The sequence below is a fragment of the Haloarcula sp. Atlit-7R genome, from assembly GCF_003666065.1.
GTDB lineage: Archaea > Halobacteriota > Halobacteria > Halobacteriales > Haloarculaceae > Haloarcula > Haloarcula taiwanensis.
Map to the genome: position 1 here is coordinate 1 of NZ_QXIK01000015.1, position 55,567 is coordinate 55,567.

Annotated in this window: 55 protein-coding genes and 1 pseudogene; 26 read left to right on the forward strand and 30 right to left on the reverse strand. The window is 61.9% G+C overall.

The window, feature by feature from the left end; all coding sequences use genetic code 11:
* Window positions 1-129 (forward strand): annotated as a pseudogene (locus D3D01_RS19430) (NAD(P)/FAD-dependent oxidoreductase); the annotation flags it as partial.
* A gap of 161 nt (window positions 130-290) precedes the next feature.
* Here D3D01_RS19430 and D3D01_RS19435 read toward each other — a convergent pair.
* From D3D01_RS19435 to glp, 3 genes are all read right to left on the reverse strand, one after another.
* Window positions 291-1,514 carry an iron-containing alcohol dehydrogenase family protein gene (locus D3D01_RS19435; protein ID WP_121513417.1) on the reverse strand — a complete coding sequence of 408 codons (1,224 nt, stop codon included), beginning with the start codon at window positions 1,512-1,514 and terminating at the stop codon, window positions 291-293.
* Between the two features lie 148 nt (window positions 1,515-1,662).
* Window positions 1,663-3,543 carry a molybdopterin biosynthesis protein gene (locus tag D3D01_RS19440; RefSeq protein WP_121513418.1) on the reverse strand — a complete coding sequence of 627 codons (1,881 nt, stop codon included), beginning with the start codon at window positions 3,541-3,543 and terminating at the stop codon, window positions 1,663-1,665.
* The gene (glp, locus tag D3D01_RS19445) at window positions 3,540-4,760 is read right to left on the reverse strand and encodes a gephyrin-like molybdotransferase Glp (RefSeq protein ID WP_121513419.1); all 1,221 of its coding nucleotides are present in this window, start codon (window positions 4,758-4,760) and stop codon (window positions 3,540-3,542) included. Before glp ends, D3D01_RS19440 begins: the two co-directional genes overlap by 4 nt.
* A 288-nt stretch (window positions 4,761-5,048) precedes the next feature.
* On the opposite strand from glp, the gene D3D01_RS19455 reads away from it, so the two are divergent.
* The gene (locus tag D3D01_RS19455) at window positions 5,049-6,266 is read left to right on the forward strand and encodes a tripartite tricarboxylate transporter permease (RefSeq protein WP_199725493.1); all 1,218 of its coding nucleotides are present in this window, start codon (window positions 5,049-5,051) and stop codon (window positions 6,264-6,266) included.
* Here D3D01_RS19455 and corA read toward each other — a convergent pair.
* The 6 genes from corA to D3D01_RS19480 all read right to left on the reverse strand — a co-directional run bounded on the left by corA (window position 6,261) and on the right by D3D01_RS19480 (window position 10,805).
* Window positions 6,261-7,238 carry a magnesium/cobalt transporter CorA gene (gene corA, locus D3D01_RS19460; protein ID WP_121513421.1) on the reverse strand — a complete coding sequence of 326 codons (978 nt, stop codon included), beginning with the start codon at window positions 7,236-7,238 and terminating at the stop codon, window positions 6,261-6,263. The two genes, D3D01_RS19455 and corA, sit on opposite strands and share 6 nt — an antisense overlap.
* Window positions 7,235-7,405 (reverse strand): hypothetical protein, encoded by a 171-nt coding sequence (locus tag D3D01_RS24270; protein WP_198560174.1) that lies wholly within the window; start codon window positions 7,403-7,405, stop codon window positions 7,235-7,237. The genes corA and D3D01_RS24270 overlap by 4 nt, the downstream gene beginning before the upstream one ends.
* 84 nt (window positions 7,406-7,489) lie before the next feature.
* The gene (locus D3D01_RS19465) at window positions 7,490-8,125 is read right to left on the reverse strand and encodes a DUF6517 family protein (RefSeq protein WP_121513422.1); all 636 of its coding nucleotides are present in this window, start codon (window positions 8,123-8,125) and stop codon (window positions 7,490-7,492) included.
* A gap of 60 nt (window positions 8,126-8,185) precedes the next feature.
* Window positions 8,186-8,707 carry a hypothetical protein gene (locus D3D01_RS19470; protein ID WP_121513423.1) on the reverse strand — a complete coding sequence of 174 codons (522 nt, stop codon included), beginning with the start codon at window positions 8,705-8,707 and terminating at the stop codon, window positions 8,186-8,188.
* 86 nt (window positions 8,708-8,793) lie between these two features.
* Window positions 8,794-10,272, reverse strand: a complete 1,479-nt coding sequence (cysS, locus tag D3D01_RS19475) for a cysteine--tRNA ligase (protein WP_121513424.1) — start codon at window positions 10,270-10,272, stop codon at window positions 8,794-8,796.
* 47 nt (window positions 10,273-10,319) lie between these two features.
* Entirely contained in the window at window positions 10,320-10,805 is a 486-nt protein-coding gene (locus D3D01_RS19480) for a hypothetical protein (protein ID WP_101350350.1), read from the reverse strand.
* A gap of 199 nt (window positions 10,806-11,004) precedes the next feature.
* Between D3D01_RS19480 and D3D01_RS24275 the strand changes: the two genes are divergently transcribed.
* The 3 genes from D3D01_RS24275 to D3D01_RS19490 all read left to right on the forward strand — a co-directional run bounded on the left by D3D01_RS24275 (window position 11,005) and on the right by D3D01_RS19490 (window position 13,337).
* Window positions 11,005-11,163, forward strand: a complete 159-nt coding sequence (locus D3D01_RS24275; protein WP_198560173.1) for a hypothetical protein — start codon at window positions 11,005-11,007, stop codon at window positions 11,161-11,163.
* A gap of 114 nt (window positions 11,164-11,277) precedes the next feature.
* Entirely contained in the window at window positions 11,278-12,159 is an 882-nt protein-coding gene (locus D3D01_RS19485) for a CbiX/SirB N-terminal domain-containing protein (RefSeq protein ID WP_121513425.1), read from the forward strand.
* Between the two features lie 101 nt (window positions 12,160-12,260).
* Complete coding sequence (locus D3D01_RS19490; protein ID WP_121513426.1) at window positions 12,261-13,337, forward strand: DR2241 family protein; 1,077 nt, start codon at window positions 12,261-12,263, stop codon at window positions 13,335-13,337.
* A gap of 7 nt (window positions 13,338-13,344) precedes the next feature.
* Here the strand turns inward: D3D01_RS19490 and D3D01_RS19495 are convergent, their stop codons facing one another.
* From D3D01_RS19495 to D3D01_RS19505, 3 genes are all read right to left on the reverse strand, one after another.
* The gene (locus D3D01_RS19495; protein WP_101351452.1) at window positions 13,345-13,890 is read right to left on the reverse strand and encodes a hypothetical protein; all 546 of its coding nucleotides are present in this window, start codon (window positions 13,888-13,890) and stop codon (window positions 13,345-13,347) included.
* 51 nt (window positions 13,891-13,941) lie between these two features.
* Complete coding sequence (locus tag D3D01_RS19500; protein WP_004516264.1) at window positions 13,942-14,136, reverse strand: methytransferase partner Trm112; 195 nt, start codon at window positions 14,134-14,136, stop codon at window positions 13,942-13,944.
* Between the two features lie 111 nt (window positions 14,137-14,247).
* Window positions 14,248-15,624 carry an adenylosuccinate synthase gene (locus D3D01_RS19505; RefSeq protein ID WP_121513427.1) on the reverse strand — a complete coding sequence of 459 codons (1,377 nt, stop codon included), beginning with the start codon at window positions 15,622-15,624 and terminating at the stop codon, window positions 14,248-14,250.
* A 178-nt stretch (window positions 15,625-15,802) separates the two neighbouring features.
* Here D3D01_RS19505 and D3D01_RS19510 point away from each other — a divergent pair, with 178 nt between their 5' ends.
* A complete protein-coding gene (locus tag D3D01_RS19510; RefSeq protein ID WP_004516266.1) occupies window positions 15,803-16,108 on the forward strand; it encodes a hypothetical protein in 306 nt (101 codons plus the stop codon).
* A 9-nt stretch (window positions 16,109-16,117) separates the two neighbouring features.
* Here D3D01_RS19510 and D3D01_RS19515 read toward each other — a convergent pair whose 3' ends face one another.
* Window positions 16,118-18,649 carry a hypothetical protein gene (locus tag D3D01_RS19515; RefSeq protein ID WP_121513428.1) on the reverse strand — a complete coding sequence of 844 codons (2,532 nt, stop codon included), beginning with the start codon at window positions 18,647-18,649 and terminating at the stop codon, window positions 16,118-16,120.
* 89 nt (window positions 18,650-18,738) lie between these two features.
* Between D3D01_RS19515 and D3D01_RS19520 the strand changes: the two genes are divergently transcribed.
* The 4 genes from D3D01_RS19520 to D3D01_RS19535 all read left to right on the forward strand — a co-directional run bounded on the left by D3D01_RS19520 (window position 18,739) and on the right by D3D01_RS19535 (window position 21,883).
* Entirely contained in the window at window positions 18,739-19,134 is a 396-nt protein-coding gene (locus tag D3D01_RS19520) for a hypothetical protein (protein ID WP_101350345.1), read from the forward strand.
* Window positions 19,135-19,197: 63 nt separating this feature from the next.
* Window positions 19,198-19,449, forward strand: a complete 252-nt coding sequence (locus D3D01_RS19525) for a DUF6684 family protein (protein WP_053969440.1) — start codon at window positions 19,198-19,200, stop codon at window positions 19,447-19,449.
* A gap of 169 nt (window positions 19,450-19,618) precedes the next feature.
* A complete protein-coding gene (ctaD, locus tag D3D01_RS19530; protein ID WP_101350344.1) occupies window positions 19,619-21,403 on the forward strand; it encodes a cytochrome c oxidase subunit I in 1,785 nt (594 codons plus the stop codon).
* A 213-nt stretch (window positions 21,404-21,616) separates the two neighbouring features.
* Window positions 21,617-21,883, forward strand: a complete 267-nt coding sequence (locus D3D01_RS19535) for a cox cluster protein (RefSeq protein WP_121513429.1) — start codon at window positions 21,617-21,619, stop codon at window positions 21,881-21,883.
* 110 nt (window positions 21,884-21,993) lie between these two features.
* Here D3D01_RS19535 and D3D01_RS19540 read toward each other — a convergent pair whose 3' ends face one another.
* The 6 genes from D3D01_RS19540 to D3D01_RS19565 all read right to left on the reverse strand — a co-directional run bounded on the left by D3D01_RS19540 (window position 21,994) and on the right by D3D01_RS19565 (window position 29,708).
* Window positions 21,994-23,697, reverse strand: a complete 1,704-nt coding sequence (locus D3D01_RS19540; RefSeq protein ID WP_121513430.1) for a methylmalonyl-CoA mutase family protein — start codon at window positions 23,695-23,697, stop codon at window positions 21,994-21,996.
* Between the two features lie 75 nt (window positions 23,698-23,772).
* The gene (locus D3D01_RS19545) at window positions 23,773-24,564 is read right to left on the reverse strand and encodes a CBS domain-containing protein (RefSeq protein ID WP_101350342.1); all 792 of its coding nucleotides are present in this window, start codon (window positions 24,562-24,564) and stop codon (window positions 23,773-23,775) included.
* Between the two features lie 38 nt (window positions 24,565-24,602).
* Window positions 24,603-26,318, reverse strand: a complete 1,716-nt coding sequence (locus tag D3D01_RS19550) for a DHH family phosphoesterase (protein WP_121513431.1) — start codon at window positions 26,316-26,318, stop codon at window positions 24,603-24,605.
* A 35-nt stretch (window positions 26,319-26,353) separates the two neighbouring features.
* A complete protein-coding gene (gene lrpA1, locus D3D01_RS19555; RefSeq protein ID WP_004591923.1) occupies window positions 26,354-26,782 on the reverse strand; it encodes an HTH-type transcriptional regulator LrpA1 in 429 nt (142 codons plus the stop codon).
* A gap of 85 nt (window positions 26,783-26,867) precedes the next feature.
* Window positions 26,868-27,806: a thiamine pyrophosphate-dependent enzyme gene (locus tag D3D01_RS19560; protein ID WP_101350340.1), complete on the reverse strand. Its 939-nt coding sequence runs from the start codon at window positions 27,804-27,806 to the stop codon at window positions 26,868-26,870.
* 3 nt (window positions 27,807-27,809) lie between these two features.
* On the reverse strand, window positions 27,810-29,708 hold the full coding sequence (locus tag D3D01_RS19565; protein ID WP_101350339.1) for a 2-oxoacid:acceptor oxidoreductase subunit alpha: 1,899 nt from the start codon (window positions 29,706-29,708) through the stop codon (window positions 27,810-27,812).
* A gap of 266 nt (window positions 29,709-29,974) precedes the next feature.
* Here D3D01_RS19565 and D3D01_RS19570 point away from each other — a divergent pair, with 266 nt between their 5' ends.
* Window positions 29,975-30,694: a DICT sensory domain-containing protein gene (locus D3D01_RS19570; protein ID WP_121513432.1), complete on the forward strand. Its 720-nt coding sequence runs from the start codon at window positions 29,975-29,977 to the stop codon at window positions 30,692-30,694.
* 66 nt (window positions 30,695-30,760) lie between these two features.
* Window positions 30,761-30,940, forward strand: coding sequence for a hypothetical protein (locus D3D01_RS19575; RefSeq protein WP_121513433.1), 180 nt, complete (start codon window positions 30,761-30,763; stop codon window positions 30,938-30,940).
* An 18-nt stretch (window positions 30,941-30,958) separates the two neighbouring features.
* Here the strand turns inward: D3D01_RS19575 and D3D01_RS19580 are convergent, their stop codons facing one another.
* On the reverse strand, window positions 30,959-31,756 hold the full coding sequence (locus tag D3D01_RS19580) for an N-acyl homoserine lactonase family protein (protein ID WP_101350337.1): 798 nt from the start codon (window positions 31,754-31,756) through the stop codon (window positions 30,959-30,961).
* A gap of 608 nt (window positions 31,757-32,364) precedes the next feature.
* Between D3D01_RS19580 and D3D01_RS19585 the strand changes: the two genes are divergently transcribed.
* A complete protein-coding gene (locus D3D01_RS19585; protein WP_101350336.1) occupies window positions 32,365-33,693 on the forward strand; it encodes a Cdc6/Cdc18 family protein in 1,329 nt (442 codons plus the stop codon).
* 843 nt (window positions 33,694-34,536) lie between these two features.
* On the opposite strand, the gene D3D01_RS19590 is transcribed toward D3D01_RS19585, so the two are convergent.
* Complete coding sequence (locus D3D01_RS19590; protein WP_101350335.1) at window positions 34,537-35,691, reverse strand: acyl-CoA dehydrogenase family protein; 1,155 nt, start codon at window positions 35,689-35,691, stop codon at window positions 34,537-34,539.
* Between the two features lie 126 nt (window positions 35,692-35,817).
* Between D3D01_RS19590 and D3D01_RS19595 the strand changes: the two genes are divergently transcribed.
* Window positions 35,818-36,591: a DUF6517 family protein gene (locus D3D01_RS19595; protein WP_121513434.1), complete on the forward strand. Its 774-nt coding sequence runs from the start codon at window positions 35,818-35,820 to the stop codon at window positions 36,589-36,591.
* A gap of 15 nt (window positions 36,592-36,606) precedes the next feature.
* Here the strand turns inward: D3D01_RS19595 and D3D01_RS19600 are convergent, their stop codons facing one another.
* The 4 genes from D3D01_RS19600 to D3D01_RS19615 form a co-directional block, all read right to left on the reverse strand.
* Window positions 36,607-38,259 (reverse strand): long-chain fatty acid--CoA ligase, encoded by a 1,653-nt coding sequence (locus tag D3D01_RS19600; RefSeq protein WP_121513435.1) that lies wholly within the window; start codon window positions 38,257-38,259, stop codon window positions 36,607-36,609.
* Window positions 38,260-38,361: 102 nt separating this feature from the next.
* Window positions 38,362-38,964: a chemotaxis protein CheC gene (locus D3D01_RS19605; RefSeq protein WP_049944153.1), complete on the reverse strand. Its 603-nt coding sequence runs from the start codon at window positions 38,962-38,964 to the stop codon at window positions 38,362-38,364.
* Window positions 38,965-39,065: 101 nt separating this feature from the next.
* Window positions 39,066-39,734, reverse strand: a complete 669-nt coding sequence (locus D3D01_RS19610) for an O-methyltransferase (RefSeq protein ID WP_101350332.1) — start codon at window positions 39,732-39,734, stop codon at window positions 39,066-39,068.
* Between the two features lie 50 nt (window positions 39,735-39,784).
* Window positions 39,785-40,822 (reverse strand): hypothetical protein, encoded by a 1,038-nt coding sequence (locus D3D01_RS19615; protein ID WP_101350331.1) that lies wholly within the window; start codon window positions 40,820-40,822, stop codon window positions 39,785-39,787.
* Between the two features lie 193 nt (window positions 40,823-41,015).
* Between D3D01_RS19615 and D3D01_RS24280 the strand changes: the two genes are divergently transcribed.
* Window positions 41,016-41,174: a hypothetical protein gene (locus D3D01_RS24280; protein WP_014040640.1), complete on the forward strand. Its 159-nt coding sequence runs from the start codon at window positions 41,016-41,018 to the stop codon at window positions 41,172-41,174.
* 109 nt (window positions 41,175-41,283) lie between these two features.
* Here D3D01_RS24280 and dhaM read toward each other — a convergent pair whose 3' ends face one another.
* The 5 genes from dhaM to D3D01_RS19640 form a co-directional block, all read right to left on the reverse strand.
* Window positions 41,284-41,664 (reverse strand): dihydroxyacetone kinase phosphoryl donor subunit DhaM, encoded by a 381-nt coding sequence (dhaM, locus tag D3D01_RS19620; RefSeq protein WP_101350330.1) that lies wholly within the window; start codon window positions 41,662-41,664, stop codon window positions 41,284-41,286.
* A complete protein-coding gene (gene dhaL / locus D3D01_RS19625; RefSeq protein WP_121513436.1) occupies window positions 41,664-42,374 on the reverse strand; it encodes a dihydroxyacetone kinase subunit DhaL in 711 nt (236 codons plus the stop codon). The genes dhaM and dhaL overlap by 1 nt, the downstream gene beginning before the upstream one ends.
* Window positions 42,371-43,369: a dihydroxyacetone kinase subunit DhaK gene (gene dhaK / locus D3D01_RS19630; protein ID WP_121513437.1), complete on the reverse strand. Its 999-nt coding sequence runs from the start codon at window positions 43,367-43,369 to the stop codon at window positions 42,371-42,373. The genes dhaL and dhaK overlap by 4 nt, the downstream gene beginning before the upstream one ends.
* Window positions 43,370-43,503: 134 nt before the next feature.
* Complete coding sequence (locus D3D01_RS19635; protein WP_121513438.1) at window positions 43,504-44,094, reverse strand: thioredoxin family protein; 591 nt, start codon at window positions 44,092-44,094, stop codon at window positions 43,504-43,506.
* Between the two features lie 71 nt (window positions 44,095-44,165).
* On the reverse strand, window positions 44,166-44,498 hold the full coding sequence (locus tag D3D01_RS19640; protein ID WP_121513439.1) for a hypothetical protein: 333 nt from the start codon (window positions 44,496-44,498) through the stop codon (window positions 44,166-44,168).
* Window positions 44,499-44,615: 117 nt separating this feature from the next.
* On the opposite strand from D3D01_RS19640, the gene D3D01_RS19645 reads away from it, so the two are divergent.
* From D3D01_RS19645 to D3D01_RS19695, 11 genes are all read left to right on the forward strand, one after another.
* Window positions 44,616-45,110 (forward strand): Lrp/AsnC family transcriptional regulator, encoded by a 495-nt coding sequence (locus tag D3D01_RS19645; protein WP_053969292.1) that lies wholly within the window; start codon window positions 44,616-44,618, stop codon window positions 45,108-45,110.
* Window positions 45,107-46,252, forward strand: a complete 1,146-nt coding sequence (locus D3D01_RS19650; protein WP_121513440.1) for a pyridoxal phosphate-dependent aminotransferase — start codon at window positions 45,107-45,109, stop codon at window positions 46,250-46,252. The genes D3D01_RS19645 and D3D01_RS19650 overlap by 4 nt, the downstream gene beginning before the upstream one ends.
* Window positions 46,253-46,389: 137 nt before the next feature.
* Window positions 46,390-48,882: a type II/IV secretion system ATPase subunit gene (locus D3D01_RS19655; RefSeq protein WP_121513441.1), complete on the forward strand. Its 2,493-nt coding sequence runs from the start codon at window positions 46,390-46,392 to the stop codon at window positions 48,880-48,882.
* A complete protein-coding gene (locus D3D01_RS19660; RefSeq protein WP_121513442.1) occupies window positions 48,879-50,915 on the forward strand; it encodes a type II secretion system F family protein in 2,037 nt (678 codons plus the stop codon). Before D3D01_RS19655 ends, D3D01_RS19660 begins: the two co-directional genes overlap by 4 nt.
* Before the next feature lie 56 nt (window positions 50,916-50,971).
* On the forward strand, window positions 50,972-51,496 hold the full coding sequence (locus D3D01_RS19665; protein WP_101350322.1) for a hypothetical protein: 525 nt from the start codon (window positions 50,972-50,974) through the stop codon (window positions 51,494-51,496).
* 2 nt (window positions 51,497-51,498) lie between these two features.
* The gene (locus D3D01_RS19670) at window positions 51,499-52,071 is read left to right on the forward strand and encodes a hypothetical protein (protein ID WP_101350321.1); all 573 of its coding nucleotides are present in this window, start codon (window positions 51,499-51,501) and stop codon (window positions 52,069-52,071) included.
* Window positions 52,065-52,976, forward strand: coding sequence for a hypothetical protein (locus D3D01_RS19675; RefSeq protein ID WP_121513443.1), 912 nt, complete (start codon window positions 52,065-52,067; stop codon window positions 52,974-52,976). The genes D3D01_RS19670 and D3D01_RS19675 overlap by 7 nt, the downstream gene beginning before the upstream one ends.
* The gene (locus tag D3D01_RS19680; protein ID WP_121513444.1) at window positions 52,973-53,437 is read left to right on the forward strand and encodes a hypothetical protein; all 465 of its coding nucleotides are present in this window, start codon (window positions 52,973-52,975) and stop codon (window positions 53,435-53,437) included. Before D3D01_RS19675 ends, D3D01_RS19680 begins: the two co-directional genes overlap by 4 nt.
* Window positions 53,434-54,183: a hypothetical protein gene (locus D3D01_RS19685; protein WP_121513445.1), complete on the forward strand. Its 750-nt coding sequence runs from the start codon at window positions 53,434-53,436 to the stop codon at window positions 54,181-54,183. Before D3D01_RS19680 ends, D3D01_RS19685 begins: the two co-directional genes overlap by 4 nt.
* 517 nt (window positions 54,184-54,700) lie before the next feature.
* Window positions 54,701-54,937 carry a UPF0058 family protein gene (locus D3D01_RS19690; RefSeq protein WP_101350317.1) on the forward strand — a complete coding sequence of 79 codons (237 nt, stop codon included), beginning with the start codon at window positions 54,701-54,703 and terminating at the stop codon, window positions 54,935-54,937.
* Between the two features lie 140 nt (window positions 54,938-55,077).
* On the forward strand, window positions 55,078-55,374 hold the full coding sequence (locus tag D3D01_RS19695) for a translation initiation factor eIF-1A (RefSeq protein WP_049919665.1): 297 nt from the start codon (window positions 55,078-55,080) through the stop codon (window positions 55,372-55,374).
* Window positions 55,375-55,567 lie beyond the last annotated feature (193 nt).

Here is a 55,567-nt window from a genome sequence, read left to right on the forward strand (position 1 = left end):
GTGGTGAACGTCCCAGTTGAGACGTTTGGCGGGCTGCCGGCGAAACTGCTGAAAAAGGCGATTGCCGCCCGCTGGATCAACGACGTGACCGGCGTTGGTCGGGCCGCCAAGGCCTGGCCCGACATGTAGATAGGACCTTTTTATTTCGTCGGGGTCGCCCTGACCGCGCGACCTACTCCTCGCAAAGCGTGGATTAAAAAGGCGCGAAATCGCGGGGCGATTCGCGCGAAACCGCACCAGAGAGACGGTATGCGGGGTCTACCGGAGCTCTGAGCGGCATTCACTGCCGGCTACCAAGCCGACTCTAACAAACGGACAATGTCCTTTCGTGTGGGTGCCAGTTCTGACGGGGCGTTCGCTATGAAGGCGTCTTCGAGGACGGCATCAGCAACTTCGGGGAACGCCTCGCGGCCGGGCCCGTCGACATCCCGAAGTCGCGTCGGGAGTCCAAGCGAAGTCACCACGTCGTTTATTTGGTCGATGACCGCAGCAGTGGGGTCTGAAGCATCGCCGGCGCCGAGTGCGTCGGCCAAAAGCGACCGCCGACCGTCGACCTGCTCGAACAGATATGAGAGTGCGTGCGGAGCAATGACCGCGTGGGCCGCGCCCTGCTGGACCTCGTAGGCCCGGGTCAGCCCGTGACCGAGGGCATGAATCAGTGAGAGCGTCGTCCCGTCAGCCCGCGAAATGCCGTACTGGACGAGCATGAGACCCTGGGTGAGCGACTGGTACACCCATGGGTCGTCGTCACCAGTACCGAATGCGAGCAGTCCGTCCGTGAGAAGGCCGAGGCCGCGAGAGGCTGTGGCGTCGGTTACTGGCGTTGCGCTGGCCGCGTACAGCGTCTCGATACCTTTATCGAAGCCGTTCATCGCTGACGCCGCGAGGATCGGACGGGGCGTCGTCGCAATCAGGTCGGGGTCATAACAGACTGCTTCGGGCATCAGTTTCGGATCGCTGACAGCACCACTGGCAGGCTCGTTCACAGGGCAGGTGTCTGGCGCGGCTGTGACCCCGGCGACGAGAGACAGGTCAGCGCCGGCCAGCGTCGTCGGGGCGGCGATAATCGGCGGCAGCTCCGCCTCGGGGACAGCTATCGTTCCGGAGTCGACAAACGCTTGGCCGACAGCCGCCGGGTCGCGGTCAGTCGCTGCGAGGATACTGATGATTTTCGCAACGTCGAGACTGCTCCCACCGCCGACGGCCACGAGACAATCGGCATCGACTTCTCGGAGGCGTTCGAGTCCGTCGCAGGCGGTGCCGAGCCGCTTGGCTGGCGTCGTTTCGGCGAAGGTGCCGGCCAGTCGGTCGCCGAGACCCTCCCGAACGGGGTCCATCACAGCCGGCGTGTCACCAACGGTCGCGCCACAGACGACCAGCGCACTGTTGTAGCCTCGCGCGTCTAACTCCGCACCCAGCGACTGCACGGCGTCAGGGGCGTATCGGAGTGTCGCAGGCTCATACTCGAACCGGAACGGGGAATCGAGGTCAGCGGCAACCGATGTGTCGGGCATCGCTGTGACCCATTCAGCCCTGCTCGTGTTTATGACTTCAGGTCGCCAATGCCGTCTTCCAGTGGTACCCGCAAGCGCAGGTACGTCGCAGTCGCTTGCGGGTCGTAGCGTAATCCTGGCAGGTGTCACGGTGCTCAGGTCGACGCCGTCACTGCACTTCTATGCCAGCCAGTCCATCGGCCAGCGAGTCGAGGTCTTCGAGGGTCGCGGCGAGCGCGTCGACGCTGTCTTTCTCCCGCCGATTCGGATTAGCGAGCACCCGAACAGGTTGGGTCCCGAGCGATACGAACCCGAGGCCGAGTTTCGCCGCCGTGGCGCGGAGACCGAGGCCCACGTCTGCATCACCTGCCAGTACCTTCCGAGCGGGACTTTCGTGGGCTTTTGTCGTGAGTTCGTAGCCGTCGATAGCATCGATAACCTCGTCGCGGCCGACGTCCCGGTCCTCGCGGAGCGCGTCGAGCGCGTCGTCGAAGCTCCGACGCAGGCCGGACGCGGTGTCGCGGTTGACGAATCGGCAGTCGCCGTCGACAAGGTTGCCCAAGTCGGACACGTCGGTATCAGGCCCGACGACCAGCCCCCACTCGCGCTGCCAGCCGCCGATATCGGTTGCCTCGTGGTCGGCGTCGGTCGGACCCGCGACGACGGCGACGTCGGGCACGCCGTTGCCGAGGCGGCGGACCCCCTCGGTCGACCCCAGCGGGAGGTACCGTGGGCGGTCGATTGTATCGAGCAGGCGCGAGAGGAGCGGGTCGTCCTCGCCCATGCCCAGCAGCGTCGGCGGCCTGACGGCGGGGGAAAACAGCGTCACGTCGACCGTCTCCCCCTCGGCGAGGTAGTCGGTCCCCGGCGGCACGTCGACGAAGCCGTCGGCGTCGACGAGGCTCGTCGTCGCGCCGCTGCCCTTGTCGACCGGGTAGACCAGCAGCGACCCGGAGTCGTCTTCGACCAGCCCGGCTGGCATGAGGCGTCGTCGCCCTTCGCCGTAGCGTTCCTGGACTGCCATTGTGCCGGAGGCCGTAGCTGTCTGTGGCTGCTCCCGTCCAGCAGCGTTCCGTACTGCTGGCGCGACGAACGTCTGGAAGATAGTCAGCGCCGAAACTGGGTAGCCAGGCAGCCCGACGTACGCCGAGTCGCCGATAGTCCCCACGAGCATCGGCTTGCCGGGTTTGACGGCCACACCGTGGAGCCTGAGTTCGCCGCGTTCCTCGATGACGCGGTAGATGACGTCGACCGCGCTGGCGCTGGTCGACCCTGACGAGAGGACGAGGTCGCATTCGTCAGCCGCTTGGTGGAGCAATCGCTCCATTTCCTCGTAGTCGTCGCCAGCGTGGGGGTACATCACCGGCTCACCGCCGGCCTCCGCGACCGCGCCCGCCAGCGTGTAGCTGTTCACGTCGTAAATCTGGCCGGCGGCGCTGTCGAGGGGGTCCCCGGGCCGGACAAGTTCATCGCCCGTCGAGAGAATGCCGACCTGTGGCCGGCCACGCACCGGAACCTCGTCGACGCCAAGGGCAGACAGGAGTCCGATTTCACGGGGCGTGATTCGCGTTCCGGGACCGAGGGCGCGCGCGCCGGCCGCGATATCTGCGCCGGCGAGCATCACGTTATCACCGGGCGCGACGGATGTGCGTATCTCGACGCCGGCGTCGGTTTCAGTCGTTCGCTCGACCATCACGACGGCGTCGGCACCGGGCGGCATCACCGCGCCGGTCGAAATCTCGGCGACCGAACCCGGTTCGACCGTTACGTCGGGCTTCTCACCCGCGTGGACTTCCCCGGCGACCGACAGCGTCACCGGGTCGGCCTCGTCAGCGCCGAAGGTGTCTCTGGCGTGGACGGCGTAGCCGTCCATACTCGCGCGGTCGAACCCTGGCACGTCGATGTCGGCGTCGATCCGCTCGGTGAGGACGCAGTCGCGGGCGTCGGCGAGCGGGACCGTTTCCGGGTCGGGGTCGATGTCGAGGTTTGCGACGACCTCGTGGGCCTCCTCCGGTGATGCGAGGTCGCGGAACTCGCGGCGGTCGCTCATTGGGACCACTCCCAGTCCTCGACGGGCACAGTGTCACCGGCGTCGTAGCCCTCCACGGACTCCGGCACGACGACCCAGCCGTCGGCGAGCGCGACGCTGGAGAGGACGCCCGACCCGCTGGCCCGCGTCGGCGTCGCGGTCGGTCCGTCGTCGTCCTCCTCGCGCAGTTGTACCCGAGCGTAGGTCCGGGTCCCCGGCTCGCTGGCTATCTTCCGCGTGAGTTCGGCCTCGGTCGTCGGCGGGTCGGTCGCCGGGAGGTGGCCGGCACGGCGGAGCGCCGGCCGGAGGAACTGGACGGCGTTGACGATGCAGGCGACCGGATAACCCGGGAGCATCAGAATCGGCGTCTCTTCGACCACGCCCAGCGCGACCGGGTGACCCGGCTTCAGCGCGACGCCGTGGACCAGCACCTCGCCGAGGTCGTCGACGACTTCCGGGAGCAGGTCCCGCTCGCCGACGGAAGAGCCGCCGGTCGTCACCACGAGGTCGTGGTCCAAGTCGTCGCTGATGGCCGCCCGGAGCGCGTCCACGTCGTCGGTAACGATGTCGCGGTAGGTCGCGTCACCCCCCCAGCGCTCGACGTACTGCGTGACGGTCTGGCCGTTCGTCTCGACTACTTGGCCCGGTTCCGGGTTATCTTGGACTAACTCCTCACCGGTCGGAATCACGCTGACAGTCGGCCGCTCGTACACCTCGACAGCGTCGTTCCCGACCGATTTCAACAGCCCGAGGTCCGACGGGCGGAGCAGGTGGCCGTCTGCATACAGCGTCTGCCCTTGCTCTACGTCCTCGCCGACAGGAGCGACGTTCTCCCCGCCAGCAACCGCATCGAACACGGTGACGGTGTCACCGGCGACCTCGGTCTCCTCGATCATCACGACGGCGTCGGCACCCGCTGGGAGTTCGCTGCCCGTGTGTACGCGGGTCGCCGTGCCGGTGGTCACTGTCTCTCCGACCTGGAGCGATTCCGGCGACCGCTGGCTCGCGCCGAACGTGTCTTCCGCGCTGACGGCGAAGCCGTCCATCGCCGCGCGCCGGTAGTGGGGCACCGCTCGCTCGGCGGTGATTTCCCCCGCAACGACGCGTTCGTCGGCGTCGCGTAGCGAGACGCGCTCCGTCCGCCCGTGTGGGAACACTGCGTCCAGCAGCGCCTCCCTGGCTGTCGTTACCGGCGTCCGGTCCTTGAACCCGGCCGACTTTCGGGACTCGTTGCTCATGTGTGTACGAATGGCCGGCACACCAAAAAGCTCGCCAGGTTCAGGGGGCTTCGGTCGGAAGAGAACGTCTGGCTGAGTCGGACCTGCGCTGTCGCCTCTTCGGGAGCGCCCTCTCGAAAGGACTGGTCGCGACCGACAGTCGGCACTGCTGTCTCACCACCCCTCCTAGCGCCGGGACCCACGCCGAACACGGTCCGGTCGGCCCGCACTACGCTGTAGAGTGGTAGCAGGGCCGAACGTCGCGGAGGTTCAAGTACGGGAACGGGGCCACGCCCCGCTATGCAGTCCATGGCTCCCGCCGTCGACCCGACAGCGACGCTCGCGCTCCTCGCTGCGGTTGGGGCGGGAGTTGGACTGGGAACGCTTAGCGGGCTCGTCCCGGGGCTGCACGCCAACACCTTCGCACTTTTGCTCGCCGCGGCGGCGAGCAGTCTACCGGGGCCACGACTCTACGTCGGCGTGGCAATGCTGGCGGCCGGGGTGACACACACCTTTCTCGACGTGATTCCGGCGCTGGCGCTGGGCGTGCCGGACCCGGCACTGGCGGCCAGTGCGCTGCCGAGCCACCAGCTGGTCATCGAGGGTCGCGGTCGGGAGGCGCTGCGCCTGTCAGCGCTGGGGAGCGGGTTGGCCGTAGTGTTTGCCGTCCCGCTGGCGGTTCCACTCACCCTCCTGATGGAGCGAGCGTATCCGCTGCTCCAGCCGTGGCTGTCGGTACTTCTCGCGGGAGTCGCTGTCCTGCTTGTGGTCACGGAACAGGGCCGCCGTCGGCAAATCGGCGCGGCGTGTTCACTGGCAGCCAGCGGCCTGCTTGGAATCGCCCTCCTCGACGCGCCGGTGACCGGAGTGCTGCCAGTCTCCGACGTGCTGGTCCCGCTGTTTTCGGGGCTGTTCGGCGCACCGGTGCTTCTGGCCGCCATCGAGGGAGCGGGGGTCCCGCCACAGGCCGACGCGACGGTGACGACGCCGCGGCGAACGGTCGTCGTTCTCGCGGGCGTCGGAACGCTCTGCGGTGGCGCTGTCGGCTACATTCCGGGCGTCTCAAGCGCCATCGCGGCCACGCTGGCGCTTGGACTGGTCGCTGAGCGTGGGCCGCGTGCGTTCATCGTGACGACGAGTGGCGTCAACACGGCGACAGCGGTGTTTGCGCTGTTCGCGCTCATCTCGCTCGGGACGCCCCGAACCGGTGTCCTCGTCGCGCTCGACCGGGCCGAGGTCCCGCTCGTGCTCCCGGCGCTGCTCGCGGCGATCGCCGTCGCCGCCGTCGCTGGCGCGATACTCGTCCCGACACTGGGTGACCGCTATCTCCGGGCCGTCGGTCGGGTGGACCAGACGGCCCTCTCGCTTTCGGTGGTCGCGGCCCTCGTCGGCCTGTCGGCGCTGTTTGCCGGCCTCGTGGGCGTCGGCGCGTTCGGGGCGGCCACGCTGGTCGGCCACCTCCCGCCGCGGTTCGGGTCCCGCCGGGCGACGCTGATGGGGGTGTTGCTCGTCCCGCTTGCGCTATAGGTAGCCCCGCTGGCGGAAGTGGCCGAGCAGTATCGCGACGATGAGGCCCATGCCGACCATCACCGCGGGGTAGCCGAAGGTCCAGCCCAGTTCCGGCATGTTGTACGGGCTGTCGGCGAAGTTCATCCCGTAGACCCCGACGACGAACGTCAGCGGGATGAAGACCGTCGCGACGACGGTCAGCACCTTCATCACCTCGTTGGTCGACTGCGAGACGGTGTTGAGGTAGATGTCCCGCGCACCCGAGACGAGGTCGCGGTAGGTCTCGGTCAGGTCCACAATCTGGACGAGGTGGTCGTAGACGTCCCGGAAGTACTTCTCCGTCTGTGGCTGTATCTGCTTTGGGTCGCCACGGGCGAGGCTGCCGACGGCCTCGCGCGCGGGCCAGGCCTGCTTGCGGAACGACAGCAGGTCCCGCCGGACGTCGTTTATCTTCTCGATGGTCTCGCTGTCGGTGGAGACGGTGACCTCCTCCTCTATCTCCTCGATGTCCGTCTCGATGTCGTCGAGCAGGTCGAAGTAGGCGTCGACGACGACGTCGACGACGCGGTAGGCGGTGAAGTCCGGGCCGTGTTGGAGCAGGCGCTCGTCCCCCCGGCGGGCGGCGTCCATCACGCGCTGGACCGGCCGGGCCTCGTCTAAGCCCAGCGAGACGACCCAGTCGCGGCCGACGAACACGCCGACCGGGCTTGTCGTCACCTCCTTCTCGAAGGTGGTCTCGCCCGGGGTGAGCCGCATCGTCTTCAGCAGGACGAAGGTGTAGTCGCGGTACTCCTCGGTCTTGGCCCGGACGTCCCCCCGGAGGTCGTCAATGGCGAGCGAATGGAGGTCAAAGGCCGACTGGACGGCGCGTATCTCCTCGTCGGTTGCTTCGGCGGCGTGGACCCACGTCGTCCCCGCGGCCGCGCGGGCGGCCCCGAGGTCGTCGTAGGGCTCGGCCGCCTCGCCGGCGTAGACGAGCGCGGATATCACGCCCCGCCCTCCGTCTCGTCCGAGCGGCCGACGGCCAGCAGCGTCATCCCGGCGAGCAAGGCGGTCACCGAGAACGCGCGGCCGGGGTACGGCACCGCGACGCCCGCGACGTAGCCCGCCAGGCCGACGACGGTGAGCCCCAGGCCCAGCGCCAGGACGGTGTTCATGGCCCAGCCATCACCGCGCCCGATAAAAAGGGTATGCCCGAGGCCGCCGGCGTCCGAAGCCGCCCCATTGCATCCCGAAGCCCATCAGTCGCCGCCGTGCTGGAGGCCGGACAGCAGGTCGTCGACGGCGTCGGTCTCGTCGACGTTCTCGGGGTGGACGGCGACGCCGATGACGATGTCGCCCTCGTGCTGGAAGCTGACGAGGTGAAGGCGGACGTCGATGGACTGGCCCGCCACCTCGGTCGTGCCGGTGTACTCGCTGACCTGGCGGTCCGCGCCCAGCGCCCGGACCGTCCGGTTCCCGGCCGACTCGACGTCGTCGATGCTGCCGGTCTGGCCCTGGACCGCTTCGAGGACCCGCCGGTTCGCCCAGTCGGCGGCGGGGTTGAGCGTCTGGCCGGCGACGGTCGCGCTCGGAACGGAGACGACGACGAACCGCGACAGCTCCACGACCTCGACGCCGAGCAGGGAGCCGCTCCGGGTGTACTGTCTGCGCTCGGTCACGAGCCGCACCGTCCGGTCCTGCCCGGCGACGGTCACGTCGCGGGTGACGTTCGCCTGTGTCGCGTTGTTAAGTTCGTATCCGGTCGAGTCGAGCGTGCTGTCAGAAACGGTCGCGGGCGAGGCCTCGAAGGTGACCGTCTCGCCGGTGATGAGCCCGACACAGCCGGAGGTCACGAGAAGGAGCGCCACGGCGACGGGGAGCAAGCGGCGTACCATCTACTTCCAAGCACTGTCCGGTACGGGAAAACGTTTTGTGGCCGCTGGGCGTCGGCCGCGTCAGCCGAAGATGCCCCGGAGGACGTCGGCGACCACGTTAATCGCGTACCACTTGACGCCGCCCAAGAGGCCGATACCGGAGACGCTGATTTCGCCCGCGGTGACGGCATTCTTGAATTCCACAGTGGGGTTGTTCGACGCGATGACTCGGTCCATCGTCGCCTTGTCCGTGTTCATCTGGATAGTAGCGTCGTCACGGGTGCCAAGCGCCAGTTCCTGCATCTGAAGGGCGTTGTTCATGCTGAACGACACCGACGCTTCGGTTCCGTTCGCGGGGTCGTCCACCACGAGGTTCACCTTCTCACCTTGTAGCTCACCAGCTATGAAGCCAAAGTCCTCCGGGTCGACGTTCGCGTTGTACGTCTCGACCATCGGTCCCATGTCCTCGAACATCTGGACGGCCCAGTCGGGCTGGTCGCTCTGTGCGGCGACGGGGGATGCGACCGCGCCGACCGCGGCAACAACGAGCATGAGAGAGACGATCATCCGGGTGAAACCGACAGTAGTTGGTACGTATTCCATAACAAATATATAAACGCACTAATAGTATATAAAATCGTAGTGAGTCGTGTTAGAATATCCTAAATACGCAATCTTGATATGAAATATCAGATTCGATATGTCGGCCCGTGATCAGTATCTTGGACCTCGACGCCGAGGGCTTCGAGTTCGTCGCGGAGTTCGTCGGCCCGCTCGTAGTTGCCGGCGTCCCGCTCCTGCTCACGGACTGTCAGGACCAGGTCGACCACGTCGCCGGCCAGCGACACGTCGCCGCCGCCGTCCTCGCCGAAGGACAGCCCCAGAATGTCGCCGCCCAGTTCCTCGAACGTCTCGACGGCGCGCCGGAGCCCCCGGTAGTCGTACTCGTCGCGGCCGTCGACGTGCGTGTTGACCGCAGCGGTCAGGTTCAGCAGTGCGGTCATCGCCTCCCGCGTGTTGAAGTCGTCGTTCATCGCGGCCTCGAACGTCGAGCGGGCGTCGTCGACAGCATCCCGAAGCGTCTCGTCGGTCACTTTCGCGTGGGCGTCCACATCGTCGCAGGCTTCAGCCGCTCGCTCGTAGCCCCGGGAGAGGCGGTCCCAGCGCTCCTCGGCCTCCGAGACAGTCTCATCGCTGTAGGTCGCCCGCGAAGTATATGCCGTCGACAGCAGGAAGGTCCGGAGCACGTCGGGACCGAACTCCTCGACTGCGTCGGCGACGCTGAAGTAGTTGCCAAGCGAGGAGGACATTTTCTCCTCCTCGGTCTCCAGCAGGCGGACGTGGAGCCAGTGCTTCGCGAACTGCTCGCCGGTCGCGGCCTCGCTCTGGGCCACCTCGTTCTCGTGGTGGGGAAAGACAAGGTCCTGCCCGCCGACGTGGATGTCGATGGATTCGTCTAAGTGTGTCATCGACATCGCCGAGCACTCGATGTGCCAGCCGGGTCGGCCTTCACCCCACGGAGAGTCCCAGGTCTGTGCGGTCTGGCAGGCCTCCTCGGCCGGGGCGGCCTCCGGGTGCTGATGTTCGGCGATGTCCTCGGGGTCGACGCCGCCGGCCTTCCAGAGCGCAAAGTCGGCCGGGTGTCGCTTCTCGCCTTCGGTGTCCGCGCCCTGTGATTCGATGTCCTCGACGGACTGGTTCGAGAGTTTGCCGTAGTCCTCGAAGCTTGTCACGTCGAAGTAGACGGAGCCGTTGGCCTCGTAGGCGTGGCCGCTCTCGACGAGGCGCTCGACGAGGTCGATGATTTCGGGGACGTGCTCTGAGACGCGGGGGTACACTTCCGCGCGGCCGAGGTTGAGCGAGCGCATGTCGTCGATGACCTGCCGGACGTAGTGGCGGGCCACGTCGGCCTCGCTATCGCCGTCCTCGCCGACGCGGGCGACGATTTTCTCGTTGACGTCGGTGAAGTTCTCGACGTGGTGGACGTCATAGCCCAGATAGTCGAGCCAGCGGGCCATCACGTCGACATGAACCCAGCCGCGCGCGTGGCCGAGGTGGGGCGGGTCGGAGGTCGTCAGCCCGCAGTAGTACAGCAACACGGAATCGGGGTCGCGCGGCTCGAAGGCCTCTTTCTCACCGGTCAACGTGTTCGTCACGCGAAGCGTCATTACCGGGAGGAACTGCGTCCGCCCGCTTTAAGCCGTCGGAAGGCGACTCATCCCTGCACCACCGCCTCAACCATCCGGAGCGCGTCCGGTCCCGCACGGCGACCCACTACCACGACGAGCGCGTCGTCGGTGACGCCGGCGGCCTCGACCGCGACGTCCGCCGCCCGCAGGCGGCCCAGCACCTCGGCCAGCGCCGGCGGCGAGAGGTCGCCGGTAGCGACGATGCCCGTTAGCGAGCCAGCGCCCTCGGCAAAGGCGGCGTCCCCGACTCGGAAGACGATAGCCGACACAGCGTCGGGCGATTCGACCCGACCCAGCCCGCTCTGCATCGAGACGCGGGCGTCGCTGTCGTGGGCCGGGCTGTCGTCCAGTTCCTCGGCGAACCGTCGGAGGGCGGTCGCGACGGCTTCCGCATCGCCGTCAATATCGAGCGTGCGCGCGGCGGCCGTGTAGTTGACGACGCCCGCTCGAAGTGCGTCGTAGAGAAACGGGCGCTCGCGGACGGCGTCCCTGGTCGCGGCGGCGAGTGACATTGGCGTCGGCCACGCCCGGCGCGGGCAAAAGTCGTTCTATCGCCGGCGGGCGACCACGGGTACGGGACAGGCCGTGTCGGGCCATAACCGACACACGGGCGCGCTATCCCCTCAGAACTGCGGCCCCACTCCCAGCGAGTGAGAACAGGCCGGGGGGTTTGTCCCCCTCGGCGTCCGCTCTCTACACGAGGGAAAGACAATGGCGATTGCACAACGAGAGCGGAAGGCGTTCGGACAGCCCCTGGGAGCAGCGGAGCGAATCATCGGCGGCATCGTCGTCGCTGCCGGCGCGCTGGGACACGCGGCACTGCTTGCGGCCGCTGGACTGTTGTTCTACGTCCTCCTGTTCGGGCTGTGATCGGGCGGAATCGGGCGGCAAAGACACACTTTCGGCTCGCAACGTTGCACAGCTCGCCGGCTATCTGTACAGGGCAACGAAGGCCCTAAGGACGACTCGCCCCAACCGAAGTGCATGGACGAAGCACTCGTTATCGCGGCCCACGGCTCCCATCTGAACGCCGAGTCGAGTACGCCCACCTACGACCACGCCGACACGATTCGGGCGACGGGCGCGTTCTCCGAGGTCCGTGAGTCCTTCTGGAAGGAGGAACCGTCGTTCCGGGAGGCCCTGCGGACCGTCGACGCCGAGGAGGTGTATCTGGTCCCGCTGTTCATTTCGGAGGGCTACTTCACCGAGCAGGTCATCCCACGGGAGTTCCGACTCAAAGACTGGGACCCCGAGCTGTGGGACTCCGACGGGACGAGCGCCACTAACGCGACGCTGGCCGCCGAGGACACGGCCCAGACGGTCCACTACTGTGGCCCCGCGGGCACCCACGACGCGATGAGCGATGTCATCGTCCAGCGAGCCGAGTCTGTCACCGGCGATCCCGATGTTGGCGAAGGGTTCGGTCTGGCAGTCGTCGGCCACGGGACGGAGCGCAACGAAAACTCCGCGAAGGCCATCCAGTACCATGCCGACCGCATCCGCGCGCGGGACCGCTTCGACGAGGTGCAGTCGCTGTTCATGGACGAGGACCCTGAGGTCGACGACGTCGCGGACTACTTCGAGAGCGACGACATCGTCGTCGTGCCGCTGTTTATCGCCGACGGCTTTCACACGCAGGAGGACATCCCCGAGGACATGGGTCTGACCGACGACTACCGGACGGGCTACGACGTGCCGACTACTGTCGAGGGCCACGACATCTGGTACGCCGGCGCAGTCGGCACGGAGCCGCTGATGGCTGACGTGGTGCTGGAGCGGGCCGCCGACGCGGGCGCGGACGTGAGCGCTGCCATCGAGCAGGTGCGCGAGGAGACTGGCGGCGCGACGCCCGCGACCGGCGACTGACAGGTCGCCGACTGCCGCTATCAGGTCAGAGACCGGAACTGATTACGCCGCTTGCTGGCCGGAACCAGCCGACTTTTGCCGACCGAGTACCGTTTTCCAGTATGGACGGCGAGTACGTGGACGCGCTGGTGGCAACTGCCCCCGATGGCATCGCCTTCGACGACCTCCACGTGACCCACGAGAGTGACGGGTACACGTTCCGAACACCGGATGTGGACCACAGCGGCATCGACGAGGAGACGCTTCGGACGGTAGCGGCGGAGTCACCGTACGTCCGAAACTGGTACTTCTGGCACGCCACCGCGCCCCAGAAGGCGGACCGCTGGGCGTTCCTCCGCTGGCTCGAAGGGGCAGAGCAGCGAGACGTGGCCGAGCGCTACGACGCGCTCGCCGACGGGGTGTCCGCGACCTGGGGGGAACTGCACCTGACCGTTACGCTCTCCGACGGAACGCGGACATACAGCATCCGGCACCGCGCCGACGTCGATGTCGGAACCAGCGCGCTCGACGAGTACGACGACCCCCTCGACGCACGCGAAATTGCGAAACACGACGACGACGGCGGCTACCGCCCGCTCAAGACCGCGCCGTCGCTCCAGACCGGGTGGGCGTTCCCCGAGCTATCGGCGAGCGAGTTCGTCACGACGGTCGAGGCGTTCTACCCGGCGACCATCGCGAACTGGCACCGGGAACAGGAGGGGGACCTCGACGTGACCCACTGGCGGGACACCGTCGACCGCCAGACCGGGATTTACGGCGTTGTCAAGACATGGGACCGCGGTGACGGCTACGAACACGTCAACTGGGTCGCCGAGGCCTGCTGTGACGATTCCCAGTGTCTCAAACGCCGGGAGTGGCAGTACGACGAGGAGACGGAACTCGATGTCGACGGCGGGTCAGGTGAGTTCCCCTGCCGGGAGCCCTGCTCGCTTGTCATCGCCGGCGCGCGCAAGTGGACAAAGCTCGAAGGCGAGCAGGCCCAGACCTACGAGTTCGAACTCACGCCCAGCGAGAAAGAACAGATCGAGGATATCATCGATGCCGTCGCAGACGGCGAGGCAGACGACATCCGTGAAGCCGATATCTACGAGGGAGCCAACCGGTACCGGACACGGTTCCTGCGAGCAAAGCTGTTCGACGACGAGGGGAACCTCGGCGGCGTCGAGACGGAACAGTAGCGGCGCGTCAGGTCGGGCGAACGGCGACGGAGAGGAGTCCTATGACGATTGTGACCGCGAGTACAGCGACGACTGTCAATAGCACGCTCTCGGTGAGCACCAGCGTGATGAGTCCCGCAATCAGGACGGTGAAACCGCCAGCCGCCAGTATCGGTCCCGCAGACAGGTCTTCGAGGCCGGACGCTGATTCTGCCGCCGGTTTCGGCTGTGGCTTCGACAGCTCGTCGTCGACGATGACCGGTTCGTTCTCGGTCCCACCTTCCGGAATATAGATGTCGATGTACCGGGTCTCGGCGCCATATCCGGTCACGACCTTTAGCTTGCCACGGACTGGCCCGTCACCGTCAACGGTCACTCTGACTAACCGATCGGTTTCGGCCCGTACGTGGTGGTTTGTGGCGTCGAGCGATGCGACAGAAGAGAGCGAGTCGTCGAGATGAAGGTGGACGTGCAGGGCCTCGCCGTGGTTGACTAATCGAACGTCGAAACTCCCTGTCGCATCGAACTCGTTTGGAACTTCCAGACTGTGGATGTCCGTCCGGTTGAGGTGCACGGGCAGGGAGTCAGGCACGGACGTGACTCCGCGTGGCGAGGAAAAAAAGGTTCAGGCCGGTGCCTCGTCGCGCATGTCCGGGGGGAGCAGGTTCGGGATGCCGTCCTCGATGGGGAACGTCTCACTGCACTCGGTGCAAACGAGTTCGCCCGACAGGATCTCGCCGTCGTCGCGCTCCGTCACTTCGAGGTCGAGGTCGTGCTTGTCCAGAGGGCAGCAGATAATTTCCATCAGGTCCTCTTTCATACATTCGACCAAGACCGGTGGTCGCAAAAGTCTGCCGCTCTTCCAGTGGTATCGCCCCGTCGCCGGGTACTCGTGTGTGAACTCGACCGTCGAGTCAGAACGGAGCGCCTGCTAGAACGGATGCTCGCGGACGATAGTTTCACCGCGGCCGGGGCCGACGCCGATGGCGTAGGCCGGGGTGTCGAGTTCGTCCTCGATGTACTCGACGTAGGCCTTCGCGTTCTCCGGCAGCGCGTTGTATCCCTCGTCGGCGGCGTCCGCCCAGTCGACCTCGGGCCACCCGTCGAAGGACTTGAAATTGGCTTCACAGCGCTTCCACTGCTCGGTGGTCGCGGGCATCGACGCCAACTGCTCGCCGTCGAGCGTGTAGCTGTGGCCGACCTTCACTTCGTCGAGGCCGGCGAGCACGTCGAGGTGGTTGATGGCGAGGCCGGTGAAGCCGGAGACCCGCGTGGAGTGGCGGAGCATCGGCAGGTCGAGCCAGCCGACGCGTCGCGGACGGCCGGTAACGGTGCCGTACTCGCCCCCCTCCTCGCGGATGTAGTTCGCCAGCTCCTCGTTTTCGCCTTCGCCCTGCTCGTCGTAGCCGGGCGTATCGCCGGCGACGCCCCCGAGTTCGGTCGGGAGCGGGCCGCTTCCGACCCGGGTGAGGTACGCCTTCACGATACCGATAACCTCGCCGTCGCCGACGACACCGGGGCTGAGTCCGGTCCCGGTCGCCGCGCCACCGGCCGTCGGGTTCGAAGAGGTGACGTAGGGATAGTTCCCGTGGTCGATGTCGATAATGGTTCCCTGTGCGCCCTCAAGCATGACGTTCTGGCCCTCGTCGATGGTCGCGCTGAGGAACGCGCCAGCGTTGACAGTCATGTCCTCGGCCTCGAAGCGGCGGCCGAACTCGCGGAACTCCTCGAAGATGGCGTCCACGTCGAAGGCGTCCGGGTCGTCAAGCTCGTCGACGTCGAGGTCGTACACGTCCTCGACGACGGCCCGCTTCTGGGGGACGACGTATTCGAGGCGCTCCCTGAGCACGTCCGGGTCAAGCAGGTCGCCGACGCGGACACCGCGCCGACCGGCCTTGTCCTCGTAGGTCGGACCGATACCCCGACCTGTCGTTCCGACTTCCTGATCCGTTTCGCTCTTTACTTCCTCCTCGATGCCGTCGAGCACGCGGTGGAAGGGGAGAATGACGTGTGCTCGTTCAGCGATGCGAACGTCCGGGTCGAGGCCGCGTTCCTGAAGCGTGTCTATCTCGTCGAACAGCGTTCGCGGATTGACGACACACCCGTTGCCGAGTACGCCGACCTTGCCGCGGATGGCTCCGCTCGGAACCAGCGAGAGCTTGTACTCCTCGCCCTCGTGGACGACGGTATGGCCGGCGTTGTCGCCGCCCTGATAGCGCGCGACGACATCTACGTCGTCGCCGTACAGGTCGACGATGCCGCCCTTTCCTTCGTCGCCGAGCTGTGAGCCGACGATGGTTACGGTCATCGCACGCACCTTCCAGCCACCGTGATAAACAGATTACGGTCCGGAAATCACGCTCGTGAGCAGTACCCATGTGAACCGTTACGACGGTTTTAAGACACCCCTGTTCGAACGTATCAACGTTGTAGCGATTATCCGAGGGAGAACCTTTAAATACCGCAAACACAAGTTAACAATTGCCATGATAGACAGGCTTGAAAAGGAAGTTGACATGCTAGAGCGCCACTTGCAGGTGCTTCGCATGGTTATCGAGAACGAGCCTATCGGTATCGTGAAGATGTCCAACGAAACCGGCTACCCGCACCACAAGGTGCGGTACTCCCTGCGCGTTCTCGAAGAGGAGAACCTCATCGAGCCCTCCAGCCAGGGTGCGATCACGACCGAACAGACCGGTGAGTTCGTCGACGACCTCGACGAAAAGGTCGACGAAATCATCGACAAGCTCGAGGGTATGAAGATCGAAGACGCGGCCGAAATCGAAGGCTAAGCTTCTTTCTCAGAGTTCCGGGACCGCCAGGTGGAACTCCTGGTTTCTCGCTTCTAACAGACAGAGGTGAAAGCCCTTTTTCCGTGAGATGTTCACGAAGCTCTTGCGCTTATCGCGGTTGAACAGTCCACTGGAGGTCGCTTCTTCGGCGGTTTCGAGCGCGCCCGGCTCGAAGAAACTGCTCGTGACGAGAAACGCCGACGCAAGCGACCCGGAGGCGTTACCGACCCGCTCGGCGTTTCGGATGAGGTCCGACATCTGGCCCTCGGAGGCCGGTTCGCGCGAGTCGTTGATGTTTGCGACGACCAGCGGGTTCCCCATCCGGTCGCGGACGACCACATCGAACCGTTCCTGCGAGCGGTTCTCCTGCCCGTCTTCTGTGTAGGTCACTGTGACGTTGCCGTTCAGTTCGGCGCGGTCGATGGCCGGAAGCCCCTCATAGAGGTCCTTCATGGCCCCTGCATGGCCAGTATCTCGAATCTCATAGAGGAGGTTCCGGATGAGCCAGTTAACAAAGCGGTACTGGATGCTGTCTTCGAGGTACTCCTCGAAAGGCGTCCCGTTGACCGTTGCGCCCTCGGCCTCGAACTGCGTGTGATACTCCAGCCTGAGGTTCGCCTCGACCTCCTCGCGGCTCGCCTCGCCGTCCTTGGCCTCCTCAAGCGTCGCCTTGCCCTTCGAATCGTACCTGACGAAGAGGTTCGTCCCGTTTATCGCCTCGCCGGCGCTGAGCCGGGCACCACCTGCGGCGGCGTCGTTCTGCTCGTCGAGTTGTTCCTCCAGCCGGTCGATTTCGGCCCGTGCGTCGGCTAGCTCCGACTCCAGACGGTCGCGCTCGTCTCGAAGCTCTCGGTTCGTTGCCTCCAGATCGGTGAGTTCAGATTCGAGTTCCGACACCGTCTCGGCTTGCTGTTCGAGTTCGGATTCGAGCTCCGCGACACGCTCTCGCTCGCGTGGTGACGGCTCCTCGCTGGCAGGCGACTGTCGCTGGTCCCCTGCCGACGGCTGTGGCTGCGGTGCCTCGGCCTGCTGTGGGTCGTTTTCGGCTGGGCCGCGGCTGTCCTGTGCCGGTGCCGGTCCCTGAACGCTGGAGTCGGTCGACGGTTTCGAGTCGTCCTGTGCCGGCTGGTCACGTCGTGGTGCCGACGCCTGTTGCCCACCCGTCGGTGGCGTCTGCGTGGGTGACACGCTGGTGGCTGTGCTTTCCTGCGCACCGCCGGACTTGTTCGGGTCCAGCGACGGGACCGAGCGCGTCTCTAGATCCCCACTCGCCCCGCCAGAACCGGCTTCGGGCGTCGGAGTTGCCGTATCAGCCCCGGACCGGGACGGCTGTGACTCGGAGCGCTGGGTCGGTTTCGATTCTGCCGGCTCTTCGCGGCGGTCTGTCGAAGCCGCCTGGTCACTCTGTGCCGGGGCGCTCCGTGCGCTGGCGTGCTGGGTTTCCTGTGTCTGTGACGGCTCGGTCGCCGGTCGCTGCTGCTCGGTCTCCCCGGCAGTCTCACGCACTCCGGTCTCCCGTTCGGTGGCGTCGTGGTCGGGTTCTCTCCGTGTCGCGGTGTCAGTCTCCGTCGTCGCTCGCTCGGTTGCGCTGCTGTCTGGCCGGCTATCCGCTTTCGGCCTCTCGTCCGCATTCGGTTGCGCATCTGACCCGGACCGACCGCGGGACCGGCCCGGATTCGCACCGGCAGCTTTCGATCCGGGCGGGCCGCCGCTTGCGGGGCCGCGGTCCGGTGTCGACTCTGTCTCGGCCTGGGCCTGTCCAGCATCGTCGGTTCCATCGGCTACAGTATCTCCGGCCGAGTCTGTGGACGGCTCCACCGGGTCGTCGCTGCTGTGGTCGTGTTGCGTTGTTCCGCCCGGCTCTGCCCCGCCTGCCGGCGCGGCGTCCGCCGCACCGGCGTCGTCCGGTTCGTCGGCGACAGCCGCCTTATCATCAGTGTCAAGCGGGTCGACGCCGGCGGCCGCCGAGTCTGCTGACTGCTCGTCCGCCCTGTCGTCGGGCGGTTCTGGAATCTCAATCGGCTCGATATCGACTGGCATGACCTCGTAGATACCGACCTCATCGTTGGCTGTCTCGAAGGCCTCGTCATCGGTGAGCAGCTTATCCGAGTTACCGACCCACGCGACGCTCATCGAACGGCCCTGATGATACACGGTGTAGTAGTCGCCCGAGAGGACGTTTTCGGAGAGTTCGATAAAGCCAGTAAAGTTCCCGCTCGACAGTGTCTGGTCGACTTCTGCAAGCGCTGTATCTTCAGTGTAGTACTGTGCTTTCACCTCGTCGGCGCGTTCCTGCATCACTGCAAGCAGTGGCAGCGCCTCGTGCGGTGACCGTTTGGCTGTTCCCGACGCGTCCTCGAAATCCTCGATGGTGCCGTCGAGGACGCCGACGACGGTCCCGTTCAACATGAACAGGCGCGTCGGACCCGCGATGACCGCGCCGGAGAACTCCTGTCCGGCGAGGTCCTGCAGGCCCGCGAACCCGCCGTCGAACGGAACCGACTCCCAGCCGTCGACCCGTTCGACCGTGCGTGTACTCATTACTCCCACCAAGCCGGATGGTGAACAAATAGTTTGTGCCCACGGGCGCGGTCCGATGGACATATGACGAGTCGGCCTCAAGAACTGGTATGGTAGAGGAGCCGGGACTAAGCGACCAGTATCCGACCGCAAGTCCGTGGCCGCTGTTTGTCGCACTGGGATTAGCACTGTCAGAAATTGGCGTGTTTGTCGGACTCTTTCCAGTGGCTGTTTTCGGCCTGATACTGTTCGGCGGTAGTATCGCCGGTATCCTCACCGAGTCCGGGTACGTGGAGCGGCCGTGGCCGACCCTGCTCGGAGTCGGAGTCGTTCTTATCGTCCTCGCCGCTGCGTTTACCGTCTGGCAGGTCCCGGCCGCCGACATCGCGCTCTCGAACGTCGGGACCGGGCCGCTGTTCACTCGGCTGGTGGCCGTCGCCGTGGCGGGCGCGGTGATGATCGGGATGGGCGGCGTCGCTTCGGTTATGGAACAGACCGCAGCCTGAGACAGGCACCAGCGCGATTCGGAAACCAACACTCTATTTACTGGCCTGCCCTAACGAGAAGGCATGGCACTGTTCGGGTTCGAAAAAGATACCCTGCTCGACCTCACCGTGAACGTCATCCCGCTCGGGATTCTCTTCTTCTTCATCGTCGCGTTCGCCGCGTTCCCGGCGTTCGGAACCGACCCCGTCTTCTCCGGGATGCAGTTCGCACTGATTATCTCGATGTTCCTGTTGCTCGCCGTCCTGACCTACTACGCGGGGAAGGCCGTCGAGAACGCTGAGAAAGAGAACGGCGAACTGGGCCACGAAGACTGAGCGGAGGGCGTCGGACAGACTGCTTCGAAGACCGACCGCGCTTGCCACTGGGTGACCGTGTGCGGTGGCCGCTTGTTTTTGCGGTTTCAATGTGGGATGGAAGCCGTATTTTATGGTCGTTGCTGCAGGAATCGACCCTTTGATAATGTCCCAGTCCTGAAGGACGACTATGGTAGCAGGAGATATTGTGCTGACGGGGCTGATGGCCGTCCTCCTCGTCGGCGTCGCCGCGCTTCTCACCCGTGTCGAGAACTGGCGTTCGTATACGCCGCTCGCGGGTGGCGGGGCCGTCACGGGTGACGAGACGACCGTCATCAACCGTGAGAAGCCCGCAGGTATCATTCGCTGGCTAACAACCGTCGACCACAAGGACATCGGACTGTTGTACGGGGTGTACGCGGTCATCGCCCTGGCCGTCGGTGGGATCATGGCGATGCTCATTCGCATCCAGCTCGTCACGCCCGCCGGAGCCATCCTTGGCAACAACGCCTACAACTCCATCCTGACGAGTCACGGCATTACGATGCTGTTCCTGTTCGGGACGCCCATCATCGCGGCGTTCGCGAATTACTTCATCCCGCTGCTCATCGGGGCTGACGACATGGCGTTCCCACGTATCAACGCCATCGCGTTCTGGCTCCTCCCGCCGGCGGCACTGCTGATCTGGGCGGGATTCTTCCTCGCGCCGGTGACCGACAACATGATCGAGCCGGCCCGCACGGCCTGGACGATGTACACGCCGCTATCGGTCGAGCAGGCGAACCCCGGCGTCGACCTGATGCTGCTGGGCCTGCACCTCTCGGGTGTTGCGGCGACGATGGGAGCGATCAACTTCATCGCGACCATCTTCACGGAGCGCAACGAGGAGGTCAACTGGGCGAACCTCGACATCTTCTCGTGGACGATCCTCACCCAGTCAGCGCTCATCCTGTTCGCCTTCCCGCTGCTGGGGAGCGCTATCGTGATGCTGCTACTCGACCGGAACCTTCAGACGACGTTCTTCGCCGTCGAAGGTGGCGGCCCGCTGCTGTGGCAGCACCTGTTCTGGTTCTTCGGCCACCCTGAGGTGTACATCCTTGTCCTGCCGCCGATGGGACTGGTCAGCCTCATCCTGCCGAAGTTCTCCGGCCGAAAGCTGTTCGGCTTCAAGTTCGTCGTCTACTCGACGCTCGCCATCGGGGTCCTCTCCTTCGGCGTCTGGGCCCACCACATGTTCTCGACGGGCATGGACCCGCGGCTCCGGGCGTCGTTCATGGCCGTCTCGCTTGCGATTGCGATACCGAGCGCTGTCAAGACGTTCAACTGGATCACGACGATGTGGAACGGCCGCCTACGTCTGACGACGCCGATGCTGTTCTGTATCGGCTTCGTCTCGAACTTCATCATCGGGGGCGTCACCGGCGTGTTCCTCGCCTCCATCCCCGTCGACCTGATCCTCCACGACACCTACTACGTCGTGGGTCACTTCCACTACATCGTGATGGGGGCCATCGGCTTCGCGGCCTTCGCCGGCATCTACTACTGGTTCCCGATATTCACCGGCCGGATGTACCAGCGCACCCTCGGCAAAGCGCACTTCTGGCTCTCGATGGTCGGGACCAACATCACGTTCTTCGCGATGCTCGCGCTGGGCTATCTGGGGATGCCCCGGCGCTACGCCACCTACCAGTTCGACGGCGCTATCGCGCCACTGACGCAGGTGTCGACGTTCCACCAGGCAGCGACGGTGGGCGCAGTCATCCTGTTTATCGGCCAGCTGTTCTTCGTCTGGAACATCGTCCAGTCCTGGCTCGAAGGCCCGAAAGTCGAGGACGGTGACCCGTGGAACCTTGAGCGCGACGGCATGCTGGACCGCGAGTTCCAGTGGTTCGACGAGCAGCTCGAAGCCGACAGCCCGGAAAAGGACCCATCGCTACTCGCCGACGGCGGGCAGGAAGAACAAGACGACTCGTAAGCGTCCCGCTGTTTTCGCTGCTTTTGCTTCGTCCGTAGCCACGACCGAACTGACAGTGCCCGTTAGCTTGCGCCGGAAACGAGCACCATAGCCGTCACGAACATCATGAGTGCAATTCCGGTCAGGACGAGAAACAGTAGCTCCTTCTGTGACATAGGATAGCTACGGCGTGGAAGTGAAAAAGGCTAATCGTCTTCGCGCCGTTGATTCCACATGAGCGAAGTTGAGGCCAGGTCTGGACGACAGATCGTCCTTCGCCTGTACGTTGCTATCGTTGTTCTTGCCGGAGTGATGGGGTTCGTTCTCGGCAGCATCCGGCCGGAGGACCTCGAACCGGAACTGTTCGGTGTGATCGCACTGCCGCCGACGCCGTTTGGCGTCGCTATCTACGGATTCGTCACCATCGGTATCGTACTTGGCGTGTTGCTCGGTCTCGTCATATACGTCTCTGAGCGAATCGACGACGCGGCCAGTTCGTGACCAGAGCGACACGGTGATCAGCGGCGTTTTCGACGAAGCAACACGAACGCACTGCGATGAGACGCCTATCGTGACTCGACAGGTCCGGGCAGCGTGCTACGAGAGCGCCGTTACGCGACGCTCGCCGTTTCCTGATAGCTCCCGTACTCTGCCTCGAAGACGGCCATGATTTCGCCCATCGTCGCGTAGGCTTTCACTGCGTCGATGATGACGGGCATGACGTTCCCGCCGTCGGTGATCACCTGTTGCAGTTCGTCGAGCGCCGCCTCCACGGCCGCGTCGTCGCGGTCTGCCTTGACTGTCGCGAGCTTGTCCCGCTGGCGTTCCTGTACGTCCTCGTCGACGGTGAGAATCTCGGGTTCGGTGTCTTCCTCGACCGTGTACTTGTTGACGCCGACCATGACCTCTTCGTCGCTCTCGACACGCTGCTGGTACTCGTAGGCGGCGTCCTGAATCTCACGCTGGAAGTAGCCGTCCTGAATCCCCTGAATGACGCCGTCACGAACCGACCCATCGCCGAGTTCGTCCCTGATATGGTTGATGTAGGCCATCGCCTTCTCCTCGACCTCGTCGGTCAACGACTCGATGGCGAAACTGCCACCCATCGGGTCGACGATGTCGGCGGCCCCCGACTCCTCCGCGATGATCTGTTGTGTCCGGAGGGCGACTCGAACGGCCTGCTCGGACGGGAGGGCCAGGGCCTCGTCGAAGCTGTTGGTGTGCAGGCTCTGAGTGCCGCCCAGTACACCTGCGAGGGCCTGAATCGTCACACGGACGATATTGTTCAGCGGTTGCTGAGCGGTCAGTGACTGACCGGCGGTCTGAGTGTGGAACTTCAGTTGCTTGCTGGCGTCGGCCTCCGCGCCGTACCAGTCGTCCATCACGCGGGCGTAGATGCGCCTGGCCGCGCGGAACTTCGCTATCTCCTCGAAGATGGAGTTGTGTGAGTTGAAGAAGAAGGAGAGTTGTGGGGCGAACTCGTCGACGTCCATACCCCGGCTCAGGCAGTCCTCGACGTAGGCGAAGCCGTCCGCGAGCGTGAACGCGAGTTCCTGTACCGCCGTCGAACCCGCCTCGCGGATGTGATATCCCGACACCGAGATGGGCTTGAACTTCGGGGTCTCCTGACTGGCGAACTCGATGGTATCGGTAACGAGTTTCAGCGACGGCTCCGGTGGGATAACCCACTCTTTCTGAGCGATAAACTCTTTGAACATATCGTTCTGGAGCGTCCCACGGATCTCCTCACGCGGGACGCCCTGCTGGTCGGCCAGCGCGATGTACATCGCATAGATAACGGGAGCGCTAGGGTTGATCGTGAATGAGGTCGACACCTCACCGAGGTCGATGCCGTCGAACAGCCGCTCCATATCCGCCAGCGTGTCGACGGCGACGCCTTCCTTGCCCACCTCGCCATCGGCCATCACGTCGTCGGAGTCGATCCCCATCAGCGTCGGCATGTCAAAGGCCGTCGACAGCCCGGTCTGGCCCTCGTCGATGAGGTAGTGAAAGCGCTCGTTGGTCTCGTCAGCGGTCCCGAAGCCCGCGAACTGTCGCATGGTCCACTGCCGGCCGCGGTACATCGTTGGATAGACGCCGCGTGTGAACGGCTCCTCACCGGGGAAGCCGATGTCGTCCTCATAATCGATGTCATCCACGTCGAGTGGCGTGTACAGCCGGTCTACATCGAGGTTTGAGACCGTTGCGAACTGCTCTTTGCGCTCGCCGTAGGCGTCCAGTACGGGGTCCAGTGTCTCGGCTTCCCACTCGTCTTTCCGCTCGCGGATGCGCTGGAGGTCCGACTCGTCGAACATACTCCGGTGTATGTCATGATTTAGTAAGAAGGTTCGGGGAAAGCGGGGTGCTAGCGTCAATCACATCGCTCCGGACTAGTCCTGGAGTCGCTCCGTCGTCTGCACGAGCGGGTGGTGGGCGTAGTCGACGACTTCAATATCGTCGATTGACTCCAAGTCGGAGTCCGCGGCCGTCTCGGCCATCCCAAGCTCGACCGTCTCATCGAGGACAATGACATAGGCGTCCATCTCATCGATGTCGAGCCGTGCGGCGGCTTTCACGCGGTGGTGGCCGTCCGCCAGCAAGAGGTCGCCGCCGTTGTCGATAACGACGAGCGGTTCCGCCAGTCCGCGCTCCAGTTCGTACACCCGTCCTTCGAGTTCGTCAGCGTACACTGTCGTCTGTGTCGGCGTCAGGTCGGCAAGCTCTACCTCACGGCGGCCTTCGTGTGTCGTGATGCCGTGGATGTTCTCGAGCGTCCGGCCAAGCTTGTCCACCTTGCCCGGTGTCGCCCGCTCGATCTGTGAGCGAATCACGTCAGCGTTCGAGATGATGCCGACGAGGTGGCCGGCGTCGTCGACAACTGGGAGTTTCTGGATCCCCGACCGCAGGATGACGCGCGCGGCGTCCTGGACGGCCATGTCCGGGTGCGCCACGAGGATATCGTCGGTCATCACGCGGAACATCGGCTCGTGGTCCTCCGCGAGCAGCAGGTCACGTGCGCTGACAAACCCCTCGACGCGGCGGCCGTCAGTCACCGGAAACCCGCTGAAGTGGTCGTTATCGGCGATTCGTCGGGCGACTTCCCCGACGGTATCGTCGAGCTCGACGGTGGCAACCTCGCGTGTCATGTAGTCTCCGACCGTCGGCCGATTCGAGTCCTCCATCGGCACAGAGTTCTCGACCGGCAATAAAAAAGGCTCGCCTACGACCGGTCGTTGTCATCTGGTTCGATGAGTGTCTCCGGGCTGTCCGCCTCCTGCTCTGACTCGTCGTCTGTCGGTTCAGCCGCGTCGGCTGCCTGTTCTGTCTCGTCATTGCCGCCTTCGTCACCGTTTTCGGGAAACATCACATCGGAGTTCCAGTCCGTTGTGCTCTCGTCGCCGGCCTCCCCAGATGCGTCTTCAGCCGTCGCGGGGGTATCTTCGCTGTCCTGTCTGAGCGCCGTCGACTCCGTGAACGCGGCCACGTCATAGTCGGCGCGGGCATAGACACGGCCGAGCAGCCGGTGGGACCGCGACTGGATGGCGTCGAGAAACCGGTCGGAGACAATCGATCGGACGATTTCCGCCAGCGACCCCTCGCGGTCGTCGACGGTAATCATCCCGAGGTCGATCTGTGCGCCCGCCATATCGGCGTGACCGCCTGCGGACCCGATCTGCCCGAAGGCGTCCCGGAGCGCCTCGCCGAGGTCGATATCCGCGCCGCGTGCCCGAGCGGACGCGTAAATCGTCCCGTCGACGACGCCGTACACCATTGTCGCATGGACGCCTTCCAGATCAAGTAGCCTGTCGGCCGCCTGTGCGAGCGCGTCACGGTCACTGATCTCGCCGACGCCGGTCAGGAGCACTGACCCCTCCTGTTCGCGGTTCGAAATCGCGCGGCCGATGACTGACAGCGTCTCCGGACTCACACTCGGGTCTTCGATACGCTGGAGCGTCGCCATGTCAGCGTTTGTCACGAGATGCGCGGCGGCCTCGAAGTCCGCGGCAGCGACTTCCCGACGAAAGTCCTTCGTGTCGACCTGAATGCCGAATAGCAGGCCCGTTGCGATAGGTGTCGGAATGTCGATGTTGAACCGCTGGAGATAGTCGACAAGCAGGGTGCTCGTCGCCCCGACGCCGCTGCGGAGGTCAACGAAGCGGGCTTCGACTGGGACACGCGGCGGGTGGTGATCGATGACGATGTCGATAGGTGTCTCCGGCGGGAGCTGGTCGTTGACACCGGCTCTGGAGTGATCGACGAGGGCGAAGCCGTCGAACGCTTCCAGCTCGTCCGGCGACTCAGCATCGAGGTTCCGGAGGTCGAATTCGAGGAGGTTAACGAACGCCCGGTTTTCCTGATGCGAAATCTCCCCGTAGTAACAGATTGTCACCTCGCAGTCGGCCCGTTCAGCAAGCGCGCCGAGGGCGACAGCGCTAGCAATCGCGTCAGGATCGGGATTGTCGTGCGTGACGACGGCGAGATGGTCGTCGATGTCCCGGAGCACCTGATGGAGCTGTCTGGCTCGTGTTCCTTCGTCGCCGACCGATTGGGTAACGTAGTCAGTGATGACTGTCTCCGGCGTGACCAGCCGGTCCGCCACGCTGTCGAGTCGGTCGCGCTGGTCGACCGTCGCGCCGTGCCCGGCGTAAGCGAGGAGGAACGCGTCGGGAAAGCGGTCACGCGCGGTCAGTGCCGCGTTGACGTTCTGTTCTGGCTCTTCGCTGGCGACGATGACGCTTTCGGGCTGGATGTCGAGACCGGTGAGAACAGACGGATCAGCCTGGTCGGCTTCGTGGACATCGATTCCATCCGCTCGAAGCGTTTCAGCACGGTGCTCGTCCTGCGTCACGACTGCCAGATCACCGCGGTCGCCGCTAATCGCGTCGAGAATGTCCGCGGCCGTTGGCCCGAGGCCGAGCACCAGCCGAGAAGGCATACCGTGCAGTCAGCGCTGGAGCGTCTAAAAACCCGTTACTTCAGCCGTTCCTGGAGAAACGACGGATGTGCGGCGGTAACGCCGTCGAGGGCGAGAATCTTGTCTTCGATGACATCCGCCAGCGAGTCGCCGTCCATCGCTCGGACCTCCGCCATCAGCATGTGGTCACCGCTTGACGTGTACAGTTCTTCCATCTCCGGAATCTCTTTGAGGTTCCGCGTAGCCTCAACGTAGCAATCGCTCGCGATATCGATGCCGACCAGGGCAATCGACTGGCCTGCTAGCTTCTTCGGGTCAACATCGGCGGAGTACCCGACGATGACGCCCTCCTCTTCGAGCTTCTGGATGTATTTCCGGACTGTCGGTTTCGATACGTCGGCTCGCTCCGCGATTTCTGCGTACGAGGCCTGTGCGTCCTCTTCGAGGACCGACAGGATTCGACGCTCCGTAGACTCGGCACTCATGGACTAATCTTTTCGGTGCATGAAAAAATATCTTCCGAACCGGAAACCGTCGTTCGAGATGGTATTCGCAGTCCGGCAGCGAGTCTTATTTGTGGTGTTCGAGGAGGTTGTCGTAGGTCCGCTCCCACTCCGCGTCCTCGTCGAAGTACCGCTCTGCGAGCGGTTCCTCGGGCATCTCGCCGATCTGGCGCTTCTCCTCGCCGTAGGATGGGCGACTGTCATCGACGTACATGCGACCGGTCAGCACTTCGCCCTCGTAGAGGCGTTCCTCGGTCTTTCGCATCATCTCGGCGGCTTCCGCGCGGTCCGAGACGTCGAAGTCGAACTCATCGGACTGCTGGACGTCCGTGTACGGGACGTAGTGTTTCGCGTCCTTGTTCCAGGTCGGACACTGGGTCAGGAAGTCGATGTGCGCGAAGCCGTCGTGTTCGATGGCTTCGGCGATGATTTCCTTGGCCTGGTTCGGGTTCACAGCCGCAGTGCGGGCGATGTAGGTCGCGCCGGCGTTGAGCTGCTGGGACAGCGGCCGAATCGGCGACTTCGCCGACCCGTGGGGCTGTGTCTTGGACTTGTGACCCTTCGGCGACGTCGGCGACGTCTGGCCCTTGGTCAGCCCGAAAATCTCGTTGTTGAACACGATGTAGGTCATGTCGTGGTTCTCACGGGCCGTGTGGATGGTGTGGTTCCCGCCGATACCGTAGCCGTCGCCGTCCCCGCCGGCCGCGATGACTTCGAGGTTGGGGTTGGCGAGCTTCGCGGCCCGGGCGACGGGCAGCGAGCGGCCGTGGATGGTGTGGAACCCGTAGCTGTTGAAGTAGCTGTTGAGCTTGCCCGAACAGCCGATGCCGGTAAACAGCGCGACCTCGTCGGGGTTCTTGCCGACTTCCGGCATGGCCTGCTTGAGCGCCTTGAGGACGCCGAAGTCGCCACAGCCCGGACACCAGGTCGCCTGCGGTTCGATGCCGGGTGTAAACTCGTCGCGCTCGATTTCGCGTTCTTCGTTGATTGCTGAGAATGCACTCATAGGTTAGTCACCTGCCGCGGGTAGGTACTTCATGTTGCTCGCGGCGAGTTCCTCGCCGTCGATGCTGGACTCGAACCCGTCGACGATTTCGGCGGGCTCGAAGGGGTTGCCGTTGTACTTGAGCAAGCTCGACATCTTGTCGCCGTACTTGCCGAGTTCCTTCTGGGTCAGGCCGCGGAACTGCGCCGTGGCGTTCATCTCGACGACGAGCGCCTCGTCGACCGATTCGAGCCACTCGGAGACTTCCTCCTTCGGGTACGGAGCCATATCCGAGACGCCGAGCGCCTTCACGGAGTGGCCGTTCTCGTTGAGCCGGTCGACAGCCTCGAAGACGGTCCCCTGCTGGCTGCCCCACACGAGGATGCCGTAGTCGGCCTCGTCGGGTCCGTGGTAGGTCTGGTGGGACGTGTTTTCGTCCAGATCAGCACGGATGTCGTCGAGCTTGTTGAGCCGACGGTTCATCTGGGCAACGCGGTTCTCGGGGTCCTCGCTGATGTGGCCCGACGGGTTGTGCTCGTTGCCTGTCGCGAGGAAGCGGCCGTCTTTCTGGCCCGGCACGGAGCGCGGGCTGACGTTCGAACCGTCTTCGGGTTCGTGGAGGAACCGCTGGAACTTCCCGGAAGAGTGGTGTGCGGCGTCCTGAATCTCCTCCTCGGTGAGGACGGACCCGGGGTCGGCGTTGGGCTCCTCGTCGAAGTGGCTGGCAGGGAGATTCCGGAGTTCGCCCTGTATCTTCTGGTCGTAGATGACGATAGCCGGAATCTGGTACTCGTAGGCAATGCGGAACGCCGAGCGGGTCTGGGTGTAACACTCGCGGATGTTCGCCGGTGCGAACACGACGCGAGCCGAATCGCCCTGTGAAGTGTACAGGACGTGTTCGAGGTCCGCCTGCTCGGGCTTGGTCGGCATCCCTGTCGAGGGGCCGGCTCGCATCGCTTCGACCAGCACGATAGGCGTCTCGGTCATCTCCGCCAGTCCGAGCGGCTCGGACATCAGCGCGAAGCCACCGCCGGAGGACCCGGACATGGCCTTCACGCCGGCGTGGGACGCACCGAGGGCGAGCGCGGCGGCCGCGATTTCGTCCTCGACCTGCTCGGAGATGCCGCCGAACTCGGGCAGGTGTTGGGACATGATGGTGAACACGTCGGTCCACGGCGTCATGGGGTAGCCCGAAATGAAGCGACAACCCTCGTCGATTGCGCCGTAAGAGATAGCGTTCGAGCCCGAGAGGATGACCTGCTCCTCGTCGTGAGAGCCCTCGGGGACCTCGATGTCGTGGTCGACGTCGAGTTCACTCGCGGCTTCGTAGGCGTCGTGCAGGACGTTGAGGTTCGCTTCCTGCATGTCGCCGCTCATGTTCTGTTTGATGAGCTTCTCGAACTCGTCGGTGCTGATGTCGAGGATGGCCGCGGTCGCGCCGATACCGGCCGTGTTCCGCATGATCTCGCGGCCGTGTTCCTTGGCGATACCGCGCAGATCCATCGGGACGACGTGCCAGTTGTTCTCCTCGGCGGCCTCTTCGAGACCGATCTCGTCGACGTCCTCGTCGTCGAGCAGTCCCTCGTCGTAGAGGAGCACGCCCCCTTCTCGGAGGTCGTCGAAGTTCTCGTACAGCGGTTTCAGCTCCTCTTTGCCGTAGTAGGCCTCTTCCTGTGGGTTACGAGCGAAGGAGTCACCCAGTGCCAGCAGGAAGTTGTAGCCGTCCCCGCGGGACTGTACCGGTTCGTCTTTCGCACGTACTTCCACGTACGTGTGGCCGCCGCGGATACGCGACGGGTAATGACGATGTGTGAACACGTTCAGCCCCGACCACATCAAGGCCTTCGCGAAGTTCTGGCTTGTCGAGTCGATTCCGTCACCGGAACCACCGGCGATTCGCCAGATTAGTTCGTTGTCTGTCATTGTGAAATCCTCGGCCCCAGCTCTGGTGCCGTACCAGTCCGTTGGGGGGCCATGACTAAAGATTTTCCACTACATCACCACTCATTAATCGTTATCTTTCGCCACAGGACCTCAGATTGCCGTTTTCGAAATGCGGATTCGTCGGTGTTTGTGCGTATCCCTGCATCCATTTTATACATTTCTGTGACACTTTTTGCCTGTGATTACCGATGCGCGTTCCTCCTCCCGCAACGACTAACACAGTGAATACCGTTGTACAGTCGAGGATGTCGTTAACGGAACTCATCGCCGGCGTCGAAGACCACCAGAAGACGCTGACTATCTTCAACGCCGGGCCGACAGCGGCCGAAGACCTGCGCGAGCGCTTCGCAGACCGCAACGTTCACGTTCAGACCGAGCAGACTGAGAGCGGGCGACCGGGCGAGTTTATCACCCTCAGCGAGGACGAGGAGGTCATCGCAGCTGCGAGTCTCACTTCGTTCACCGACTCGCTCGAACAAGGCCGTCAGTACATCACGCGGGACAACAGTCCGTACGCGTCGATTCTCGACCACCTCGACGAGACGATGTTCACCTCGTGGTCTATCCAGCGGATGACTGCCGCGTCCCGCGAAATTGAGGACCGCGCGTGGCGGGTGGGCCAGGGGACTCTCCACGCCGGCTTCCAGACGCTCTCGACCCTGCAGGGCGAACTCGACCTCTACGAGCGGCTGGGCGAGACCGACGTGGACGTTCATGCCTATGCCGTCCCTGACGTTGACCCGCCCGAGTACAGCACGTTCACGCTGCATCTGGAGCGGTCCGACGAAATCGCCGACTCGTGGTTCGTCGTGTTCGACGGCGGCGGTGACCCGACCCAGAAGTGCGCCCTGCTGGCCGAGGAGCGCGAACCACGCGAGTTCTACGGCTTCTGGACGTACGACGAGTCGACAGTCGACTGGATTATCGATTATCTGGAGGAGACGTACGGTTACCTCGAACAGTGACGGCTCCCCCCGACCTGGCCACCGCGGTCCGCACGACGGCCGACCCGTCGGCAGCCTTGCGGAAACATGTCACTTGACGACGCACGTGAGTTCCGTATCGAGGAGACCGGTGAACGCGTCAACGGTCTCGAACTGGAGTTACACTTGTTTTTCGGCGTGTGGGCAGTCGTCGAGCGCCACGATGACCGGTGGGTCGTAGCGACCGAAGGCGGCGAACGCCGAACTCTCGTCGCTGTCTCGGACTGACTTGACGCGAACCGTGTCTCAGTCCATCGTCCCGGATGCGTCCTCAAACACCGCGAGATCGTGGCCGAGCAGCACTTCGGCCCCTGTGGCACGCTGGCGGTCGCGGCACCGTTCGAGGCTCTCCTTCCACGCGCCGTTGTTCCACAGGAGGCTCGTCGCCATGGGCTGGCCGGCGTAGTTGGCCTCGACGTACGCTTCGTCGCCGACGACCAGCAGCGGCTGTTCCGGCCGGTCGATGAACGCGCCCATGAGTCCCGGCGTGTGTCCGGGGAGGTGCAGCAGTTCGACACCGTCGGTGAGATGATGGCTGTCGCCGTGGACGACCTCCCAGTTCAACTCGCGGTCGAAGTCGCTGGCGAGGTAGGCGATAGAACCCTCGTCGGTGTTAGCACTGTAGTACGCGAATGGGAGTTCGTCACGGTGGACGTAGATCGGCACGTCTGTTCCCGCGAAGTTGTGCAGGCCGCCGGCGTGGTCCAGGTGCAGGTGGCTCATCACGACGGCGTCGATGCCGTCGACGCTGTAGCCTGCATCTTCTAGGTCGGCTGGCAGAGTGTGCTCGGCGGCATCGACGTGCGCGAACGCCTCATACAGCGGTGTCGGCCAGTACCCGGCTCCAGCCTCCGGGTGCGAGCCGGTGTCCCAGAGGACGGTCAACTCGGGCGTTTCGATGACAAGGTTCCACACGACGTACGTTTCGTACTCGTGTTCCGGGTCGCGGTTCGAGGCCGTCGCAACGCTGTGTCCATCGACGACAAAGTTTCGGTCAGCCTGTACGCGGCCCCGGTCGACGAACGTTACTGTGAGATCGTCCATACGGCGTCTACGGGCTGTCACAAAGTAAAGACGATGCCGTGTGTCGTGGGTAGGATCGGTTCTGTCTGCGGTTCACTGTGGAATGTAACTGTATGCCAGACAGACGCCGGGGCGTTTTTATACCAAATCTCGCTCACAGATTGGGACCCACACACACCACCGTGCAAGTGTTCTTGGCATTTGCAGGGGTGGGGGTGGGGAGGGGTGGAGCCCCTTTTTCTTATTTAAGCGGACGCAAGATTGCTCTGGTCTGTTGAGATTATGTGATCTGGCCAGTAGCTCAATGCGGTGATTTAGGTGCGATGAGAGGCTTATTGGTGGGAAATCTGTAGAACACGCTATTCAACATGTACCAGTATAAATTGCATGTACAGCAAGATATAACAATTATATTCTAGTTCTATATCTACTCTGAATCGAAAAAGCAAGAATCGCAGGACTCAAGTGTGTTAGCTCAGCTCTCGACGTAGCGGACCGTTCGTGCCTGTTTTCGAGATGGAGTGGAGAAACACTTGCAGGGTGGTGTGTGACTGTTCGACGTAGGAACACTTGAAACACTTGAACGGTGGTCACTGGTTTTATATAGAGTCACTCGAAAGGTGGCATACATGGTCGACGTGAACGAGAACCCGTTCGATGGGACTGATGCAATCTTCGAACGAAAGCAACCGCTGAAAAAAGACACGTTCACGCCGGATACGATATTTCACCGCGACGAGGAGATCGAGTTCTACATCAACGCGCTTCAGGATGTCATTGTCGGCCACGACCCCAACAACGTCTTCGTCTACGGCCCAACAGGAGTCGGAAAGACGGCGGTTACGAAGTGGGTACGGGACAAACTCGAGGAGAAGGCCGAGGCCGAGGACATCCCGCTCACCGTTGTCGGGCCGATAAACTGCCGGAACTACCGGTCAGCGTATGCACTGGTGAACACGCTCGTCAACGAGTTCCGGGATCCTGAGAACCAACTCCCGGAGAGCGGTTACAGCACTGACAGCGTCTTCGAATTTCTCTACGAAGAGATTGAAGCTGTTGGTGGGAACGTCCTCATCATTCTGGACGAGATTGACAACATCCCAGCGGACGCGCGGAACGATTTCCTCTACGAACTGCCACGGGCTGAAGCGAACGAGAACACGCCGATCACCGATGCGAAGGTCGGACTCATCGGTATCTCGAACGACCTCAAGTTCGTCGACGTGCTGGAACCCAAGGTAAAATCGACGCTGGGCGAGCGAGAGATCAAGTTTGGCCCGTACGACGCGACCGAACTTCGCGACATTCTGGGCTACTACGCCAACATCGCGTTCCGGGAAGACGTACTCGGCGAAGATGTCGTCCCGCTTGCGGCGGCCTTCTCGGCACAGGAACGGGGCGACGTTCGACAGGGGCTTCGAATTCTGGAAAAAGCCGGGGAGTACGCGCGGATGGAAGGCGCAGACGGTGTGACGGAAGCCCATACACGGCGGGCGACAGACACCATCGAGACTGACGAACTGCTGGATTACTTCGAGCACGACCTGAGTTCACAGCAGGCGCTAACGTATCTCGCGACGACGCTTGCACTTATCGAACCAAAACACGAAGCGTCGACGAAACGGATCTACAACCTCTACTCCTCTATCGCGGAGTCGAGCGGCCGCCGTGTGAAGTCTGAGCGGAAAATCTACGAGTTCCTTGACCAGCTTTCGATGCAGGGGCTGGTCCGCTCAGCCGAGCGCAACCTTGGTCGCAAGGGCGGGCGCAAGTACATCTACGAAGTCACCGACGACCCGACCGATATCATCAACGCCGCCCTCCAGTCATCCTACAGTGATGCCGTACCGAGTAACGTCAACGGAATTCTCGAACACTATCTGGAAGACGAGGCGACTGAATTCGAGGCACCGGACACCACTGACGATGAGCAACAGAACCTCTGGCAGTTCACGTAGCCCACGTTTTTGCACACCCCTTCCGGCTCACGCGGCAGAACACTTGCACGGTGGTGTGTGTGTGTGTTCAGCGGCAGTCTCCATATCGTGACGACAAGAACAGTTGCACGGTGGTGTGTGTACCCACAATCAATAATAAGCTGGATGCGACTATGCAGGCATCTGGCATCTGGTCCCCGCTGCGGTGTGTAGAACACTTGCAGACCGGTGTGTCCTCTTTCGCTACCACAGCCCCACGGTATTCCGTTTCGAAAACACTTGCAGGGTGGTGTGAACCCTCGATCCGACGGGAAAACCGCCCAAAACGGTCTTTTTGAAACACTTGCAGGGTGGTGTTCCGATACAGTCTTCTCGCTTAGTACGTGAAACACTTGCACGGTGGTGTGAGGGGACGCATTGAGACTCCGAACAACGCAATAAAACACTTGCAGCGTGGTGTCTTCGGGAATTTCAGATGTCTGTACACCGCCGTGTGAACACTTGCAGGGTGGTGTGTGAACGCGTGTTCACTGTTCTAGTCCGGTTGCAACCGAACTAAAAACACTCGCAGGGTGGTGATAGAACACTTGTATAGTGGTGTCGGGTCAGCTGGTTGGTGATGTCAGAACACTTGTAGGGTGGTGTACCAGCTCAGTATGACCCACACAGACCGCGTACAGTAGCGTACTGACCAGTCTAGTTGGTACATTCGGGCTGTAGAGACTGTCAGGGGTGAACTGCCGTCGTAGCGACAGCTGGCCAGTCAGATTCCCCAAAGAACACTCGAAGGGTGGTGTTCCCGCGAAAAACACGCTGTCCGTGACCCAATCAATCAACCGGTGTCTGTCGGCTGATACCGACCGGTTACATCGGGGCTTGGTTGTAGATGAGGTTCCGCTGGATGTCGTTGGCTCCTTCGTAGATGACCGGAATCCGAACGTCGCGGTACACGCGGGAGATCCGGTTCTCCGTTAGCACGGACCGGCCGCCGTGGAGTTGCATCCCCTTCTCCGCACAGTCCATCGCAGCCTCGGTCGCCTTGGTCTTTGCCAGCGCGGCCCAGTAGCCGGCGTTCTCCTGATTGGCGACGCGCTCGGCCGCGTGCCAGGTGAGGGCTCGGGCGGACTGGAGGCCGAGTTGCATATCGGCCAGTTTGTGCTGGACAGCCTGGAACTCGTCGACGGTTTTGCCGAAGGCCTCGCGGTCGTGGACGAACTCCCAGGCTTCTTCGATGGCCGCCGCAGCGAGACCGATGCCGTGGCCGCCGACGACAACGCGACCGTGATTGAAGAATTCGGCAAGCATATAGAAGCCAGCCCCTTCGACGCCGATCAGGTTCTCTTCCGGAATCCGGCAGTCGTCAAGCACGATGTGGGCCTGCTTGGACGCCCGGAAGCCCATCTTCTCGGGGATGTGTTCGGCGTGGTAGCCGTCGGCATCCGTCGGGACAATAAACATCGAGTAGTTCCCATAGCGGTCGTTCGGGTCGTCGCCGGTCTTGGCGTACAGCGTCACCCAGTCCGCCTCGACCCCGTTGCCGATCCAGTACTTTTCGCCGTTGATCACCCACTCGTCGCCATCCTTCTCGGCGGCCGTCGTCATCCCGGCGAGGTCGCTCCCCGTCTCCGGCTCGGAGACAGCGAGGCCAGTAAGCTGGTCACCGCCGGCGACGGGCTTGAGGAACTCTTCTTTCTGCCAGTCCGCGCCGTGGTCTTCGACAATCTCTGCGCCGAAGCTAGCGAGCTGAATCGTCAGCGCGATCCCTGCGTCGGCTTTGTACAGTTCCTCCGCCATCGCAAGCATCTGCTGGAGGTCGTAGCCGCTCCCACCCCACTCTTCGCCGATATCTTGAGCGACGAGTCCGGCCTCCGTCGCCGCTTCGAGCACTTCCCAGGGGTACTCTCCGGACGCGTAGTATTCCCCTGCAACTGGTTCGATGTGCTCCGTGGCGAACTCCCGAGCCTCTTCTTTGACCTCGTGTGCGTGCTCCGGAACGAGTTTCTCGGATAGTAGGTCCATGGCAAATATCATGGTTTGTGTACTCATATACTCCGTGGAACTCTGCCAAACACCGTCGTAGTTGTTTTCTGGAAACTCCTGATAATCGGCCAGCACGCTTTTGCATGGCTGTGGCCTTCCTCGAACATGAATCGTCGAGACTACCTGCTCGCCGGAGCAACCCTCGGAACCGCCGGGCTTGCGGGGTGTTCGTTTCTGGCTGCAGCCGAGGCACCGCCACCGAACGTTCCGACAGCACAACTGAAAGACGGTGGCTGGACGCGAACGGACCAGTCCTCGGACACAGTGTTCGACCGAAGCTACGGTCCGGTTTCGGTCGAGGCCGTCTCCAGCACGGTCCAGTATGTCGACGAACAGCTACAGGAGCGCGTCGCCAGCCGTACCCTCGACCAGGTCCAGACTGCGCTCTCCGTGTTTTTCGCCACGCGGGTGGATTTCAGCCCGAACCTCGACAATCTCCCGGCTGGCGCGGGCCGCGAGGAACTACTTTCGGAAGTCAGAACAAACGCTCGCGACAGTTTCGAACAACAGATGGAAGCGCAGGGGCTGACAGACATTGAGCAATCCGGCGAGGGAACAATCGATATCGCCACCGGTGAGACGGCCGAAACGGTCGAACTGTCCGCTGTGTACCCGTTCGAGGGAATCTCTTTCGCGGTGACGGAAAATGAAGCGGTCGAGATACCGGCCAGCAACATCGACATCTCGGCGATGTTCGCCGTCTGGCACCACGGTGATTTTGTCATCATCTCCGGGGGTGCGTACCCGGCGCAGAACTTCGTGCAGACCGTCGAAACCGACCTGAGCGACGGCATCACGGTCTCAGTCGACGTCGACCTCGGCCTCCAGCCAGCCACCTACCGGACCGAAGTTCGGGATCTCGTCGCAGGCGTCCAGTAACTGTACCGTACTCTCTCACTCAGGTGCGGCATCGTCGGGGACGCGGCCCTCAACGAGCGATTCGTCGGCGTACTCGTCACGGAGCGACTTCTTGTCGAACTTCCCGGTTGCTGTCTTTGGCACTTCGTCGATGGTGATGAAGTTGTCCGGGACCCACCACTTGGGGTAGGAGTCGAGGATGTGCGCCCGGAGTTCGTCACCGAGCGTCTCCTCGTCGGCGTCGGCCGTCGGAACGATCATCGCGAGGGGGCGCTCCTGCCAGCGCTCGTGTGGGACACCGATGACTGCGGCTTCGTTCACGTCGTCGTGGGCTATCAGTTCGTTCTCTAGTTCGAGCGAGGAGATCCATTCCCCGCCGCTCTTGATGACGTCTTTCGCCCGGTCGACAATTTTGATGTAGCCGTCCTCGTCGACGGACACCACGTCGCCGGTCTTCAGATAGCCGTCCTCGAACTCCTGTTCGTTCGCATCCGGCCGCTTGAAGTACTCCGTGGTCACCCACGGGCCGCGGATGTGGAGTTCGCCGAAGTCCTCGCCGTTGTGCGGGACCTCGTTGCCGTCGTCGTCGATGACACGGAACTCCAGCCCGGGCGTGACGAGTCCCTGCTTTGCCCGCTTATCTAGCTGCGTCTGGTAGTCAGCGTCCGCCAAGTCACTCCGCAGGGACGCTACCGCACCCACCGGAGCCGTCTCAGTCATCCCCCAGGCGTGGACCAGTTCCACATCATGGTCGTCGAAGAACCGAATCATTGCTTCCGGCGCGGCGCTTCCGCCGACAATGAGCCGCTCAAGCGATGAGAGGTCGACATCGTTCTCTTTGATGTACTCCATCAGCCCCAGCCAGACAGTCGGGACACCAGCCGTGACGGTGACATCCTCTTCCTCGATGAGCTTTGCGAGGTCCGCCGGCTCCGGCTGTGGCCCGGGGTAGACGTGCTTGGCCCCGCCAGCAGTTGCCGAAAACGGGAGGCCCCACGCGTTGACGTGGAACATCGGGACGACCGGCATCACGACGTCGTCGTCGTCGAGCGGAATCCCCTGTGGCGACTGAATCGCCATCGTGTGGCTCCACAGCATCTGCTGGGTGTACTCAACGCCTTTCGGCCGCCCGGTCGTGCCGGATGTGTAACAAAGGCCGGCAGGACGCTCCTCCTCCAGTTCGGGCCAGTCGTACTCCGTCGGCTGGTCGGCGATGAACGACTCGTAGGCAACAGCATCGAGGTCAGTGTCCGGGACGGACTCACTCATCACGACGAACTGCTCAACCGTTTCGAAGGAGTCGGGATCATCGGCGGCGGCACCCTCGAGTTTTGGCAGGAGCGATTCGTCGACGAAGATGAGTTCGTCCTGTGCGTCGCTGATGATATACTGGATGTGTTTGTCGGGCAGGAGCGGGTTGATCGTGTGTAGCTGCGCACCGGTCCCCGGCACCCCGAAGTACGTCTCGAAGTGACGGCTGTGGTTCCAGCAGAATGTCCCGAGTCGTTCGCCGTCGCCATAGCCGGCTGCCTCGATTGCGTTCGCTAGCTGCGCCGTCCGCTCGGCATATTCGGCGTAGTTGTGACGGACGATGCCCTCGTGGGTACGAGAGACGACCTCTGTGTCCGGATATAGTGTTTCTGCACGCCACAGGAACGGTCGGAGAGTTTGTGGGCTACCTCCTGGCATATCATGACGCAAGGGCCCACGATACAAGAAACACTGCTAAATCTTTTATGAAGGACAAGGAGTTCATCCGTCGCGCCCGCCGTCTCCATCATTACGGCCTGCTTACACTTCGATTTCCTGCATCAGGTCGACCAGTTCTTCGAGTTCCGGAAACGTGTACACCTTTACGTTGATATCGGACTCCAGTGCGTGGACGCGGGAGTCGAACATCAGCGCCATCTCGTTGTCCCGATCGCCGACGAGCTGGTCCACCATTCCACTCCCCGGGCCGAACGTGAAGTTCGGCGTGGAGATGTCGATGGTGGTATCGAGCACGTTCGCCCAGCCGTCGATGAAGCCGCTGGTCATTATGTTGCCGATTTCCTGAATCGCTGATCGCTCCATATCAGTGAAACCGCTCGCGTTGGGGTCTGTCTCACCCATATCGCCGATCATCCCAGTAGCGAGGTCCTTCGCACTGGCGGCGTTGAACAGGAACAGGATATGCCCATGGGGCTTTTCGACCATTTCGATACTGATACCGATCTGCTTCTCGTCCCCGACGTGTGTTTTGATATCCGGGATATCGATGAAGTTGATCTTCGTAATCTCCATCTCCGTCTCCATCCCTGTCATCTGGCTAAGGTGATTCGCAACGGTGTTCCCGCCCTCTTTAGCCATCTGATTGAACAACCCGAGCTTCCGAATATCTATCATCAGACTCATTCGTTAGGACCAGCGTTGCCGCTGAGTTGTGTGCCCTCATACATAAGCTATGCACCCGCATTTTCGTCGGCGAGAATCGGAGCGTGTTGGTCCTGTGCCGCTCACTCCATACGGACGCTCACGGCAACGCCCTCGCCTAGCGGCAACAGCCCTGTCTCGAACTCCGGGTCGTCGCCGACGCATTCGAGATACGCGGCGATACCGCGACTCGTTTCGTTCGCATCGATGTCATCGCCGTCCAGCAGTGCCCGGACTGCCTCGAACTCCAGCGGCCCGGCCTCGATCATGTTATCGGCGACTACGGCCCCGCCGACCGGCACTTTCTCCCGGACAGCCTCGAAGGCCTCTGTATATCGGTGTTTCTCGTTGTCGATGAGCACAACGTCGAACGGGCCGTCGTACCCCTCGACAATTTCGATTGCGTCCCCGTGCTCGAAGGCCGCCCGGTCGCTGAACCCGCCGCGGTCGAGGAACTCACGGGCGTCTTCGAGTTCGTCGGCGTCAATCTCCGTCAGAACGATCTGCCCACTGTCGGGCACGGCTGGAGCCATCCAGTAGGCCGAGTAGCCGAAGCCGGAGCCGAACTCGAAGACGCGGTCGGCGTCGACCATCCGGGCGACGAGGCGGAGCCACCCGCCGACTGCGGGGCCGACCGTCGGGAATCCTTCCCGGTCGGCTTTGGCGTCCATCTCCTCGATGACTGCATCGCTGGCCGGTGCCAGTGTCCGGGCGAACTGCGCTGTCACTTCCGGGAGCGGGGTTTCATCCATGTCGGGCTATGTCGGGAGCGGTGACATAAATGAGTGGGTCCAGGCCGGGACTAACCGAGTTCGAGGCGTTCGACGTACCGGATGACCGACTCCAGCGCGGGATTGTGATAGTACTCGACAGTGTTGGCCGCCGTCTCGTATGAGAGAATCCCGAGATCGTCCAGCCGCGGCAGGTGGTTGTGTGCCAGCGATACGCCCACTTCGTCGCGCGATTTTGGCGTCTCCCTGGCTGGAATCGCCTTTTCGCGCTCGTAGACGCGGTCGACGAGGTCGTCAAGTGGGATCTCGGTTTCAGACCGGTCTTTCAGGTGATACAGGAGACTCCGTCGCCGCGGGGCGGAGATCAGCTCCAGCACCTGATCAAACGAGTACGGTATCGGAATCGTTTCGGGTTCCTCCGGGTCGCCCTTCTTGACGCCGCCGGGTGGGGTGACGGTATTCCGAAACGTCGGCGACTCCTCTGCGTCTTTCGACGCCGTGACGGTCCAGCCGTGGCCCGGGAGATACTCGTAGACGACATCATACAGCGGCCGAAACATCTCAACTGTCTCTTCCGTATGAGCCTCCGGGTCCATGTGGTGGTGGCTTGAGACGTTCATCTCGGCACACTGGCGGTTCAATGCGGTCACCAGCGCGATGACGCGGTCACGCTCCCAGGACTCGAGCAGTCCAGTTATTGAATGGAGACAGAGCAGTAGCGGCGCATCCGACTGTTTCAGTCGACCGAGATGTCGGGAGACGGTCGCGCCGATATCTATCGGGGCCACTGTCCCGGGGAGGGTATCGAGCGTCAATGAGGGAAATGCGCCAGAGGCCGCTGCCTGTGAGTTCGCCGGTAACTCGCTGCCGGCGTCGACGATGATCGCCTCCTCGGGCATCTCGTCGTCGAGGTGCTGTTGCCACAGCGAGAGGCGGGAATCGGGGGACTCAGTCACTGTGACACAGATTGCTTTCGACTCACTGGCCCCTTGCTCAGCCAGGAATCCTGCACAGCCCTCTCGTTCGGCGTCGCTCGAATCGCGTGCCAGCACCAATACGGACGACGCCTCTTTCAGAGGTTGGTCCACTGTCCCACTCCCGGAGTTCATTGCGTACTGTATCGTATCAGGAACCATAAAGGCATCAACAAATAAGCGTTCTCTAGACAGACGATACCGGGTAACGACCATGTTCTAATACGAGCGGCATCCGTCTCGGCTCTCGCTGTGTAATCAGTTCGTACTGTGTGCCAGTGCGTCTCGATTCCGAGGATTTTTGCAGTGCTAGGCGGTAGTATTGACTATGCCAATCATGTCGAGTAGCGACTTTTCTATCCACATCGAGGAGTGTGACGAGTTTGACGATGGGATGCCGATAAGTTCGCTTCCGGACGAAGTCACGTCCATCGACGACCTCGATTGCGAGTGCTGGAGTGGGTTCGAATCGCTGGACGAAATCTAACAGGAGCACAACAGCCTGCGTTTCATCGCTGGGCCTTCGGTCGACGGCTGTCAGGTGTGTGCTTGCCGGAACTCTCGTCGGTCAACACGCACCGCCAGCATGACTTCTTTCAGAGCTTGTCGACATCCCGAGCCGCTTCTGCCTGTTCCCGGACGGAACCGAGCGTCGCGTCCGGGCTGGTGGCGGCTACCGCCGCGTTGACTGCGCCCTCCAGCACTGGCGCGTCCGCTATCGCGGCCTCAGTCTCGCTCAGTTCGATGGCGACCTCGGTGTTCATAACGGCGCTACCGAGGTCCACGAGGACAACGACACCGTCGCCGTCGTCGGCGGCAGCAAGCGCCGCTTCGATGTCGTCGGGGACCGTCCCGATACCACCGTCACTGTCGCCACCGACCGGTTCGATGGGTGTCTCACCGGCCATCTCCGCGGCTATTTCCGAGATTCCCTGTGCGGCAGTGTAACTATGGGAAACGACAACGAGTCCTACCATTACTCCTCGGTCGCCTCCCCATCGGGAATCGTCGGAGAGGTGGCGTCGACCGACGGGACTACCTGGTCGAGGTGATCTGCGGCCGTCGCCAGCAGCTCTTCCATGATGTACAGCGTGCTTGTCGCTCCCGGGTCTTGATGCCCGACTGACCGCCAGCCCAGATACGACGCCCGACCCTTTGCGGCCCGGATGGGGACGGTGAATGCGACGCCGTGCTCCGCTGCCGCGACGGCTTTCGCGAGGGCGTCGAGCGGGGGCAGGTCGTCCGTCTCGACGGACTTCTTGAACGTGTGAACCGCTGGGACGAGCGCGTCGACCATCGTCTTGTCGCCGACCTTCGCGTCGCCGCGGTCCTGCACCTTCTCCAGGTACGTCTCCGCGAAGGCGACGGCCGATTCGGCGGTGAGGCCGTCGCTCAGCTCCGCACTGGCGAACACGAGCGAACCGCCGTACAGCGGCCCCGACGCCCCACCGACCTCCGACAACAGGGTCTTTCCGGCAGTTTTGACGACCGCCTCCACCGTTGGGCTGTCGAGGTCGGTAACCGCTTCGGCTGCTGCCTGCCACCCCCGGGCCATGTTACCGCCGTGGTCGGCGTCGCCGATTGCGGAGTCAAGATCGGTGAGGTGCTCCCGTTCGGTCTCGATTCTGTCCGCGACGTTCTCGACGGCCGCGACGGCAGCGGCCGCGGCGTCGCTCTCCGGGCTCATCGGACCGTCAGAGCCGGTGTTTCGGCTGGCGCGCCCAGCAGCGCTTTCAGTTCCTCGTCCACCGCACAGACCGTAATTGAACACCCTGCCATGTCCAGCGAGGTCATGTAATCTCCCACCCACGCGTCCCACGTCTCGATGTCCCGTTCACCGAGGAGTTCCTGCAAGCGACGGTTGACGACGAACAGTTCCATCTGTGGCGTCCCGCCCATCCCGTTGACGATGGTGACGACCTCTTGGCCGACGTCCAGTTCGAGGTCGTCGAGGACGACCTCGGTGAGTTCCTCGGTAATTTCGTCGGCGGACATCGCCTCTGTCCGCTCGACCCCCGGCTCGCCGTGGATGCCGATGCCGAGTTCGATTTCGTCTTCGCCAAGGTCGAACGTCGGTTCCCCCTTTTCAGGGGTGACACAGGAGGTGAGGGCCATGCCCATCGTCCCGACGTTGTCAACGACCTTCTGTGCCACGCGCTGTACCTCGTCGAGGTCCGCGCCTTCAGCGGCCTTCGCGCCGGCGGCCTTGTGGACGAGAATCGTCCCACAGACGCCGCGGCGACCGCTCGTGTACAGCGAGTCCTCGACGGCCACGTCATCGTCGACCACGACTTCGGCGACTTCCGTCCCCTCCATCTCCACCATCTCCCCGGCCGTTTCGAAGTTCATCACGTCGCCCTCGTAGTTTTTGATGACCAGCAGGACGCCCGCCCCGCTGTCGCAGGCGTCGACCATCGCTTCGAGTTCGTCCGCTGTCGGGGAGGTGAACACTTCTCCCGCCGCTGCACCGTCGAGCATTCCCTCGCCCAGATAGCCGGCGTGTGTCGGCTCGTGACCGCTCCCGCCGCCGCTGACGACCGCGACCTTGTCGTCGACCGGCGCACTGTCCCGGACCAGCACTTGTGTGTCAGGTAACCGGCGAACGGTGTCGGGGTACGCCGCGACCATCCCGTCGAGCATCTCGTCGACAACCGTCTCCGCATCGTTGATGAGCTTCTTCATGATCTATGTTGACGAATGTCTCACCACCGCATAAAGGTACTGTAGCTCGGGATGTCTCGACCGGTCTCCACAGGTCGTCACTCGCTCCGGCAACGCAACTTCCCGAAGCTTCCGCTCGCGCTCTGCCGTTCTATTCAGACGTCCCAGTAGGCTGGTTCGTTACCGGGCTTCCACTTTATCGAGCACCCTCTGGATGGTTTCTCGACTGCCGTAATCTGGTCGCCACTGAGCAACGTTTCGACGTGTGCGGCCATCTCCCGCTCGCTCGGTTCGTCGTCCGGGTTCGGTGCGTCGTCGAGGCGGCCGTGGTACGCCAGTTTGAACGTTCCATCGTCGTTTCGGAACAAGAACGGATCGGGGGTACAGCGAGCGCCGTACGCGGCCGCGACATCCTGTGCTTCATCGAACAGATACGCGTTGTACTGTATCTCTCCACGGTCGACGAGTTCCTGCATCCGCTCGAACGAGTCGTCTGGGTACTCCTTGGGGTCGTTGGCATTGATCCCGACGACAGCGAGATCGTTGTAGTCTGTCGCGAGACGGTTTAGCTCTCCAATCTTCGCTTTCGCGTACGGACAGTGGTTGCACGTAAATACGACCAGTAGTGCGTCTTTGTCCGCGAAATCCGACAGTGAGTGCGTTTTTCCGTCCGCTCCCGGGAGTTCGAACGTCGGTGCTCTGTCCCCACGTCCGAGCACGTCGGACTCCGAATCGAGTGAAACCATCGCTTCCCACTACGACTGTCACCGTCAAAAGTCCACGGACGCTGGGCTGACTTCTGTGACAGCCGCTTTACTCAGTTGTCCACTTCGCCAGATGTCGCTGCTGCGGCATCGAAAGCCTTCGCTGCCTCGAACGCCTCGCTCCCATTGTCGACGGAGAACAGCGTCTCTTTCCCGTCTGCTTCGTGTTTTTCCAGCAGCCCGACCGTCACTAGCTCGTCGAGCGTCCCATCAAGGTACAACGTCTTCAGCGGCACGCCGGCCGCTTCACTCAGGGCGGTTTTCGTGTACGTCTCGTCCGCATCGAGACGGAGTAGCGTGTCGATAACTGTTGCCGCCTTATCGTGGTTCGCGATGTGTGCCCATCCCGTGTCGGAATCTGCCCGCTGGCCACCCTCTTCGAACATTAATCAACATCTAACCGGCAGAGATATTAAAACCGTCTGGTGTGGTTCGACCCGAATGATGTGATCCTCTCCCACTATTGAGCAAGGCTTTTGTCCGCGTCACTCTGCTGGCACTATATGAGCAGTCGCCGCGAGATACTCGACCTGCTACGGGAGAACGCTCGCTACACGACCGAGGACATCGCTCGGTTGACCGATTACTCCGAGAGCGAGGTAGCCGAACTTATCGACGAATTTGAGGAGGCAGGCATCATTCGCGGCTATCAAGCTGTCGTCGACTGGAACGCGGTCGAGAGCGACGAGGAACGCGTCCGTGCCACTGTCGAACTCAACGTTACGCTGGACCGTGAGACCAGCTACGACGACATCTCCGACCGGATCGCGAAGTTCCCGGAAGTGACGTCACTGCGCCTCGTCAGCGGTGACTACGACTTCGATCTGGAGGTTGAGGGCGATTCGATGCGCGAAGTGTCGCACTTCATCAGCGACAAAATCGCACCAATCCCCGAGATTACGCAGACGGTAACCCACTACATCATGGAGTCGTACAAGGAGCAGGGGATGGAGTTCGACGACCACGACGACGATGACCGGCTGTCCGTCTCACCATGACGTTCGAGCCAGCGGACAGAGTCGACAGCGTGCCGCCCTCCGGCATCCGTCGATTCTTCGAACTGGCCGAGGAGATGGACGACATCATCTCGCTCGGGGTCGGTGAGCCGGACTTCTCTGCCCCATGGGCGGCCCGTGAAGCCGCTATCGCGTCGCTCGAACGCGGCCAGACCTCCTACACCGCCAATCGCGGCAAGCGGGAGCTCCGGGAACGCATTGCAGACTACGAAGCGGCGACACACAACCTGCAGTACGACCCTGACGAGGAAATCCTCATCACCGCGGGTGCGAGCGAGGGTATAGACCTCGCTTTTCGGGCGCTGCTAAACCCCGGAGACTCAATCGCTATCGCCCAGCCCTGCTACGTCTCGTATGTTCCTGGTGCGACGTTCGCCGGTATCGACGTGATTGACGTTCCGACACGCGCCGCAGACGAGTTCAAACTCACCCGAGAGGTGCTGGAGTCGTCCGGTGCGGCCGAGGCCGACGCACTCGTGTACTGCTACCCCAACAATCCGACCGGAGCGACGATGACGGCCGAGGAGATGGCGTCCGTTGCAGCCTTTTGCCGCGAAAACGACCTCCTCGTGTTCGCCGACGAGATCTACGCCGATCTCACGTACGAACACGACCACACGTCTATCGCGACCCTTCCCGGGATGCGCGAGCGGACCGTCGTGTTCAACGGGTTTTCCAAGGCGTTCGCGATGACGGGGTTCAGACTGGGCTACGCGATGGCCCCGCCAGAGGCTATCAAGGCGATGAACCGAATCCATCAGTACTCGATGCTTTCGGCCCCGACAACGGCTCAGCACGCCGCTATGGAGGCACTCGACAACTGCCGCGACGAGGTCACGGAAATGGCCGCGCAGTACGACCGCCGACGGAAGTACGTCCTCACGCGCTTCGAAGAAATGGGACTTGATTGCTTCCCGGCGGCTGGGGCGTTCTACGCGTTCCCGGAGTGTCCCTGGGACGATGCCGGTGAGTTCGCCGAAAGTCTGCTTCAGGAAAAGCGAGTCGCGGTCGTCCCCGGCACAGCCTTCGGCGAGGGTGGATCAGGTCATCTGCGAGTGTCGTACGCGACGGGCCTTGATGACCTCAAAGAAGCGATGGCCCGGATAGAGTCGTTCATTAATTGACAGTAAGGGTCGGCGAAACATTCAGTATGGTCCACTTACTACCGTGAGGAGACCGTGATACAAACGACCGGAAGCTCTTTTTCAGCTACATTTGATGGGGGTAAAGTTTTTTCCTGCCTAACGGGAGATGAATAACAATGGCTATCGATGATACTGGGGGAGGTGAGTCAGAGCAGGTCAATAGTGGGGGGAGCCTGACTGACAAGCCTGTACGGGTCGGCGAATACACGTGGGATGATCTCCGGCGGGAGGTCCACGACGGCGGCCGGTTTGACCGGAGCGTGTACCTCGGCTTCGAGCCGAGAGAACTCAGTCAGCGACTCGAAAACGCGGCGAGCGCCGGGAAAACACTCCAAGCGCCATTCGAAGAGTATCTTGATCCAACAACGACGCCAGTCGCGAAAGATATCTACACGTGGGAGCATTTCAAACAGGAGTATTATTACGAGGACGGCAGCCTCCCCCGTGACAGTGACGGCGAGGTCATTCCTTTCGATGCAAGTGAGTATCTAACCTTCGACCCTGAACACACGGAAAACAAGCTCTCCGCCGCCGAAGGCATCGCCAGTGAACTGCACGAGTACGTCGACGAAAACACCGTCGACGTGAATCCGGAACTGGACGAAGACGAGTTCTTCTCGACACGAGAGGGCCACACAACTGTCGTTAACCGCTATGACCTCGAAAAAGCCGTTCCCCAGTCGAAGAAATCCCACTTCAGGGAACTGGAACGGTACTGGGTGAACAAGCCCTACGCCTGCGTCGTCATCTTCCACTCACGGAAAGAGAACGAGAAGAAGTACTACGTCATCGAGCCGTATCTCACCGACATCGAGATCGACCTTCGGGAGTTCCTGTCGGGCAAACTCAAAACCGCGATCAAGTATTCTGAGGATGACGTGATCGTCCAGGGGACCGACGCCGACCGGGCACAGGTCATCCAGCGGGAGGCCGAACAGCTCCTTTCACGGTACGACCTCTACGACGGCTCAGTCTCCGGTAGCGGCGAAGAGAGCGTTCTCGGCCAGGTCAAAGAGCTGTTCGGACTAGACGAGGAGACTCAAAGTGAAACCACGGGGCAACTCTCCGGCATCTCGACACGTCCGGAACCGGCTATCCTCGAAGACGACGAACCGAAACTAAACGAGTATCAGGTCGAGAAGCTGCTGTACATGCTCAAGCGGGACTTCGTCGGCTACGCCCGCATTGACGGCGTCAAACACGACATCATCGTGGAGGACATCTCCTGTGACGGGTACAACTCCCGGGTGTTCGTCTATCACACCGACTACGAGCAGATCATCTCGAACGTCGAACACGGCAAGGGCGAACTCGACGACTTCGTCGTCAAACTCGCACAGCGTTCCGGGAAGGGTATCTCGAAGCGCCAGCCACAGGTCGACGCGACGCTCCCGGACGGGTCGCGTGCGCAGTTGACGCTCGGCCGTGAGGTGTCCGATCACGGGACCAACTACACCATCCGGCAGTTCAAGGACGTCCCGTTTACCCCGGTCGACCTCATCAACTGGAACACCTTCTCTTTGGACGAGATGGCGTTCCTCTGGCTCTGTATCGAGAACAACAAGAGCCTCATCTTCGCCGGCGGTACTGCTTCGGGGAAGACGACCAGCCTAAACGCTGTCTCGCTGTTCATCCCGTCAAACTCCAAGATCGTCTCCATCGAGGACACGCGTGAGGTCGAACTCCCACAGCGTAACTGGGTGGCCAGCGTCACGCGCCCCTCGTTCGGTGAGGACGACAAGGGCGATGTCGACGAGTTCGACCTGCTGGAGGCCGCGCTCCGCCAGCGACCCGACTACATCGTCATGGGTGAGATTCGTGGCGAGGAGGGCCGGACGCTGTTCCAGGTCATGTCGACCGGGCACACCACCTACACCACCTTCCACGCCGACTCCGTGGGCGAGGTCATCAAGCGGTTCACCACCGAGCCAATCAACGTCTCGAAGACGCTGTTTACGGCGCTCGACCTCGTCTCGATTCAGACCCAGACGCGGGTCGACGGGAACAAGGTCCGCCGGAACAAGTCCCTGACCGAAATCAACGAGTACTCCGCCGAGAACGACGAAATCAACGTCCGGGACGTCTACGAGTGGCGCGCCGAGACGGACGAGTACATCCAGATGGGGAACTCCAACACCCTCGAAGAAATCAAGTTCGACCGCGGGTGGACCCAGGACAAACTCGACGAGGAACTGTTCAAGCGGAAAGTCGTCCTCGCGTACCTCATCGAAAAGGGGCTAAACACCTACACGCAGGTCGCAGCGACAATACAGGCGTTCATCAACGACCCCGAGACCATCCTCACGCTCATCGCCAACGACCAGCTCGAACTGTCGCTTGAGGACCTCCGAGAGATGGAATCCGTCAAGATCGACATCGACCCGGAGAAAGAGGAGATGGTGCCCCGGCCGGACGCGCCGCCGGAGATGGTCGAGGAGACCAAGCAGGTACTTGATAACGCACAACCGCTGTTCAACACCTACAAGAGCCGCGAAACCCCGGATATCGTCTCGGCGCTGATGGACGATTCTGAGGAGAGTGATGACGAAGACAGCATCGACTTCGGCCAGTTCGTTCCGAAGGCCGGTGCGGAGGCAGATAGCGAATGAGCCTCGACACACCGGGTCAGCAACAGGTCGGCAGCGGCGGTGCGCTCGGTGACACGTTCTATCCGGCGTACCAGATGGTGTTCGACGACGAGGGCGACTTCGTCAACAGCGTCGAGAACAAACTCGCAGAGGCCCGGATGGCCGACAACGTTGAGATGTTCCTTGCACGCGCACTCGCAGTCGGTGTCATCGCCGGCTTGGCGCTGTGGCTCGTCGGCACGTTCCTCGGGTATCTGCTGGTCCAGTTGCTGTTTACCGGCGGAGAGGCCCCGACACTCATCGGGATTCCGGTGTCTGAGAGCGTCTCAGCGATCCTCGATATGCTGAAACTCCCATTCCTCGTCATCGTGACCGGGTTCGTATTCGGTGCCATCGGGTTCGGAATCGGGTTCGGGTCGCTGGTCTCGATACCGTACTTCCGTGCGAGCGCGCGCGAGCGCGAAATCAATGTCCTGTTGTCCGACTCGATCTCGTTCATGTATGCGCTGTCCGTCGGCGGGCTCAACCAACTCGAAATTCTGCAATCGATGGGGAGGGCCGAAGACACGTACGGTGAGGTCGCAAAGGAGTTCCAGTCTGTCGTGCTGGAGACGGAGTATTTCGATACCGACTACCGGACTGCTGTTCGGAATCAAGCGCTCCAGACCCCCTCGGACGAACTGTCGCAGTTCCTGACGGATATGCTCTCCATCATCAACTCCGGCGGAGACATGACCTCCTTCCTCGAAGATCAGAAGGAAAAACACATGCGAACCGCCCGGCAGGAACAGGAGAAGATGCTGGAGACGCTGGAGCTGTTCGGCGAGATGTACATGACGCTCTCGCTGTTCCCGCTGCTTCTCATCATCATTCTGGTCATTATGTCGATGATGGGTAACGCCCAGAAGTCGCTCATTTACGGCACCGTGTACGGGCTGATTCCCTTGACCGGGCTGGGCTTTCTCGTCCTCGTCTCGACTGTCACGCAGGACTCCATCGGCGACGGCTATCTGCGTTCGAGCCCCGGTGAGAAGGAACTCGTCGTCGACGAAGGTGTCGGCGTGTTCAACCTCGGGCTCATCGAGAGCTACACAGGGACCTACAGTGTCTTCGACCGGATCAAGAGCCGGGAAGGAACTCACGAACTCCTCGCTATCCTTACACGGCCTGACCTGTTCTTCCGTGACCATCCGCTGTTGGTGCTGTGGCTGACGGTTCCGCTGTCAATTCTCGCTGTCGTCGCGGCTATCGTCATCGGCTGGGCCCCGCTATCGCTGGATGGGATGATCGCTGTCCCGGTTCGGTCGACGTTTTTCTGGGTGTACGTCCCGATGTACCTCAATTTCGTCCCGCTGATGATATTCTACGAATGGAACCAACGCTCTCGGAAGGCGATCATCGGAAAGCTCTCCGAGAACCTCCGCAAGCTGGCGTCGGCCAACGACACTGGGATGACGCTTTTGGAGTCGGTCAAGGTTGTCTCTGAAACGTCCTCGGGAAAACTCTCTGAGGAGTTTGAGACCATCCACGCGAAGGTCAACTACGGCACGAGTCTGAAAGATGCACTCCGGGAATTCAACAACAAGTACAACGTCCCGCGGCTGGCGCGGACGGTCAAGCTCATCGCTGAGGCACAGGAAGCCTCCAGTCAGATTCAGGACGTGCTTTCGACGGCTGCACAGGCCTCGGAAAACCAAGACGACATCGAACGGGAACGCAAATCACGGACGCGGATGCAGACGGTCATCATTCTGATGACGTACCTGACGCTGCTCGGCGTGATGGCGTTGCTGAAAACACAGTTTCTCGACGTGATGTCAGGGCTGGCGACGCAGGCGTCCGGGGCGAGCAATTCGAGCGCGCCCGGCGGCGGGTTCGGTGGCAGCGTCGACACGGAACTGCTGTCGATGCTGTTCTTCCATGCGGTGACGCTGCAGGCGTTGCTGTCGTCGTTTATCGCCGGTTACATTCGGGAAGTGAAGCTCGTCGCAGGCGTCAAATTCGCGGTCGTCCTGTCGACGATTGCACTGGTGGTGTGGATCGCCGTGGGCTAGCATCCAACTCGCGGGTCGACAGCGGACGTATCAAATACAAATAGGGTGTGTGGGATATGGATACAAGAGCACAAACACCGCAGGACTTCGCCATCGGAGTGAGTGTCCTGCTCGTGACGATCATCGGGGTATTGGCATTCGTACAGGGCAGTGCGGTCGGCGTGTACGAATCCCCAGACGTACAGCGTAACCAACCAATTGCAGACAGGGCGGCGACGTACCTTGTTGAAAACCACTCGGTTGAGGGGACACGGAACTTCATTCGATACAACACGAGCGGTGGGATCAACGAGTCCCTCAACGAGGACAGTTCCGAACTCGATAACCTCAAGACCAACGCCGGACTCGATGTCGCGACGGAACGCCGCGTGAATCCACGCGTGAACGTAACGGTAGTCAACGCGTCAGCGCTCAAAGCAGGAACACGGGACCCGGCAGTCGATAGCCACGGCCAGCGGCTCGCTTGGGGGCCTGATGCCGCCGGTCGAGACAACGTTGCGTCGACGACCCGTGTCGTGAAACTGACCAACGCAACCGGCCAGTGTGACCCGGTCTGCTGGCTCGTCGTGAGGGTGTGGTAACGATGCGCGGCCAAGCCTACACGCTGGAAGGCGTTCTCGCGGCTATCGTCGTTGTGACGGCGACCGTCTACGGCCTGTCAGCAGTCGACACCGGCCCGTTCCAGACAGGCGCTCAGCAGCGGACGGCGGCACTGGAAACACGTGCGAGCGACACGCTATCACTGGCGGCAGAAACCGGAGCGCTGCACAACGCGACGGCGTGTTACAGCGTCGGCACACCGACACTCAACGGCAACCAGACGGGTAGCTCCACAGCGTTCGAGTCGATGTTGAATCGGAGCTTTGACCGGCAGGGAGAACAGTACAACCTCTACTTCAGTTACTGGGACTCGGATTCGAGTGCACGACAGACCGCGCTCGTCTCGCAGGAATCAGACGAGAACGTCGTTGAGAGGCCGGCAGATGCAGCCGTCGCAACCGAAACAGTGACACTGACCGACAATATGCCCGCCCGGATCGGCGACTGCAGCGGTACCGGCCCGTCCCTCTCGGCTGTCGACGGGTATTTCGCCCCCGACGCGGAGCCCGACTCTATTGTCTACAATGTCGTGGAGGTGCGTCTGGTCGTATGGTAGCCAACGAACGCGGACAACTGTTGTTGATCGGTGGCGTCGCCATCGCTATTGTCGTGTTCAGCACGATACTGTTTGCCCACAGTCTCGCTGTCACTGACGGTATCACGACCACCGGAAGTGCAGATACTATTGAGCGTTCGGCTGACCGCGAAGCCTCCGTTGAGCGGGACCTCGGTGTGCTTGCAATTAAGGCACGCGGCGACAATCTCGACGGATTCGAGGGGCGATATGAACACGCGCTCCAGAACTACACGCGGACACACAACCGGGTTGTCGCAAGCAGCGGCGGCACCTATCTCAACGCGACGCTGAACAAGTCCGCGTCGCTTGGCACAGAAGTAAATCAGACATCTGATGAAAAGATAACCAACCAGACCGGAGCAGAAAAAGACTGGACGGTTGTCAGCGACGCTGACCGTATTGTTGGGTTCAACTTCACCTTCACCGAAGCTAATGACGATGGAAGCCCATCTCCATTTAATATCACGGTAAAAGGAGCCAACAGTAATTGGTGGGCGCTGGAAGTTTACCGTAACGGTACCGGACCAATTAAAAATAAAACGATAAAAGTCAAAAATAATACCTCACCGGGGGGTAATTCTGTCTGTTCCGCTGAAAACTCTGGGGTAGACTTAGAGGTTGATCTTGTTGCAGGGACGTGTAACGATGGGAGTGGTTTCAAAACATTCAGTGACGTAACTGAGCCGCCCTATGAAATCAGCGTCACAAAAGGTCAGAAAGCCAAAGGGACATACCGGCTGGTAGCGATCGGCAACTTCCCTGATTCGAACTATAAATCAACAAACATCGGGCAATACCCAATTATCCCCGCCGTCGACACGACATACGACACACCGTCCGCGAGCTACAACAGAACGGTACTTGTGGAGGTAGATGACGGATGAGCCTCGAACATGCCCTGTCCGATACGCGCGGCGTCTCGCCGGCAGTCACGCAGGCGCTCACTATTGGCATCACGTCGCTGCTGGTGACTGGCTTGCTCATCGGCGGGAGCCAGATGGTCGAGTCACAGCGTGAGCGAGTGACGGAAGAAGCTCTAGAGAACATCGGCGATGGTATCGCGCGCGACCTCATTCGCTTGGATGCATTCGATACCGAGACCCTCAATTCGTCAGTGTCGTTTCGAGCGACATACCCGGAACGGATCGCGGATCAGTCGTATAATGTCGAGGTCACTGGGGACCCGTCACGAACGCGCGTGTACGTGAACGCATCAGGGTTGAATCGGTACGCTGTCGTCCGGTTCGAGAATGAAACTAGTGTCTGCTCGTCTGTCGTCTCTAGCGGGCCGCTGGCGGTTTCGTATAATGCGACAGCCAACTGTATGGAGGTGACACGCGGATGATCGCACAACTGTCAAACGGTCACGACCGCGGTGTGTCCGACCTGCTCGCGTTTACGCTCACGTTCAGTATCATCATCACCGGCATTGCGCTGGTAACGCTTGGTGGGCTTGGTGCCTTCGACGCCATTCAACAGGGAGCGACAACTGATGTCGCCGAAACGTCGATGATTGGGTTCGCAGAGACGACGGACGACCACATCCAGAGCGAAGCCCCACGACGAACCACGAGTATGAAACTACAGGGCCACGGACTCTCCATCCGGTCGTCAACCCTGAACGTGACTGTTGACGGACGGTCCGCGAATATTTCCACTGGAGCGTTCATCCGGGAAACCGATTCGGGGACTGATATCGTCTACACCAGCGGTGCAGTGTACCGGGTTCAGGAGGAGGGACTGGTTGTCTCACGGAAACCTGGCTTTCGGTGTACTCCCGAAAGCGGCAGCGTCTACCTTTCTGTCCTTTCGCTTGATGGACAGACGGATTTCTCGTCGTCGAGCCGCATTACCATCGAGACCACTATCCAGAACAGGACGCTTGTTTCGCCACGGGCTGGCAAGTCACCTTCCGCGACAACCGTCTCAGTCAACGTCTCGAAGACTGCGTACCCGGATGCGTGGCACCGGCTGTTCGAGGAGGAACCGTCGCACTGGTCGGACCATTCGGAACCGCATACATATCAGTGTACTGGCATCAACCGCGCTGTTGTCCACAATACGTCGGTCGGTGTCAGGACCGTCACTTGATGATCCCTGTCTGCGGTACATACACCTGCTGCTACAGAATCCGACCCTGAACGGGAAAAAGTCGTTATGCAGCAGCAACCAGCGCTGCAATGAATGACCACTCTGTCCCGCTGTCTGCTTCTTCTTGTTTCGCCATAGCCGCAGTCTTGTCTCGTGGGTGTTTCCAGTTCATCACGGCCATAGGTACGTGCTCACCAGGTATTAAGTGTTCGATATCTAATATATTTCGTGGTCTTTCATGATTGAGAGCGCTTCGCAGGTCAATAGTCCGTTACTCCCTTGGAACAGTAGCGACAGAGAACTGCCATAATTGCGTTTGCACCCTTCATTTAACATCGATAATAAGTATATGAATAGTACCAACTGAAGCCGAAACCCGGGTTGTCGGAGTTATTGCGCTGGTATTCCATCCGATATTTGTACCTGAGACTGATGTGGACTGTATCTGAATGGGCACCACGTGTGGGTCGTTGGCAAGGTAGTACTATTACCCTCCACATCATAAGATTGGACACTAATGAAGAAACAAGAACTCATTCACCTTCACAGCCTTCTCGCGCAGGTACAACACCACTACGAGCACGAGGCGGACACAAGCGTCCAGCATGATCTGTACGCTGACCTTGGTGTGAAACCGACGTCGATCCACAAATCAAAGACAGATCATAAGGAAGCGGTGTTTGCGCTCGCATCCGGACTGACGGATGCGATGTCCGAGGAAGCCGACGAACCGCAGGCGCTGACTGCCGACTGAATCTACGTCTTGTCGTCAGTCCGTTCTTGGATTTCACTGTTTCCGATAGTCACTGGTCAATTCCTGTCATGGCACGGCGGCATGGTACACGCTATCTCGCCTCTCAAACAACTTATACGGACGGCGACCGTGTTTATACTGTGAGCGACGATTCAGGGCGGCGGAATCTCCGCATGCCTACAAGTGACGAGATGTTCGCAGTGGTAACAGAGCACCTTGGCGGGAATCACGTCCGTATTCGCTGCGAGGACGGTGAAACTCGACTCGGTCGGATTCCGGGCCGAATGAAGTTCCGGACCTGGATCAACGAGGACGACATCGTTCTCGCTGAACCGTGGGACTGGCAAGACGAGAAGGCCAACATCGAATGGCGCTACAAGGGACAAGACGCTGACCAGCTCCGTTCGGAAGGCCACATTGACTCGCTGACCGCCTGATTTTACCACTGTACGCGCGTCCTGGTTCACGATGACGGTAAGATATTTCTCTGTCGCGATCAGCGCTGGCCCCTGTTCTGAGCGATAGCTTCCCCGGCGTCCCGACACTTGTTTTGTCACACCGTTTAGTACACTACAACTGTCTACCGTCAGGTTCGTAACCCTCCCGATTGATATATAATGGATTGCTGGC

Excerpts from the sequence above, each read along its gene's own strand:
- D3D01_RS19600 (WP_121513435.1), bottom strand. The coding sequence starts at position 38,259 with ATGCCAGGAGGTAGCCCACAAACTCTCCGACCGTTCCTGTGGCGTGCA.
- D3D01_RS19550 (WP_121513431.1), bottom strand. The coding sequence starts at position 26,318 with ATGCCTTCTCGGCTGGTGCTCGGCCTCGGGCCAACGGCCGCGGACATT.
- D3D01_RS19645 (WP_053969292.1), top strand. The coding sequence starts at position 44,616 with ATGAGCAGTCGCCGCGAGATACTCGACCTGCTACGGGAGAACGCTCGC.
- cysS (WP_121513424.1), bottom strand. The coding sequence starts at position 10,272 with ATGACGCTTCGCGTGACGAACACGTTGACCGGTGAGAAAGAGGCCTTC.
- D3D01_RS19580 (WP_101350337.1), bottom strand. The coding sequence starts at position 31,756 with ATGGACGATCTCACAGTAACGTTCGTCGACCGGGGCCGCGTACAGGCT.
- D3D01_RS19575 (WP_121513433.1), top strand. The coding sequence starts at position 30,761 with ATGTCACTTGACGACGCACGTGAGTTCCGTATCGAGGAGACCGGTGAA.
- ctaD (WP_101350344.1), top strand. The coding sequence starts at position 19,619 with ATGGTAGCAGGAGATATTGTGCTGACGGGGCTGATGGCCGTCCTCCTC.
- D3D01_RS24280 (WP_014040640.1), top strand. The coding sequence starts at position 41,016 with ATGCCAATCATGTCGAGTAGCGACTTTTCTATCCACATCGAGGAGTGT.
- D3D01_RS19615 (WP_101350331.1), bottom strand. The coding sequence starts at position 40,822 with ATGAACTCCGGGAGTGGGACAGTGGACCAACCTCTGAAAGAGGCGTCG.
- D3D01_RS19640 (WP_121513439.1), bottom strand. The coding sequence starts at position 44,498 with ATGTTCGAAGAGGGTGGCCAGCGGGCAGATTCCGACACGGGATGGGCA.
- D3D01_RS19490 (WP_121513426.1), top strand. The coding sequence starts at position 12,261 with ATGGACGGCGAGTACGTGGACGCGCTGGTGGCAACTGCCCCCGATGGC.
- D3D01_RS19520 (WP_101350345.1), top strand. The coding sequence starts at position 18,739 with ATGGTAGAGGAGCCGGGACTAAGCGACCAGTATCCGACCGCAAGTCCG.
- dhaK (WP_121513437.1), bottom strand. The coding sequence starts at position 43,369 with ATGAAGAAGCTCATCAACGATGCGGAGACGGTTGTCGACGAGATGCTC.
- D3D01_RS19435 (WP_121513417.1), bottom strand. The coding sequence starts at position 1,514 with ATGCCCGACACATCGGTTGCCGCTGACCTCGATTCCCCGTTCCGGTTC.
- D3D01_RS19465 (WP_121513422.1), bottom strand. The coding sequence starts at position 8,125 with ATGGTACGCCGCTTGCTCCCCGTCGCCGTGGCGCTCCTTCTCGTGACC.
- D3D01_RS19470 (WP_121513423.1), bottom strand. The coding sequence starts at position 8,707 with ATGGAATACGTACCAACTACTGTCGGTTTCACCCGGATGATCGTCTCT.
- D3D01_RS19510 (WP_004516266.1), top strand. The coding sequence starts at position 15,803 with ATGATAGACAGGCTTGAAAAGGAAGTTGACATGCTAGAGCGCCACTTG.
- lrpA1 (WP_004591923.1), bottom strand. The coding sequence starts at position 26,782 with ATGAGTGCCGAGTCTACGGAGCGTCGAATCCTGTCGGTCCTCGAAGAG.
- D3D01_RS19680 (WP_121513444.1), top strand. The coding sequence starts at position 52,973 with ATGAGCCTCGAACATGCCCTGTCCGATACGCGCGGCGTCTCGCCGGCA.
- D3D01_RS19685 (WP_121513445.1), top strand. The coding sequence starts at position 53,434 with ATGATCGCACAACTGTCAAACGGTCACGACCGCGGTGTGTCCGACCTG.
- D3D01_RS19565 (WP_101350339.1), bottom strand. The coding sequence starts at position 29,708 with ATGACAGACAACGAACTAATCTGGCGAATCGCCGGTGGTTCCGGTGAC.
- D3D01_RS19570 (WP_121513432.1), top strand. The coding sequence starts at position 29,975 with ATGTCGTTAACGGAACTCATCGCCGGCGTCGAAGACCACCAGAAGACG.
- D3D01_RS19500 (WP_004516264.1), bottom strand. The coding sequence starts at position 14,136 with ATGAAAGAGGACCTGATGGAAATTATCTGCTGCCCTCTGGACAAGCAC.
- D3D01_RS19560 (WP_101350340.1), bottom strand. The coding sequence starts at position 27,806 with ATGAGTGCATTCTCAGCAATCAACGAAGAACGCGAAATCGAGCGCGAC.
- D3D01_RS19535 (WP_121513429.1), top strand. The coding sequence starts at position 21,617 with ATGAGCGAAGTTGAGGCCAGGTCTGGACGACAGATCGTCCTTCGCCTG.
- D3D01_RS19635 (WP_121513438.1), bottom strand. The coding sequence starts at position 44,094 with ATGGTTTCACTCGATTCGGAGTCCGACGTGCTCGGACGTGGGGACAGA.
- D3D01_RS24275 (WP_198560173.1), top strand. The coding sequence starts at position 11,005 with ATGGCGATTGCACAACGAGAGCGGAAGGCGTTCGGACAGCCCCTGGGA.
- D3D01_RS19670 (WP_101350321.1), top strand. The coding sequence starts at position 51,499 with ATGCGCGGCCAAGCCTACACGCTGGAAGGCGTTCTCGCGGCTATCGTC.
- D3D01_RS19650 (WP_121513440.1), top strand. The coding sequence starts at position 45,107 with ATGACGTTCGAGCCAGCGGACAGAGTCGACAGCGTGCCGCCCTCCGGC.
- D3D01_RS19515 (WP_121513428.1), bottom strand. The coding sequence starts at position 18,649 with ATGAGTACACGCACGGTCGAACGGGTCGACGGCTGGGAGTCGGTTCCG.
- D3D01_RS19505 (WP_121513427.1), bottom strand. The coding sequence starts at position 15,624 with ATGACCGTAACCATCGTCGGCTCACAGCTCGGCGACGAAGGAAAGGGC.
- D3D01_RS19540 (WP_121513430.1), bottom strand. The coding sequence starts at position 23,697 with ATGTTCGACGAGTCGGACCTCCAGCGCATCCGCGAGCGGAAAGACGAG.
- D3D01_RS19595 (WP_121513434.1), top strand. The coding sequence starts at position 35,818 with ATGAATCGTCGAGACTACCTGCTCGCCGGAGCAACCCTCGGAACCGCC.
- D3D01_RS19440 (WP_121513418.1), bottom strand. The coding sequence starts at position 3,543 with ATGAGCGACCGCCGCGAGTTCCGCGACCTCGCATCACCGGAGGAGGCC.
- D3D01_RS19455 (WP_199725493.1), top strand. The coding sequence starts at position 5,049 with ATGGCTCCCGCCGTCGACCCGACAGCGACGCTCGCGCTCCTCGCTGCG.
- D3D01_RS24270 (WP_198560174.1), bottom strand. The coding sequence starts at position 7,405 with ATGAACACCGTCCTGGCGCTGGGCCTGGGGCTCACCGTCGTCGGCCTG.
- D3D01_RS19480 (WP_101350350.1), bottom strand. The coding sequence starts at position 10,805 with ATGTCACTCGCCGCCGCGACCAGGGACGCCGTCCGCGAGCGCCCGTTT.
- D3D01_RS19525 (WP_053969440.1), top strand. The coding sequence starts at position 19,198 with ATGGCACTGTTCGGGTTCGAAAAAGATACCCTGCTCGACCTCACCGTG.
- D3D01_RS19485 (WP_121513425.1), top strand. The coding sequence starts at position 11,278 with ATGGACGAAGCACTCGTTATCGCGGCCCACGGCTCCCATCTGAACGCC.
- dhaL (WP_121513436.1), bottom strand. The coding sequence starts at position 42,374 with ATGAGCCCGGAGAGCGACGCCGCGGCCGCTGCCGTCGCGGCCGTCGAG.
- D3D01_RS19660 (WP_121513442.1), top strand. The coding sequence starts at position 48,879 with ATGAGCCTCGACACACCGGGTCAGCAACAGGTCGGCAGCGGCGGTGCG.
- D3D01_RS19610 (WP_101350332.1), bottom strand. The coding sequence starts at position 39,734 with ATGGATGAAACCCCGCTCCCGGAAGTGACAGCGCAGTTCGCCCGGACA.
- dhaM (WP_101350330.1), bottom strand. The coding sequence starts at position 41,664 with ATGGTAGGACTCGTTGTCGTTTCCCATAGTTACACTGCCGCACAGGGA.
- D3D01_RS19605 (WP_049944153.1), bottom strand. The coding sequence starts at position 38,964 with ATGAGTCTGATGATAGATATTCGGAAGCTCGGGTTGTTCAATCAGATG.
- D3D01_RS19590 (WP_101350335.1), bottom strand. The coding sequence starts at position 35,691 with ATGGACCTACTATCCGAGAAACTCGTTCCGGAGCACGCACACGAGGTC.
- D3D01_RS19655 (WP_121513441.1), top strand. The coding sequence starts at position 46,390 with ATGGCTATCGATGATACTGGGGGAGGTGAGTCAGAGCAGGTCAATAGT.
- D3D01_RS19585 (WP_101350336.1), top strand. The coding sequence starts at position 32,365 with ATGGTCGACGTGAACGAGAACCCGTTCGATGGGACTGATGCAATCTTC.
- D3D01_RS19545 (WP_101350342.1), bottom strand. The coding sequence starts at position 24,564 with ATGGAGGACTCGAATCGGCCGACGGTCGGAGACTACATGACACGCGAG.
- glp (WP_121513419.1), bottom strand. The coding sequence starts at position 4,760 with ATGAGCAACGAGTCCCGAAAGTCGGCCGGGTTCAAGGACCGGACGCCG.
- D3D01_RS19690 (WP_101350317.1), top strand. The coding sequence starts at position 54,701 with ATGAAGAAACAAGAACTCATTCACCTTCACAGCCTTCTCGCGCAGGTA.
- D3D01_RS19675 (WP_121513443.1), top strand. The coding sequence starts at position 52,065 with ATGGTAGCCAACGAACGCGGACAACTGTTGTTGATCGGTGGCGTCGCC.
- D3D01_RS19665 (WP_101350322.1), top strand. The coding sequence starts at position 50,972 with ATGGATACAAGAGCACAAACACCGCAGGACTTCGCCATCGGAGTGAGT.